Genomic DNA, 57671 nt, shown 5'->3' with positions numbered 1-57671 from the left:
AGAGGTCGCCGCTCGGGACGCTCGCCGTCCCCCGCGCTTCCTCGCTCCTCCGCCGCGGAGGTCAGCGTCGTCGCAGGTCAGCGAATCCTTGCGTGTAAGCGATAGATAAGACTTGAGTCGGTGTGACTCATGTCTGTTGACCGGCGCGAGGCGGTCGTGCACACTTGAGTCCGTTCCACTCAAGTAGCTGGAGGAATTCACCATGGCACGTGCGGTCGGCATCGACCTGGGCACGACTAACTCCGTCGTCAGCGTTCTGGAGGGCGGCGAGCCCACCGTCATCACCAACGCCGAAGGCGCCAGGACCACGCCGTCCGTCGTCGCCTTCGCCAAGAACGGTGAGGTGCTGGTCGGCGAGGTGGCCAAGCGTCAGGCCGTCACCAACGTCGACAGGACCATCCGGTCGGTCAAGCGCCACATGGGCACCGACTGGAAGATCAACCTGGACGGCAAGGACTTCAACCCCCAGCAGATCAGCGCCTTCGTGCTGCAGAAGCTGAAGCGGGACGCGGAGTCGTACCTCGGCGAGAAGGTGACCGACGCGGTCATCACCGTCCCGGCGTACTTCAACGACGCCGAGCGCCAGGCCACCAAGGAGGCCGGTGAGATCGCCGGTCTGAACGTGCTGCGCATCGTCAACGAGCCGACGGCCGCCGCGCTGGCCTACGGCCTCGACAAGGACGACCAGACCATCCTGGTCTTCGACCTCGGCGGCGGCACCTTCGACGTCTCGCTGCTGGAGATCGGCGACGGCGTGGTCGAGGTGAAGGCCACCAACGGCGACAACCACCTCGGCGGCGACGACTGGGACCAGCGCGTCGTCGACTACCTGGTCAAGCAGTTCCAGTCCGGCCACGGCGTGGACCTGTCCAAGGACAAGATGGCGCTCCAGCGGCTGCGCGAGGCCGCCGAGAAGGCCAAGATCGAGCTGTCCTCGTCCACCGAGACCTCGATCAACCTGCCCTACATCACGGCCTCCGCCGAGGGCCCGCTGCACCTGGACGAGCGGCTCACCCGCGCCCAGTTCCAGCAGCTCACCGCCGACCTGCTGGAGCGCTGCAAGACGCCGTTCCACAACGTCATCAAGGACGCCGGGATCTCCATCAACGAGATCGACCACGTCGTCCTCGTCGGCGGCTCGACCCGTATGCCCGCCGTCGCCGAGCTGGTCAAGGAGCTGACCGCCGGCAAGGAGGCCAACAAGGGCGTGAACCCGGACGAGGTCGTCGCCATCGGCGCCTCGCTCCAGGCCGGCGTCCTCAAGGGCGAGGTCAAGGACGTCCTGCTGCTCGACGTCACCCCGCTGTCCCTCGGCATCGAGACCAAGGGCGGCATCATGACCAAGCTCATCGAGCGGAACACGACGATCCCGACCAAGCGGTCCGAGATCTTCACCACCGCCGAGGACAACCAGCCGTCCGTGCAGATCCAGGTCTACCAGGGCGAGCGCGAGATCGCGGCGTACAACAAGAAGCTCGGGATGTTCGAGCTGACCGGTCTGCCGCCGGCCCCGCGCGGCGTCCCGCAGATCGAGGTCTCCTTCGACATCGACGCCAACGGCATCATGCACGTGACCGCCAAGGACCTGGGCACGGGCAAGGAGCAGAAGATGACCGTCACCGGCGGCTCCTCGCTGCCGAAGGACGAGGTCGACCGCATGCGCCAGGAGGCCGAGAAGTACGCGGAGGAGGACCACGCCCGCCGCGAGGCCGCCGAGACCCGCAACCAGGGCGAGCAGCTCGTCTACCAGACCGAGAAGTTCCTCAAGGACAACGAGGACAAGGTCCCGGGCGAGATCAAGACCGAGGTCGAGGCCGCCGTCGCCGAGCTGAAGGAAGCGCTCAAGGGCGAGTCCGGCCAGGGCGAGAGCACGGCCGAGATCCGCACCGCCACGGAGAAGGTCGCCGCCGTCTCGCAGAAGCTCGGTCAGGCGATGTACGCCGACGCCCAGGGCGCGCAGGCCGCGGGCGGCGAGTCCGCCGGCGCCGGCGAGGCCAGGGCCGACGACGACGTGGTGGACGCCGAGATCGTCGACGACGAGCGCAAGGACGGTGCCGCGTGACGGAGGAGACCCCGGGCTTCGACGAGCAGCAGCCCGACGTCCCCTCCGACGACGCCGAGCCGAAGGCCGCCTCCTCCGATGAGGAGGAGGGGGCGGCCCCGGCCGGGGACGCCGCGCAGTCGGCCGGTCTGACGGCCCAGCTCGACCAGGCGCGCACCGCGCTCGGCGAGCGGACCAAGGACCTCCAGCGGTTGCAGGCGGAGTATCAGAACTACCGGCGCCGGGTCGAGCGCGACCGGGTCGCGGTCAAGGAGATCGCCGTGGCGAACCTCATGACCGAGCTTCTGCCCGTGCTCGACGACGTCGGCCGCGCCCGCGAGCACGGCGAACTGGTGGGCGGGTTCAAGTCCGTCGGCGAGTCGCTGGAGACCGTGGCCGCCAAGATGGGCCTTCAGCAGTTCGGCAAGGAGGGCGAGCCCTTCGACCCGACGATCCACGAGGCCCTGATGCACAGCTACGCGCCGGACGTCACCGAGACGACCTGCGTGGCGATCCTCCAGCCGGGGTACCGGATCGGCGAGCGCACCATCCGCCCCGCGCGGGTGGCGGTGGCCGAGCCGCAGCCGGGCGCCCAGACGGTCAAGCCGGCCGAGGAGGCAGGCCAGTCCGAGGTCGAGGCCGAGGCCGGCGAGGGCAAGGACGACGGTGGGCCTGACGAGGGCTGACGCGACAGGCGGCGACGCACGGAAGGAGGGGCGTCGGGGATGAGCACCAAGGACTTCATCGAGAAGGACTACTACAAGGTTCTCGGCGTCCCCAAGGACGCCACCGAGGCCGAGATCAAGAAGGCCTACCGCAAGCTCGCCCGCGAGTTCCACCCGGACGCCAACAAGGGCAACGCCCGCGCCGAGGAGCGCTTCAAGGAGATCTCCGAGGCGAACGACGTCCTGGGCGACTCCAAGAAGCGCAAGGAGTACGACGAGGCCCGCGCGCTGTTCGGCAACGGCGGGTTCCGTCCCGGTCCCGGGGCGGGCGGCGGCTCCTTCAACTTCGACCTGGGCGACCTCTTCGGAGGCGGCGCCCAGGGCGGCGGGGGCGGCGGGGGCTTCGGCGGCGGCATCGGCGACGTCTTCGGGGGACTGTTCAACCGGGGCGGCGCGGGTGCGGGCGCCCGCACCCAGCCGCGCCGCGGCCAGGACATCGAGTCCGAGGTCACGCTGAGCTTCACGGAGGCCATCGAGGGCGCCACGGTGCCGCTGCGGATGTCCAGCCAGCAGCCGTGCACGGCGTGCTCGGGCACCGGCGACAAGAACGGCACGCCGCGGGTGTGCCCGACCTGCGTCGGCACCGGGCAGGTGACGCGCGGCTCCGGCGGCGGCTTCTCGCTGACCGACCCGTGCCCGGACTGCAAGGGCCGCGGGCTGATCGCGGAGAACCCGTGCGAGGTCTGCAAGGGCTCCGGGCGCGCCAAGTCGTCCCGGACCATGCAGGTCCGCATCCCGGCCGGGGTGAGCGACGGGCAGCGCATCCGGCTGCGCGGCAAGGGCGCCCCGGGCGAGCGCGGCGGCCCGGCGGGCGACCTGTATGTGGTGGTGCACGTCGGCGCGCACTCGGTCTTCGGGCGCAAGGGCGACAACCTCACCGTCACCGTGCCGGTCACCTACGTCGAGGCGGCGCTCGGCGGCGAGGTCAGGGTGCCCACCCTGGGCGGTCCGCCGGTGACGCTCAAGCTGCCCCCGGGCACGCCGAACGGCCGGACGATGCGGGCCCGCGGCAAGGGCGCGGTCCGCAAGGACGGCTCCCGCGGCGACCTGCTGATCACCGTGGAGGTGAGTGTCCCGCAGGACCTGTCGGGGAAGGCTCGTGACGCGCTGGAGGCGTATCGCGAGGCGACCGCGGGCGAGGATCCGCGGGCGGACCTGTTCGAGGCCGCGAAGGGAGCATGAGGCAGATGGACGGCCGCCGCCGCAACCCGTACGAACTGACGGAAGACACACCGGTGTACGTCATCTCGGTGGCCGCCCAGTTGTCCGGCCTGCACCCGCAGACCCTCCGCCAGTACGACCGGCTGGGCCTGGTGTCCCCCGACCGCACCGCGGGACGGGGCCGCCGCTACTCCGCCCGCGACATCGAACTGCTCCGCCAGGTGCAGCAGTTGTCGCAGGACGAGGGCATCAACCTGGCGGGCATCAAGCGGATCATCGAACTGGAGAACCAGGTCGCCGCGCTCCAGTCCCGCCTGGCGGAGATGCAGGCGGCGCTGGACGGCGCGGCGGCGGCGATGCGCCAGCGCGAGGCCGCCGTGCACGCCTCCTACCGGCGGGACCTGGTCCCGTATCAGGAGGTGCAGCACTCCAGCGCGCTGGTGGTGTGGCGCCCCAAGCGGCAGCAGCCCTCGGACTGACCGCGACCCGGCGCCTCACCGGCGCACTGGCGCAACGGGGTACTGGCGTGGCGCACCGGCTCAGCGACTCACCGGCTGAGCGCCGCGCACGCGGCGGCGCGCGGGGAACTCCGAAGGGCCGGGAGGCCGAAAGCCTCCCGGCCTTCGCCGCGCCCGGCCTTCGCCGCGCCCGGCCTTCGCCGCGCCCGGCCTTCGCCGCGCCCGGCCTTCGCCGTGGCGAACTGGCCTGGTTCGTTCGCTCGGTTGTGCGGGTATCGGTCCCTCCGGTTCTTGGTCCGCTCTTTGCCGGACGCTGAACCACCCGCGCGTGGCGGGTCCGTAAAGGGCGTTTGGAGGGGGTTCCGAGAGCTTCCACCAAGCCTTCACGTAAAAAGCGGAGCGTGGTGTTGTCATCTCGTTAAGCAAGACCGCTTGACGCCGACAGGCCGCTCCGCGTTGGCTTTTCAGTCACCTGGGTCGCAATGCTGCGCCCTCGTCCGGAAGGCACCAGAAGTGAGCACCTCGATGCGTCGTATCGCCATAGCCGTGGCCGCGCCCACGCTGACCCTCTCGCTCGCCGCCTGCGGGGCTCTCGGCGGGGCGACCGGCGCCACGGGCGCCGGACCGTCCAAGGGCGACGACGTGGCGGTGGGCCTGCTGCTGCCGGAGACGGCGAACACGCGCTACGAGAAATTCGACTACCCCATCATCAAGAGCAAGGTGGCCGACCTTACCCGCGGCCGCGGCCGGGTCGACTACGCCAACGCCGGCGCGGACGCGGACAAGCAGGCCGACCAGATGGAGAAGATGATCGACGACAAGGTCGACGTCATCCTGCTGGACGCCGTCGACGCGCACGCCATCGCCGGCGAGGTGAAGAAGGCCAAGACGGCGGGCATCCCGGTCATCGCCTACGACCGGCTCGCCGAGGGCCCCATCGACGCGTACATCTCCTTCGACAACGAGCTGGTCGGCGAGGTGCAGGGCCGTTCGCTGCTGGAGGCGCTGGGGAACTCCGCCGACGGCTCGCAGAAGATCGTCATGATGAACGGCTCGCCGACCGACCCGAACGCCAGGCAGTTCAAGGAGGGCGCGCTCGCGCAGCTCAACGGCAGGGTGACGATCTCCGAGTCCTACGACACCAAGGACTGGAAGCCGGAGAACGCCGAGGCCAACATGGCCGAGGCGATCCGCGCGATCGGCGGGAGCGGCATCGCGGGCGTCTACTCCGCCAACGACGGCATGGCGGGCGGCGTCATCAAGGCCATGAAGGCCGCGGGCATCGCCAAGCTGCCGCCGGTCACCGGCCAGGACGCCGAACTCGACGCGGTGCAGCGCATCCTGACCGGCGAGCAGTACATGAGCGTCTACAAGTCCTACCCGACGGAGGCGGAGAACGCCGCCGAGATGGCGATCGCCAAGGTGCAGGGCAAGGACATCCAGTTCGACTCCCTGACCCGGGACAACGTCAGCAGCCCCACCGAGAAGCAGATCCCGGCGCAGCTCGTCTCCGTGGTCGCCCTGACCAAGGGCAACATCAAGGACACCGTCCTGGCCGACGGCATCTACAAGAAGTCCCAGATCTGCACCGCCGGCTACCGGACGGCCTGCGAGCGGGCCGGGCTGAAGTGACCGCGCCCCGTCGGGCGGCGGCCTGAGCGGCCGCCGCGCACGGCGCCCGGCCGAGGCCCGTACACACCGGCTGATAACGGTGTTTTCCGCTGCCCGCGAGGCGAGGAGCCGTGTTGCACTGCCGGTCCGGTCCGCGCATAGTGGCGCTGCGGAGGACGCGGAGACCGGGGGTGTGATGGGGCATGGCCGGGCGCGGGACGGAGCAGCATCCACACGGTGCCGACCGACTGTGCGAGACCGGGGATCGTGTGTACTCCCGGGCCGTACGGCGCGGACGGGTGTCGCGCCAGGACGCCGTGCCGGCGCCGTGCCTGCTCGAACTCGCCCTGCTGCACCCGGACCCCGATGACATGGACTTCCTGGTGCCGACCGCGCCGCAGGAGGTCATGACCCGGCTGCTGCGCGAGATGTACGAGGAAGTCAGCGCCAGCCAGCGGCGGGTGGGCTCGGCGGTGGCGGCCTTCGAGCGGTACGCCGGGATGGACGGCCGCGTCCCGCTGCCCTCGACCGCGGCCGAGGGCGGCGCGATCCGCGTCCTGGACGGCCTGGCGCGCATCCAGGCGGCCATGGACGAGGCCACCGAGGCGTGCCGCACCGAGGTGCTGACCGTGCAGCCCGGCGGCATCCGCCGCGAGCACGAGCTGACGGAGGGACTGCCCCGGGCGCTGGCGCTGCGCGGCCGGGGCGTGCGCATGCGCGACCTGTACACGCACGTGGCCCGGCACGGTCAGGGGCTGCTCAACTACCTGGAGCTGATGGGGGACGCGGTGGAGGCGCGCACTCTGGACGAGGTGATCGACCGGCTGATCCTGTTCGACCGCACGGTCGCCTTCGTGCCCGCCAACGCCGACCGCACGATGGCGCTGGAGCTGCGCCACCCGGCGCTGGTGGAGTACCTGGTGACGGTCTTCGAGCGGTTGTGGCGGCTGGCGATCCCGCTCAGCGCGGCGCTGCCCGACACCGGCATCGAGGGCATCTCCCACCGGGAGCGCTCGATCGCCGCGCTGCTGGCCGAGGGCCACCAGGACGCGGTGATCGCCGAACGGCTGGGGATCAGCGTGCGCACCTGCCGGGCGCACATCGCCCGCCTGTCCGAGACGCTGGGCGCGGCCAGCCGCACGCAGCTCGGCGTGCGCATCGCCCAGGCCGGTCTGGACGGCCCTCCGGCCACGCTCGCCGCGCAGGGCCGCCCGTCCCCGACCGCGCGCTGAGCCGCCGTGCCGCGGCGCCGCGGACTGAGCTGAGCCGCCGCGCCGCGGGTTGAGCCGCCGCGGCGCGGCTCAGTGATCCTCCTCCAGGATGCCCGACTGGGCGATCAGATAGCCGAGTTGGGCCCGGCTGCCGCTGCCCAGGGCGGAGGCGAGCTTGGCGATGTGGGCCCGGCAGGTGCGTACGTTCATGCCGAGGCGGCGGGCGATGGCCTCGTCGACGTGGCCCTCCACCAGGAGTTTGGCGATGGAGTGCTGGATCTCCGTGATGCCGCCGGCCGCGCTCTCGTAGGGGGCGCCGGCGCTCAGCGGGACGGCGCGGCTCCACATGAACTCGAACACCTTGATCAGGTAGCGGACCAGGCCGGGGTGGCGCAGTTCCAGCGCCACCTGCTGATCGTCCCGGGTGGGGATGAAGGCGACCGTCTCGTCGCACACGATGAGCCGCTCGACCAGTTCGTCGATCGAGCGGTACTCCACCTTGCCGTCGGCGAGCTGGGCCGCGTAGGCCAGCTTCTCCTGGCTGTAGCGGGCGGTGTGCTGGTAGAGCGTGCGGATCCGCACGCCCCGGTCTATCAGCGGCCGGTCCCGTTCGAGGCCGCGCAGCACGCTGAGTTCGGAGACCCGGTCGCTCGGCTGGACGGTCAGCATCTCGGTGTGGCACTGGCCGGTGGCCAGGTTGAGCGCCGTGTTGATCCGCTCGCCTCCCTCCAGCACCGTGATCGAGCCGCCGCCGGACGTAGGCTGGCCGCTGAGGGCCAGGAACGGCGCGAAGGCGTCCGCGATGCCGGTCGCCGCCCGGCGGCGGTCGGTGATCTCCCGTTCGATGGGGTTGAGCCGCTGCGCCAGGGCGAGCGCCGGGGGCACCGGGCGCAGCCAGTTCGGGTCGTCCGGATCGGGGTGGACCAGGGCGGACTCCAGCAGGCAGGGGGCGGGCTCCGCGTCCGAGCGGGCGATCCTGCCTGTTCGGAGGGCCGCGGCGTACAGGCGACTGCCCTCTGTGCACAGCTCGTTCACCGGATGGGGATGTGTCGCAATTGTGTGATTCGTAGTCAAATCTCCACCCCCCAGGGTCCTGAACATGCAGGAACATGATGCACCGATTGTGTGGCCATGACGTGTCCGAATGAGCCATCGTCGTACGTGACGGGGGAAAAGGGGACCTTCAAGTGAGGACGAAGCCGATTATGGGTAGCAGACTGCTTCGCTCGGTGCTTGTTGCCACCTTCTCCGCCGTTGTGGCCCTCGGTGCGCTGAGTGGCCTCTCCAGTGCGAAGAGCGAGATTCGGGCGAACAGCACCTGGCCTTCGGTGGCCGTGGACTCCGCAAGCGACGCCCTGGGCGGCGCCGCGGCGGCAGGGGCCGGGAGTTGATGTGACCACACCACCCGACGACCGATCCTTCCGCCGCGAGATGGCCACCGCCTACCGCTCCGGCTGGCACTTCATCGACTTGGTCACCGCCATCCCCCACAGCGGTGACTCGCTGATGGTGACCGTCTTCGGAGAGCCGGTCGTCGTGACGCGGGACGAGGACGAGGACGTGCGGGCCTTCCGGTGCCTGCGCCGCCCTCGGGGCGCGCCGCAGCCCGTGCGGTGCGCCGTCCGCTACGGAATGATCTTCGTCAACCTGGACCAGCGGGACCACCGGCAGGTGGCGTCGGAACCCGCCAGCATTCGGACTGCCTCAGCCACCCCCCGCAGCGCCTGACGCGATTCCCCCGTCGCAACACATCGCTCAGGTGCTTCCCCCCGCAGCGGCGTCACCGTGACCTGAACACGGTGACGCCGCTGCAGTTTCCGGCGGCACCTCCGGATGCGGACGGACCCCGGTGTGGCCGAAAGCGCCCGCCGTCGCGCGTCCGCTGCTGCTCTCCACCGCCGCGCCGTCGCCGTGCGCGTGTCGCGTTCTCGCCGCTCCCCTCGGGCTTCGTCGCCGCGCTGTCGCCGCCTCCTGTGCGGCCTGCGCCCCCTTTATAGGGCCTGCGCCTCCGTTGGCGGCCTGCGCCTCTGTCGCCGCATCTTGTTTCCCGTCGCATTCCGGCGCCGTGGTGCGCCCGGTTCGGCCTTGAGTGGACTAGACTCAACTTTGTGCACGTTGGCTGAGTCAGTGCCGGAGAGGGAACCCGGAGAGCCGGGAAGACCGGGGGGACTGAGAGAAAGCGGCACACCGCCGAGGAGGAGAGAAGCGACCGTGGACGCCGAGCTGACCAACAGGAGCCGGGACGCGATCAACGCGGCCGGCAACCGGGCCGTGACCGGGAAGCATCCGGACCTGACCCCCGCCCACCTGCTCCTCGGGCTGCTGGAGGGGCGGGACAACGAGAACATCATCGACCTGTTGGCGGCCGTGGACGCCGACCAGGCGTCCATCCGGTCCGGCGCGGAGCGCGTGCTGGCCGCGCTGCCCAGCGTCACCGGGTCCACCGTCGCGCCGCCCCAGCCCAACCGCGAACTGCTCGCGGTGCTCGCGGACGCGCAGAACCGGGCACGCGCCCTGGGAGACGATTACCTGTCCACCGAGCACCTGCTCATCGGCGTCGCCGCCCAGGGCGGCGCCGCAGGCGAGGTGCTGCGCAAGCAGGGCGCCGACGCGAAGGCGTTGCAGGAGGCGTTCCAGAAGACGAGGGGAGGGCGCCGGGTGAACACACCCGACCCCGAGGGCCAGTACAAGGCCCTGGAGAAGTTCGGCGCCGACCTCACGGAGGCGGCGCGTGAGGGCAGGCTCGACCCGGTCATCGGCCGGGACCACGAGATCCGCCGCGTGGTGCAGGTGCTCTCGCGCCGCACCAAGAACAACCCGGTGCTCATCGGAGAGCCCGGCGTCGGCAAGACCGCGGTCGTCGAGGGGCTGGCCCAGCGGATCGTCAAGGGCGACGTGCCCGAGTCCCTGAAGGACAAGCGGCTGGTCGCGCTGGACCTCGGCGCGATGGTCGCGGGCGCGAAGTACCGCGGCGAGTTCGAGGAGCGGCTCAAGACGGTCCTCGCCGAGATCAAGGACTCCGACGGGCAGATCGTCACCTTCATCGACGAGCTGCACACCGTCGTCGGGGCCGGCGCGGGCGGCGACTCCGCCATGGACGCCGGCAACATGCTCAAGCCGATGCTGGCCCGCGGCGAGCTGCGCATGGTGGGCGCCACCACGCTCGACGAGTACCGCGAGCGGATCGAGAAGGACCCCGCCCTGGAGCGGCGCTTCCAGCAGGTGCTGGTCGCGGAGCCCAGCGTGGAGGACTCCGTCGCGATCCTGCGCGGGCTCAAGGGCCGCTACGAGGCCCACCACAAGGTGCAGATCAACGACTCCGCGCTGGTGGCCGCCGCGACCCTGTCCGACCGCTACATCACCTCGCGCTTCCTGCCCGACAAGGCCATCGACCTCGTCGACGAGGCCGCCTCCCGGCTCCGGATGGAGATCGACTCCTCGCCCGTGGAGATCGACGAACTCCAGCGCGGCGTCGACCGGCTGCGCATGGAGGAGCTGGCGCTGGACAAGGAGACGGACGCCGCCTCGCGCGAGCGGCTGGACAAGCTGCGCCGCGACCTCGCGGACAAGGAGGAGGAGCTGCGCGGCCTGACCGCCCGCTGGGAGAAGGAGAAGCAGTCCCTCAACCGGGTCGGCGAGCTGAAGGAGAAGCTGGACGACCTGCGCGGGCAGGCCGAACGCGCGCAGCGCGACGGCGACTTCGACACCGCCTCCAAGCTGCTGTACGCGGAGATCCCGGATCTGGAGAAGCAGTTGGAGGCCGCCTCGCGCGCCGAGGAGGAGGCCGCCAAGGACACCATGGTCAAGGAGGAGGTCGGCCCCGACGACATCGCCGACGTGGTCGCCTCCTGGACCGGCATCCCGGCCGGCCGCCTGCTGGAGGGCGAGACGCGGAAGCTGCTGCGCATGGAGGACGAGATCGGCAGGCGGCTGATCGGCCAGGGCGAGGCGGTGAACGCGGTCTCCGACGCGGTGCGCCGCAGCCGCGCGGGCGTCTCGGACCCGGACCGGCCCACCGGCTCGTTCCTCTTCCTCGGCCCGACCGGCGTCGGCAAGACCGAACTGGCCAAGGCGCTGGCCGACTTCCTCTTCGACGACGAGCGGGCCATGGTCCGCATCGACATGTCGGAGTACGGCGAGAAGCACAGCGTGGCCCGGCTGGTCGGCGCCCCGCCCGGCTACGTCGGCTACGAGGAGGGCGGCCAGCTCACCGAGGCGGTGCGCCGCCGCCCGTACAGCGTCGTCCTGCTCGACGAGGTGGAGAAGGCGCACCCCGAGGTCTTCGACGTCCTGCTCCAGGTGCTGGACGACGGACGGCTGACGGACGGCCAGGGGCGCACGGTCGACTTCCGCAACACGATCCTGATCCTCACCTCCAACCTGGGCAGCCAGTTCCTGATCGACCCGGTCACGAGCGAGGAGGAGAAGAAGGAGCAGGTGCTGGAGGTCGTCCGGGTCTCCTTCAAGCCCGAGTTCCTCAACCGCCTCGACGACCTCGTGGTCTTCTCGGCCCTCGGCAAGGACGAGCTGAGCCGGATCGCCCGGCTCGCCGTCGACCGCCTGGCCGCGCGCCTGGCCGAGCGGCGGCTGATCCTGGACGTCACGCCGCAGGCGCTGGAATGGCTCGCCGACGAGGGCATGGACCCGGCCTACGGCGCCCGCCCGCTGCGGCGGCTGGTGCAGACCGCCATCGGCGACCGGCTGGCCAAGGAGATCCTGTCCGGCGAGATCAAGGACGGCGACACGGTCCGCGTCGACCGCTTCGGCGAGGGACTGCTGGTCGGGCCGTCTAAGGGCAAGACGCTGTAGCCGCTGCCGCTGCCGCTGCCGCTGCCGCTGCCGCTGCCGCCGTGCGGTGGGCGCCGGGGTCCTGGGTCCCGGGGCGTCCGCCGTGCGGCGGCCGGAGCCGTACGGCCGCATCACACCGTGCCGCGCACCGGTGCCGAGGACGTACGGCGCCCGTGCAGAGGACGTACGGCGCCCGCGCGGCGGACTGGACCGTTCGGGTCGTGATACGGCGTGTCGGCATTCGCTCCGGGCGGGTACCCGGCAACCGGCGCCCCGGGTGACCGGATCGTGTCAGCCCAGGGCTGACAAGGCCCGCCGGGCTTGCCACGCCCCTCCCCGGATGGGGGAGGATGGCGGGATCGATCCGTACGAAGGGAAGTACACGGTGAGCATCGACCCGTCCTCGATTCCGAACTTCGGGGGCCAGCCCGAGCCGCAGCCCCAAGGACCGGCGGGCCCCGTCGTCCCGGATCAGGATCTTGTGAAGCAGCTCCTGGACCAGATGGAGCTCAAGCACCTCGTCGACGAAGAGGGCGACCTCGTCGCGCCGTGGGAGCAGTTCCGCACATACTTCATGTTCCGCGGCGAGGACGACCAGAAGGTCTTCTCTGTGCGCACGTTCTACGACCGGCCGCACAAGATCGACGAGAAGCCGCAGCTCCTGGAGTCCATCGACGACTGGAACCGCCGCACCCTGTGGCCCAAGGTCTACACGCACACCCACGACGACGGCACCGTCCGCCTCATCGGCGAGGCGCAGATGCTGATCGGCATGGGCGTGAGCATCGAGCACTTCGTCTCCTCCACCGTGAGCTGGGTGCGCGCCGCGCTCGAGTTCGACCGGTGGCTCGTGGAGCAGCTCGGTCTCGAGGAGGAGGTCAACGACGCGGAGAAGCCGGAGGACGGCGCCGGCGACGGCGACGGCCAGGGATGACCTCCTGAGCGCCGGCGTGCCCCCGCGCGCGCCGGCGCGTCCCGCTCCGGCGGGGCCTCCCGCTACAGCGGGGTGCGCGTGATCACCACCAGATACGCGCCGTAGGCGAACGAGAGCCCGGTCAGGGCGCCGGCCACCGCGGCCGCGTGCCAGGGCCGGGCTTTCGCCGTGCTCACCAGCGAGCGGGCGAGCGGCAGCAGCAGCGGGAACGCCGGGAGCAGGAAGCGCGGCTTGCACTGGAAGAAGCCCGAGCCGCCGCACGCCACCGCGAGCAGGACGCCGGTGTAGACGAGCAGCGGCAGGGGCGCGCGGTCCAGGACGAGCAGCGTGAACAGCAGCAGGGCCGCCGCCACCAGGACCAGCGCGCCGAAGAACAGGAACGCCTCGCGGGCCAGCAGCAGGTGCTTGACGAAGCGCAGCGCCCCCAGCCCGAAGTCGAAGCGGGAGCCCCACATCCGCTGCACGCGCAGATAGCCGTGGAGCGTGTCGCCCGTGCGGCGCCCCGCCCACAGCACGTATCCGGCCCAGCCCAGCGGGGCCAGCGCGGCGCCCGCCCACAGTCCGCGGGGAACCCGTCCGCGGGAGAGCCGTCTGCGGGTGGTCCGGACGGTCGCGGCCGCCGCGGCCAGCACCGCCAGGGCGGCGGCGAACCCGTTGGGCCGGGACAGCCCCGCGAGCGCGGCCAGCGCCCCGGCCCGCACCCAGTTCCCGGTGAGCACCGCGTACAGCGACCAGGCGGCGCAGGCGGTGAGCACCGGCTCGCTGTAGCCCATGGACAGCACGACCGAGTGCGGCAGGATCCCCCACAGCACGGCCAGCACGGTGCCGACGGCGGGCCCGTGCAGCCGGGCGCCGACCGCGTAGATCCCGCCGGCGGCCACGGCCGCCGCGAGCCACGCCACGACCAGTGCGGACGCGCCCCCGCCGAGCGGGGACAGCAGCCGGACGGCCCGGATCAGCGCCGGGTAGAGCGGGAAGAACGCCAGGTCGTTGTGGACGACGCCGGGCACCGGGTGTTCGACGAGGCCGTAGCCGTGCGCGGCGATCCGCAGGTACCAGCGGGAGTCCCAGGACCGGCCGAGCAGGGCGAGCGGGTGGCTGCCGTGCACCCGGGCGGCCAGGACCACGAACGTCAGCCCGGCGAGGCGGGCCGCCGTGAACAGGACGGCGGCCGCGACGGCGGGCCGCAGCCGCAGCCCTCGCGTCACGTCCGGCTCGCCGACGGGCGGGGTGGCCGGTGGAAGCGCACTGACACTGGTCACACAGGCATGGTGCGGGACGAAGGGGACTGTCGCGCCCATTCCGCCCGATCGCGCGTGTCCCCGACCTGGGAGGCTCGCGTGTCACCGGCTCAGGGGGCTCGTGCGTGTTCCCGGCAGAGGGCCGGTGCGGTATCCCCACTCAGGAGGCTCATGCGTGCTCTGACCCCAGGAGGCTCGATCGTGGCCCCGGTCTAAGGGGCTCGTGCGTGTTCCCCGGCCCGGGGGGCTCGTGCGCGCCCTCGGCCTATGAGGCTCGCGCGCCCCTGTTCAGCCTGCCAGCGCCTTCAGCCGCCTGGCCGCTTCCTCCAGTACGGGGATCTGCTTGCAGAAGGCGAAGCGGACGAACGGCGCGCCCTCGTCGCGGTGGTCGCAGAGGACCGCGACCACGCCCGCCCGCTCGGACAGCAACCGGCAGAAGGCGAGGCCGTCGCGCTCGCCGAGCGGCCGGATGTGGATGGTCACGAAGTAGGTGCCGGCGGCCCGGAACACCGTGAAGCCCGCGTCCGCGAGCCCGGCCGCCAGCATCTGAGCTGGAGCCGCTGGAGGCTGATCCCCGCGGGCGCGGGGAGCGGGTCCGCACCAAGGACACCGCCGGACGCAACCTGGGCTCATCCCCGCAGGCGCGGGGAGCGGGAAGCCCCACCAGAACCGTGCGCTCTCGGGATGGGCTCATACCCGCAGGCGCGGGGAGCGGGCTTTGTGGGCTGGGCTTTTGTCAAGGTGCGGGGCCTCGTTGGGCAAGGATGGGAGAAAAGGACATATGCGACAAGGGTCAATCAGGGCCTCTTGGAGCATTTCCCGACCACACGCTACGCGCTCGCGTCGAGCGTCCTGAGCCTCCGGAAGTTGCCGAGGCCCGATGGGTCCGTGCTCCCGGTGGACTGCTGCTTCGCATTCCGTGTCTTCTCATGTGTGCATGTCACCGTGTGCAGCGCGGACCACGGCACCGGATCAGCACTCGCGGGCGAGAGACAGCCGCGGGCGCGAGTTGCCGTCAGGCGCCTCTGCCTGATTCGGTCAGGGCGACAGTTACGGGCGGGGTCCCGCGAACGACTGCTACGGATGCGTCTGCCGGGCGACCGCGACCGAAAGGCCGGCCGCGGTCGACTGTCGGCGAAGAAGTCACGTCTGGTTGCCGAATCGTCGGCGCTTGGACGCCTTGCTCCACCCTCGGGAAGTCGACGCGGGAGGGGGCGCGGAGCGGGCCGAGGGGCGGAAGATGAGAGTGAGGCCCTCGTGATCGACGGGATGCCACTTGTGGTCGTGGGTGCGGAACGCGTAGCCCTGTTCGGAGTCGGTGGAGTAGGCGAGCAGCGCGCGGCCTTGGCCGGCGTACTGCCGTACCTCGTCCCACAGAGTGTCGCGAATGCGGGCGGATGGATTGCCGAGAAAGACGCGAGGGCCGTCGCGTCCTCCCCGGTGTACGCGGCCGCCAGCTCGGCGCGCCGGTGCGCGGGGAGCGTCGCCGACAGCACGACGACGGGGACCCGGTAGGCCCCCAGCCATGCCAGCACGCGATCGAGGTACGCGTTCATGTACGTGTCGTAGGCGTGGACTTCGTCGATGACGACGACCTTGCCGGCCATCGCCAGATGCCGCAGCGCCAAGTGCCTGCTCTTCAGGCCCGCCATCAGCAGTTGGTCGATCGTGCCGACGGCGAACGAGGCGAGCAGCCCCTTCTTGCGGCCGCGCAGCCATTGATGCGCGACGAGTTCCGCAGGCGCCGCCCTCCGCGCTCCTTCCGCACCCGGACGCCCCTTGGGGGAGCTGTCACGGTCGTCGTCGCCGTAAGCGTCCACAGCGGCGATGGTGCGGTGGCTCTCGCGCATCAGCGTGGCGTAGTCCTCCTGCAACGCCGCCTTCGCGTGGGCCAGCAGGACGGAGTGCTGATCGTGGTCGCGCCCGCTGCTCGCACCCGAGCGGAGAGGAAGGCGGTCGAGCCACCGCAGCAGCCTGGGAAACATCGCGTTGCTCGTCGCCATGGTCGGCAGGGCCACGTAGCAGCCGCCCGCGCCCGAACGCGCGGCGAACACCTCCGCGACCGCGAGTGCGGCCTCGGTCTTCCCCTCTCCCATCGGCGCCTCGACGATCAGCATCCCCGGCTGCTCCATGTCCCGGGCCATGGCGAGAGCCTGTTCCTGTACGGGCCGGACGACGGCGCCGGGCGGCAGCGCGAAGCGGGAGGCGTAGAACTCCGCAGCGGGGGAGGTCGGCTCCTCGGGCTCCCAAGGGGCGGGGAGCAGGAGGCCCTGCCAGGCGGCGGCGACCCGCTCCGCCTCTCCGCGCGGGTGTTCCTCGGGGAAGTAGGGGAAGAGATCCGGATTGCTCGCGATCCAGTCGGAGACGATGACGGTCGCGGTGAGCAGTACCTGAACGGTCTGCGGCAGCTTCACCGCCCGCCAATCGGCGAGGCGCTCCTCGACGCCGAAGGCAGTGGCGCACGCGTCGAGCAACTCGTCCTGCACAGCTCGCCAGAGAGGTTCGGCGGGGCCCTGGGTGCGCAACAGTTCGGGATGCGCGTCGAGGTTGTGGAGCTGCATGTGATCCGGGGGGACGCCGTGGTGGCCGCCGGCCATGACAGCGAACTGAGCGGATCCCCTGCGCGTCCAGCCGCGCCGCTCCTCCAGCCATTCCTGCAACAAAGCCTGCCCGGCGAGCCCATGCGGGGCCATCCGGCGGTCCTCGCCGAGCTGCTTGCCAGTCCGCATGTCGAGCCCGGCCGCGCTCATCACGCCCGCGAGTTCGTCGACTTGGCAGGCGAAGGCCGGCGTGGCTTTGCCGATGTCGTGCGTCCCCGCCAGCCACACGCACAAGCACCGCGCGTCAGCCGCCCCACCGGGCAACGGCTCCGCGATCAACTCCTTGATGTTCCGTGGCAGCCAGTGATCCCACAGCAGTGCCGCGACGGCGGCACTGTCCGCCATGTGCCGCCACAACGGCAGCCACTTCACCGTTTTCTGGTCGTGCTTGGCCCACACGGTACGAGCGGCGCCGGTCAGCCGGTCGCCGAACGGTGCGGGGGAATCGAGGTAGTCGGGCACGGCGATCATTGAACAGGGAATCGGATAGCGGTACGCACCCATAGGCAAAGTCAGTCAGAGTTTGTCAATGACGATCAAGAATGCAGGCAAGCAATTGCCCACCGCTCATCCCTCTCGGGCCAGAAGAGGCTAGTCACAGATTTCCGACGCAGTTCGGATGAGCCCCTGCAACCCGTGGCGTTGACGTGCCGCTATCGACCGCTCCCCACCGTTGCGGGGATCATCGCACTGCTGTAGCAGGCGAATTCCGCCGTGCTGTGATGTCCCAGTTGCTGCGAAGCAACACCGACTACGCTGATCCAAGCCGCGTGACCTGTGTCCGGGATTCGGGGTCACGGCCCCCACCGGCTCCGGCTCAAGACGAGCGCAGCCGCCCGAGGCGGGTTGCGGCGTCCCGCAGGATGCCGTCCTTCTTGCAGAAGGCGAACCGGACCTGGCTGCTCCCCGCCTCCCGGTCGTCGTAGAAGACGGAGTTCGGGACCGCGACGACACCGCAGCGTGCCGGAAGGGCCCGGCAGAAGGCGTAGGCGTCCTTTTCGCCGAAGGGGGCGATGTCAGTGGTGATGAAATAGGTGCCCTGGGGGGTGTAGACCTCGAAGCCGGCTGCGCGGAGGCCGTCCGCGAGGACGTCGCGCTTGCGGCGCAGATCCTCGCGGAAGCCGTCGAAGTACGTGTGGGGGAGACGCAGGGCTTCCGCGATCGCGTACTGGAGGGGGCCCGCGCTCACGAAGGTCAGATACTGCTTCGCCGTGCGGACGGCGGCGATCAGGGGCGGGCTCGCCATCGCCCAGCCGACCTTCCATCCCGTGAAGGAGAAGGTCTTTCCCGCGGAGGAGATCGAGACCGTGCGCTCGCGCATGCCGGGGAGCGCCGCGATCGGATGGTGCGCTCCCTCGAAGACCAGGTGCTCGTAGACCTCGTCCGTCACGACCAGCAGGTCGTGTTCGACGGCGAGGGCGGCGAGGGCGCTCAGCTCCTCGCGCGTGAGGACCGTCCCCGTGGGGTTGTGCGGGGTGTTCAGGAGGAGCAGGCGGGTCTTCGGGGTGATCTTCGCACGCAGCTCGTCCAGATCCGGGCGGAAGGAGGGGGCGCGCAGAGTGAGTGGCACGCGCTTCGCGCCGGCCATCGCGATGCAGGCGGCGTAGGAGTCGTAGTAGGGCTCGAAAGCGATGACCTCGTCGCCGGGTTCCAGCAGGGCGAGCATCGTCGCGGCGATCGCCTCGGTCGCGCCCGCGGTGACCAGCACCTCCGAGCCGGGGTCCAGTTCGATGTCGTAGAAACGTCGCTGGTGGTCGGCGATCGCCTCGCGGAGTTCCGGGACGCCGGGGCCGGGCGGGTACTGGTTGCCGCGCCCGTCGCGCAGCGCCCGCACCGCCGCCTCCCGGATCTCCTCGGGCCCGTCGGTGTCGGGGAAGCCCTGGCCCAGGTTGATCGCGCCCGTCTCCGTCGCCAGAGCCGACATCTCGGCGAAGACCGTCGTGCCGAACTCGGCGAGCCGGCGGTTGAGCGGGGGGCGCGCGCTGGAGGTCATGCCGGTCATCCTGCGCCGAGGCTCTGGATTTCCTCAAGTGTGCTTTGGCCGGTGCGGCGGAGGGGCATCTCCGGGGCACGCAGCGATGCGGGCGCCCACGGGGGGCGTTCCCGGGGAGTCTCCGGGGGAACGGAAGGAGCGTGACGCCATGGCTTTCGGCATCGTTCTGGCGGTGTTCGCGGCGGTGGTCGCGGTCTCGATCGCGCGAGCGGGCGGCAGGTCTCGCGGCTGCGGGAAGGCGCGGCGCAAGGGGGCCCACGGCGGGGGCGCGGGCGACGGGAGCGCCGGATGGTGGGTGGCGGGGGACTCTGCCGGCTCGTCCGGCGGCCACCACTCCGGGGGGCATCACTCGTGCGGCGGACACTCGTCCTGCGGCGGGCACTCCTCCTGCGGCGGCGGGTCGTCGTGCGGGGGCGGCTCGTCGTGCGGCGGAGGGAGCTGACCCGCACCGGTCGCGCCCGGACGCGCGGCGCGGGCGCCCGGCGGATCGCGCCGCCGGGCGCCCGCGCCGCGCGGCGCCGTGGGCGCCGTCTCGCACGGCGTGGTTGAACAGGTGAGCAGATAGGCCCTCTGAGGGATGGAAACCCTCCGAACTTGGGTAAAAACGCTGTGGCGGCGCATCTGTTCATGGTTCCCTCTAAATCTCCGACGCGGTCCCCAGGACGCCCCGCGCACACCCCCCTCTGCACCGGGCTGACCGGGCCTATCCCCGCCGTGCCCCTTTTCGCGCTCTTTTCGCCCTTTCCCTCCTTTTCCCATCTTTCTCGTCTTTCTCGCCTTTCCCGCCTTTCCCGCCTTTCCCGCCTTTCCCGCCTTTCCCGCCTTTCCTCTCTTCTCTCATCTCCCTCCCTCTTTGCGTGCTTGCGGAGCCGATCCATGCTCACGACTCTCACCACCTCCTACACCGACACGCGCGCGGCCGACCTCGCCTGGGCCCTGGGGCGCGAGCCGCTGCCCGCGCTGGCCACGCTCGATCTCGAACTGGCCGGACAGAAGATGCAGTTGCGACTTCTCGGCGCGTCCCACCAAGTCCTCCTGGAGGAGGAGCGGGGCGTCTGCTCGGAGACGGTGGCCTGCATAGCGGGCTCCAGCACGCCCCTGCCGCTCGGCGTCGCCAAGCGCGTCGGCGACTGGGAGTACGAGTTCGCGGCGCGCGTCGAGGAGCTGTCGCCCGGGTCGTTCGCCGGCCGCGCCCAGGAGCTGCTGGCCCTGGTCTCCGACCATCCGAACGGGCTTGCGGGCGTGTTCCCGGGCAGCCCGCACGCGTTCACCGCCCTGCTGGCGCAGCATCAGGAGGGTCAGACGCGTTGGCGCACCTGGCACGCCTACCCCCAGGAAGGCCAGTTGGTGGCGACCCGCACCCGGGTCGGCGCACGCTGCTCAGCGCCGGTCGCGGCGGGGTAAACGGCCTCCCGGGGCTGGCGGTGGCGGGGTGAGGCGCGGCGCCGCGCCGGTCGCGTCGGGCTGAACGGCGTCTCCGGGCCGGTCGCCTAGGGGTGAGGCGCGGTGCCGTGCCGGTCGCCGCCGGCGGGGCGGTTTTTCCGCGCCCGTCGAGGAGGCTGGGGCGCCGGTCCCGCTTCTCTCGGGCGCCCTCGGCCGAACGGCGGTGGCCAGCGCTGCTGTGACCGGAAAGGTCAACGGCTCGCTTCACCCGGCCACTTGGCCGCCCGTGTCGAAACCCGTCGTATGCCCTGCGTCCCGATTCCACACGTGTGGGTGACGAAGCGTGCTCCTTCGGTGACGTACCGTCGCAGTTGTGATCGAACCGCACGCCCCCGCCCCGCCCGTACTGGCGCCGCCCCGTCCGGCGCCCTCCCGGAGCGGCCCCGCGCGGCTGCCCGTCCGGCCGGGAACCGGCCGGTTCCTCGTCCTCGCGGGCGTCTTCGTCTGCGCGGCCTGCGGACTCGTCTACGAGCTGGAACTGGTGGCGCTCGCCTCGTATCTGATCGGGGATTCGGTCACCCAGGCGTCCGTCGTGCTGTCCGTCATGGTGTTCGCGATGGGCATCGGCTCGCTGGCCGCGAAGCGGCTGCGGCGGTGCGCGGCCGTCGCCTTCGGCGCGATCGAGGCGACGCTCGCGCTCGTCGGCGGATGCAGCGCGATGGCGCTGTACGCCGTGTTCGCCTGGACCGGCGGCTGGGGCGGGATGTGGGCGAGCGGCCCGCGCTGCGTGCTGGTCGCGTTCTCGCTCGCCATCGGGCTGCTGATCGGCGCCGAGGTGCCGCTGCTGATGGAGCTGATCCAGCGCATCCGCCGCCAGGACCCCGGCGGGGCGGTCGCCGACCTGTTCGCCGCCGACTACGTCGGCGCGCTCGTCGGCGGTCTCGCCTTTCCGTTCCTCCTGCTGCCGCTGCTGGGCCAGTTGACCGGGGCGCTGCTGACCGGCGCGGTCAACGCGGTGGCCGGCGGCACGCTCGTGCTCGGCCTGTTCCGGCGGGACCTGTCCGGGCGCGCGTGCTGGCTGCTGCTGGCGGCCAATCTGACCGTGCTCGGCCTGCTCGCCTCGGCGGCCGCCCTGGTCGGCGACTTCGAACGGGCCGCACGGCAGGCGGTGTACGGGGGCGGCGTCCGCGTCGCGTTGCAGAGCGACGTCCAGGAGGTCGTCCTCACCGGCGGCGCCCGGGGCCGTCCGCTGGACCTGTTCCTGAACGGCCGGCTACGGGTCAGCGGCCGCGACGAGCCGCGCTACCACGAGGCGCTCGTCCGCCCCGCGATGACCGGGCGGCACGCGCGCGTGCTGATCCTCGGCGGCGGCGACGGCCTGGCCGCCCGCGAGGTGCTGCGCCATCCGGGAGTGGACCGGGTGGACGTCGTGGAGCAGGACCCGGCCGTGGTCCGGCTGGCCCGCACCGATCCGGCGCTCGCCGGGCTGAACGGGCACGTGTACGCCGACCGGCGCGTCCACGTGCGCACGGCCGACGCCTTCGACTGGCTGCGCGGGGCCCCGGTGGGGGCGTATGACGTGGTCATCGAGGATATTCCCGACCCGGGCATCACCGCGAGCACCAAGATGTACGCACAGGAGTTCTACGACCTGACCCGGCGCGCCCTGGCGCCGGGCGGCCGCCTGGCGGTGCACGCCGGGCCGGTCTCCCGCCCACGTGCGTTCTGGACGGTGGAGGCCACGCTGCGGGCGGCGGGGCTGCGCACCGTCTCCTATCGCGTCGGCGGGGGCGATCCGGGTTCCGTGGCGGGCCTCGATCGCATGTCCGACGGCGCGCGGGCCCCTCGCGACTGGGGATTCGTCCTGGCCTCGCGCACGCCGCCGCGGCTGTCCCTGGACCCCGGCGCTCCGCGCCCGCGCACCCTGACCCCGGCCGCACTGGCCGAGGACGCCCGCGCGGCAGCCGCCACCCGCGTCCCCGACCTCCCCCCGTCCACCCTCCTCCACCCGCGTTACGCGGGCTGACAAAAGGGGCGCGGGGTGGGCGCGAGGGCGGCGCTGTGTAGAGGGAGGCGCGGGGAGCGGTGCGGGGGCTCTCGGGCTGGTGGGGGCGTGAATGGCCGGGGGGCCGGGTGCGGGCTGGCAGGGGGTCCACGGTCGGGGCGGGGAGTGGTCCCGGCGGGTTTGGGCGGGCGGGGGCGTGAGCGGTCGCGGGGCGGGTGCGGGCTGGCTGGCAGGGGTGCGAGCGGTCGGGGCGGACGACTGGCGAGCGGCACGGCGCGGCGCCGCTGACTGCCGCGCCGTGTCGCTCGGCGGTGGCGCTCGGCGGTGGCGCTCGCCCGGCCGTTGGCGTCGGTCTTCACCGTCGCGTCGTGCCGCTCGGCGGTAGGGCTCGCCTTGCGTTGGCGTCGGTCTTGCCGTCGCGTCGGGACGCGCGACGGTGGAGCCGAGTTGGCTGGCCCGGCGCCCCGTGACGGCTGGGTGGCCGAGGGGAGCGTGGCGGGCGCGGCGGGCGGTGTCCTCGGGCATGTGGGGGCGGTCGTGGCTGAGGGAGGGTATTCGCGGCGCGCACTGGGTAGTCTCGGCTGACATGGAGCACGAGGTGTTCGTTCCGGTTCCGGTCCATCGGCTGCGGGAGGCGCTCGCCGATCCCGCGCGGGTCGCCCGGTCGGTTCCCGGGTTGCAGCAGGACACGGGCGCCGGGACCGAACCTGGTTCCGTCGCCGGTCGACTGAAGGTGCGCGTCGGCGGCAGCTCCATCACCTACCGCGGCACGCTGAGCGTCGCCGCCCGCGACGACGGCACGTACGCCGTCGAGGGCAGCGCCGCTGAGGCCCGCGGCACGGGCTCGGTCGAGGTCGCGCTCGTCCTCCGGCTGCGCGACGCCGCTCCCGGCGGCACCGATCTCGTCTTCGACGGCGCCGCCACGGCGGGCGGCCGCGTCGGCGACCTCGCCCCCGGCGCCGTACGCACCGCGGGGCTGCGTCTCCTGGACCGCTTCGCGGAGAACCTCGCGCGGACGGCAGCGGGCGCCGACGAGACGGAGACCGCGGAGCACCTGGCCACGGAGGACTTCGCCCCGCTGGCCACGAGGGACTTCGATGCCGCGCCCGACGCGGACGACGCCCCGGTACCCGGGCCGGGCGAGCCCGCGAAACCGCACCCCGCCCACCCGGCCCCGTCCCCTCCCCGGCCCACCCCGCCCACCGACGCCTCTGAGCTGTCGCAGCCGACCGTGCGGGACCCCGCCGTCCCGCCCTCCGAGCCCGCCGACTTCGGCGCCGAGGTCCCGCCGCCCTCCCGGGCCCCACTCGCCAAGGCCGAGCACACCGCCGAGGCCGACGCCGCCGGTGACGACGCCGCCGCCAAGAACGCCGCCGACGACGGGAACGCCGAGCGCCCGGACGACGGCGCCCACGGCGACACGGCCGTGGCGCCCGGGGCGCACGGGCCCGAGACGCCCGCGCCCGAGGCGAGCGGGGCGCCCGCCGCCGGGGCCAGCGGGGCCGAGCCCACCGGGACGCCTACGGGCGAGCCCACCGGGACCGACCCGACGGCGCCGACAGACACGCCCGGAGCGCCCGTGCCCGAGGCGGGCGGGGCTGACGCGAAGGGGGCACCCGAGGCACCCGGAGCGTCCGGGGCCGAGCCCACGGGCCCGCCTGCGGGCGCGCCGACCGGGACCGACGCGACCGAGCCGACCGGGGCCGAGCCCACCGGCGCGCCTGTGGACGCGCCGACCGGGACCGACGCGACCGAGCCGACCGAGGCGCCCGAAACGTCCGGGGCCGAGCCCACCGGCGCGCCTGCGGACGAGCCGACCGGGACCGATGCGGCCGAGCCGACCGAGGCGGCCGCAGGCGAGCCGGCCGACGCGGGCGAGGCGCCCCGCGCCGACCCAGCCGACGCGCGCAGCGCCCACCCAACCCAGCCGCGCGAGACCGGCGCCGACCCTGCCGAGGCGCCCGGCGCCGATCCGGCGGACGCGGGCGACGCGCCCCGCGCCGACCCGGCCGAAGCGACCCCCACCGCCCCCGCCGACGAGCCCCCCGCCGCCCCCGCCGACAAGCCCCCCACCGATCCCGCCCCGCCCCCCGGGACCGGTGCGGGCGCCTCCGCACCCGAGGGCCTTCCCGAGCCGGCCGCTGAGGCGGCGCATGCGCGGCGGACGATGATCGGGCGCAGTGCGGAGGAGGTGGACCACGCGCCGCCGCGTGGCCGCTACGCCCCCGTGCCCGCGCCGCTCACCGTCTCCGCCGGGTCCGCCCTGCGGTGGGCCGCCCCCGCCGCGGCCGTGGCCGTGGCCTCCGCGATCGTCGTGGGGCGGGCTCTCAGACGACGCCGGTGACGGGGCACGCGGCGGGGGCGGTGGGCGTCGACCGGCCCAGTAGCCTCGTGCCGTGAGCAACGACGAGATCATGCTGACCGCGGGAGACGCGGAAGCGATCGTGCAGCCGGGCAACGGCGGACGCATCGGTGGGCTGCGGGTGGGCGGCCTCGAACTGCTCCGCCAGGGCGAGAAGTTCGGCTGCTTCCCGATGGTCCCCTGGTGCGGCCGGATCCGGGAGGGTCGGTTCCGCGACGGCGCCACCGTCCACCAGATGCCGCTCAACTCCCCGCCGCACGCCATTCACGGCACCGCGCGCGACGGCGCGTGGAGCACGGCCCGCACTGCGGGGGACGAGGCGGTGATCACGTATGACCTCGTCGGGCCCTGGCCCTACCCCGGGCGGGTCACCCAGGTGGTCGCGCTGACCGCGGACTCGCTGACCCTGACGATGTCCGTGGAGACCTACGACTCCTCCTTCCCGGCGCAGATCGGCTGGCACCCGTGGTTCAACCGCGACCTCGGCGCCGAGGACGTGCGGCTCGACTTCCAGGCCGCCTGGCAGGAGGAGCGCGGTGAGGACCACCTGCCCACCGGCCGGCGCGTCGACCCCCGGCCCGGTCCCTGGGACGACTGCTTCGGCATGCCCGGCGGCGTGGACGTCACGCTCACCTGGCCCGGTCAACTGGAGCTGAAGGTGGCCAGCCAGGAGGAGTGGGTCGTCGTCTACGACGAGCAGGAGGCCGCGGTCTGCGTGGAGCCGCAGACCGGACCGCCGAACGGGCTGAACACCCTGCCTCGCCTGGTCACGCCCCTGGAACCGCTGGAGGCCGTGACGACCTGGACCTGGCGCCGCCTCTGACCGCACCCCCGGCGGGGGCCGACGGCGCCGCGCCCCGACCGTCCCGGCGGTCCGGACCCGGCGCCGCGCCCGGCCGGCGTCCCGCGCCCGCTTAAGCTGGCGGGCATGAGTGACGCACGTGGCGAGCTGATGCAGCAGATCAAGGACAAGGCCGTGGTGCACGGCAAGGTGACGCTGTCGTCGGGCAAGGAAGCCGACTACTACGTCGACCTGCGCCGCATCACCCTCGACGGCGTCGCGGCCCCGCTGGTCGGCCAGGTCATGCTGGACCTGACCGCCGACCTGGACTACGAGGCGGTGGGCGGCCTGACCCTGGGCGCCGACCCGGTGGCCACCGCGATGCTGCACGCCTCCGCCGCCCGCGGCCGGACGCTGGACGCGTTCGTGGTGCGCAAGGCGGGCAAGGCGCACGGCCTCCAGCGCCGCATCGAGGGCGCCGAGGTCGCCGGGCGCCGGGTGCTCGCCGTCGAGGACACCTCCACCACCGGCGGCTCGGTGCTCACCGCCGTAGAGGCGCTGCGCGAGGCCGGCGCCGAGGTCGTCGGCGTCGCCACGATCGTGGACCGGGCGACCGGCGCCGCCGAGGCGATCGCCGAGAAGGCGGGCGTGCCGTACGTGTTCGCGTACTCCAAGGACGACCTGGGACTCGACTGACGCGAGGCGCCCGACGCATCCGGCTCCGTCTGCGAAGATGGGGCCGACGATGACGTCACTCCCTGGGTCAGGGCCTTCAGCACGCAGAACGCACCCGCACATACAAGGAGCGGACAGATGCCCATCGCAACCCCCGAGGTCTACGACGAGATGCTCGACCGGGCGAAAGCAGGCAAGTTCGCCTACCCGGCCATCAACGTGACGTCCTCGCTGACGCTGAACGCGGCCCTGCGCGGTTTCGCCGAGGCGGAGAGCGACGGCATCGTCCAGATCTCCACGGGCGGCGCCGAGTTCCTGGGCGGCCAGTACAGCAAGGACATGGTCACCGGCGCCGTCGCCCTGGCGGAGTACGCGCACATCATCGCCGAGAAGTACCCGGTCAACATCGCGCTGCACACCGACCACTGCCCCAAGGACAAGCTCGACGGGTACGTGCGCCCGCTGATCAAGATCTCCGAGGAGCGCGTCAAGGCCGGCCGCGCCCCGCTGTTCCAGTCCCACATGTGGGACGGCTCCGCGGAGACCCTGGCGGACAACCTGGAGATCGCGCGGGAGCTGCTGGCCCGCGCCGCCGCCGCCAACATCGTCCTCGAGGTGGAGATCACCCCGACCGGCGGCGAGGAGGACGGCGTCTCGCACGAGATCAACGACTCCCTCTACACCACGGTCGAGGACGCGATCCGCACCGCCGAGGCGCTGGGCCTGGGCGACAAGGGCCGCTACCTGCTCGCCGCGTCCTTCGGCAACGTGCACGGCGTCTACAAGCCGGGCAACGTCGTGCTCCGCCCCGACCTGCTGAAGGACCTCAACGAGGGCGTGGCGGCGAAGTACGGCCAGCCGGCCGGCAGCAAGCCGTTCGACTTCGTCTTCCACGGCGGCTCCGGCTCCTCGGAGGAGGAGATCCGCACCGCGCTGGAGAACGGCGTGGTGAAGATGAACATCGACACGGACACCCAGTACGCGTTCACCCGCCCGATCGCCGGCCACATGTTCACGCACTACGACGGCGTGCTGAAGGTCGACGGCGAGGTCGGCGCCAAGAAGGAGTACGACCCGCGCACCTGGGGCAAGCTGGGCGAGGCGTCGATGGCCGCCCGCGTCGTCCAGGCCGCGCAGAACCTGCGCTCGGCGGGAGCCAAGATCAAGTAACCCCGGGAACCACCGGACATACCCGAGAACCACCGGATATACAGCGAGCCCGCGCCCCGGCGACGGGCTCGCTGTATATGTGGGACATGCCCGATGTCCGGCTGTCCTCCACCCGGGGCAAGCAGATCCTGCTCACCACGGTGCTCGGCTCCAGCATGGCCCTGCTGGACTCCACCGTCGTCAACGTCGCCCTGCCGCGCATCGGCCGGGACCTGAACGCCGACCTGGCCGCCCTCCAGTGGACCGTCAACGCGTACATGCTGACGCTGGCCGGTCTGATCCTGCTGGGCGGCTCGCTCGGCGACCGCTACGGCCGCCGGAAGATCTTCCTGCTCGGCGTGGTGTGGTTCGCGGCGGCCTCCCTGCTGTGCGGGCTCGCCCAGGACACCACGGTGCTGATCGGGGCCCGCGCCCTCCAGGGCGTGGGCGGCGCGCTGCTGACGCCCGGCTCCCTCGCCCTGATCCAGGCGTCCTTCCATCCCGACGACCGGGCGCGGGCCGTCGGCCTGTGGTCGGGGTTCGGGGGCATCGGGGCGGCCGTCGGGCCGTTCGTGGGCGGCTGGCTGGTGGCCGGTCCCGGCTGGCGCTGGGTGTTCCTGCTGAACGTCCCGCTGGCGCTGGTCTGCGTCCCCGTCGCCCTGCGGCACGTCCCGGAGTCGGCGGACGGCGGCGGCCACGGCCGCTTCGACGTGCTCGGAGCGGCCCTGGGCGCGCTCGCGCTGGCCCTGGTGACGTACGCCCTGATCGAGGGCCGCACCGCCTCCCCGGCCGTCGTCGTCGCCGCGGCGGCCGGAGTCGCGGCCGGGGCGGCCTTCGTCTGGGTCGAGAAGCACCGACCGGACCCGATGATGCCCCTGGACGTCTTCGCCTCCCGCCAGTTCACCGCGGTCAACCTCGTCACCCTGTGCGTCTACGCGGCCTTCGGCGGCTTCTTCTTCCTCACCGCCCTCCAGCTCCAGGTGGTGGCCGGCTACTCGCCGCTCAGGGCCGGGACCGCGCTGCTGCCGACCACGCTCCTGATGCTGCTGTTCTCGGCCCGCTCCGGGGCGCTGGCCGACCGGATCGGCCCGCGCGTCCCGCTCACCGTGGGCCCGCTGCTCTGCGCGGCGGCGATGCTGCTGATGCTGCGCGTCGGCAAGGACGCCCACTACCTCACCGACGTGCTGCCCGCCCTGCTGGTGATGGGCGCCGGCATGGTCACCCTGGTCGCCCCGCTGACCGCCACGGTCCTCGCCTCGGTCGACACCTCCCGGGCGGGGCTGGCCAGCGGCGTCAACAACGCCGCCGCCCGCGCGGCGGGCCTCATCGCGGTCGCCGCGCTGCCGCTGCTGGCGGGGATGGGACCGGACGCGTACCGCTCGGCGGACGCCTTCGACGCCGCGTTCCGGCGGGCCATGCCGATCTGCGCGGCGGCGCTGGTCGTCGGGTCGGTTCTCGCGTTCGCTGCCGTCAGCCGCCCGGCCGTCGGCTGCCGCCGCCCCGAGTGCCGCACGCACGGCTCCACGACCGCCCCGCCCCTGGAGCCGCACCGGAACCGCACGGGCGGGAGGACCGGGCGGGACGGGTGAGCGCCCGGGGGCCCCAGAGGTGGGCTCTGAGGCGGGCGCGGACAGGCATCGCAGTGCACCGGGGGTGCGAGGGAGCGGGTGGGCCCGGTGTCCGGGCAGGGGTACGGGCCGGTCAGGGCGGTGTCCGGCGCGGTCAGGCCGGCGTCTGCCCTGGTTTCACGTGAAACACCCCGCCCTCCCGTCGCCGCGCGCCGCGCCCCCGGGCGAGTTACCGCCGCGCGAGGCGCCGTCGTATGGCGTGCAGCCGCTGCGGCGGTGGGCGGGACCTCGTCGCCGCCGGGGTGGCGTACGCGGGCGTCCGCTCCGGGGACGTCCCCGCGCGACGCACCCTCGGTCCGCGACCGGCCGTAGTGCGACCGCCCGGTCCGCGACCGGCCGGTCCGCGACCGGCCGGGGCGCGCCGCTCCCGCTCGGCTCAGCCCAGGAGTTCGGCGAAGGCCGCCGCGTCGCTGTCGCGCAGGAACTGGCGGCAGCGCTCGGCCTCGTCCTTCTCGTCGATCGCCTCGGCCGCGCGGGCGAGCACGGCCAGGCAGCGCAGGAAGCCCTGGTTGGCGCGGTGGCTCCAGGGGATCGGGCCGTGGCCCTTCCAGCCGCTGCGGCGCAGCGCGTCCAGCCCCCGGTGGTAGCCGGTGCGGGCGTAGGCGTAGGACTCGATCACCCGGTCCGCCGCGAACGCCTCTTCGGCCAGCCGCGCCCAGGCGGGCGAGTACGTGGGGAACCGGGCGGCGACCTCGGCGGGCGGCAGGGACTCCTCGTCCAGCAGGCGGTACGCCTCCTCGTTCTCCGGGAGGAACGTCGGGTCGGGGCCGCCGAACAGGTTCGTGTGGGTCGTCATGGGTGCAGTCTGCCACCGGCGGCCGGGCGCGCCCGCCGCCCGAGGGGCCAGGCTTGCCGCGGCCGGGGGGATTGCGGAGGATGCCGGTGGGGACCGGGGCCCCCGTGCCGGCATCGGCAGGGGCGGACCGCTACCCGGAGTTACCACAGGAGACAGCGATGTCCCAACCGGCTCGCCCCCTTCCCGAGGCAGCGCAGCCCGAGACTCCGCATCTCGACTTCGAGGGCACGACGCCCTACGAGGACTACGTCCGCGCGGACGTGCTCACCCATCTCCAGCACCCCCTCTCCGACGATCCCGGCGAGATGGTCTTCCTGGTCACCACCCAGGTGATGGAGCTGTGGTTCACCGTGATCGTGCACGAGTGGGAGACCGCGGCGCGCGCCCTGCGCGAGGACCGGCTTCCGGTCGCGGTCGACGCGCTGAAGCGGTCGCTGCGGGAGCTGGAGGCGCTCAACGCCTCCTGGAGGCCGCTCGGCGGGCTCACCCCCGCCCAGTTCAACAGCTACCGGTCCGCCCTCGGCGAGGGCTCCGGCTTCCAGTCGGCGATGTACCGGCGCATGGAGTTCCTGCTCGGCGAGAAGTCGGCGTCGATGCTCGTCCCGCACCGGGGCGCGCCCCGCGTGCACGCCGAGCTGGAGAAGGCGCTGCACGAGCCGAGCCTCTACGACGAGGTGCTGCGGCTGCTCGCCCGGCGCGGCCACCCGGTGCCCGACGCCGTCCTGAACCGCGACGTGTCCCGGCGCTACGAGCCCAGCGAGCAGGTGGAGGCCGTGTGGGCGGCGCTCTACTCCGGCGACCAGAACGACGAGCTGACCCGGCTGGGCGAGGCGCTGACGGACGTGGCCGAGCTGGTGTGGCGCTGGCGCAACGACCACCTGGTCGCCACCCGCCGGGCGATGGGCGCCAAGTCCGGCACCGGCGGCTCCGCCGGGGTGGCCTGGCTGGAGAAGCGGGCGCAGAAGAACGTGTTCCCCGAGCTGTGGACGGCGCGGTCGCATGTCTGAACTCCCCGCACTGAAGGCCGAGGCCGAGAAGCTGGACGCGGCCGACGCACTGGCCGCGCTGCGCGAGCGGTTCGTCCTGGACGAGGCAGCGGACGCGGCGCCCGGCGACCCGTCCGGCGGCGCGGGCGTCTACCTGGACGGCAACTCGCTGGGGGCGCTGCCCGCGCACGTCCCCGCCCGCGTCGAGGACGTCGTGCGCAGGCAGTGGGGCCGGCTGCGCATCCGCTCCTGGGAGGAGAGCGGGTGGTGGGCCGCGCCCGAGCGGATCGGCGACCGGATCGCCCCGCTGGTCGGGGCGGCGCCGGGGCAGGTCGTCGTCGGCGACTCCACCAGCGTCAACGTGTTCAAGGCGCTGGTGGCCGCCGTCCGCATGGCGGGTCCGGGCCGGACCGAGATCCTGGTGGACGCCGCGACCTTCCCCTCGGACGGCTACATCGCCGCGTCGGCGGCCCGGCTGACCGGGTGCGAGCTGCGCCCGGTGACGCCTGCCGAGGCGCCGGGGGCCGTGGGCGAGCGCACGGCGGCGGTCCTGCTCAACCACGTCGACTACCGCACCGGCCGCCTGCACGACCTGCCCTCGCTCACGGCCGCGGTGCACGCGGCGGGCGCGTACGCCGTCTGGGACCTGTGCCACAGCGCCGGGGCCCTGCCGGTGGGGCTGGACGAGCACGGCGTCGACCTCGCGGTCGGCTGCACGTACAAGTATTTGAACGGCGGCCCCGGCGCACCGGCGTTCCTGTACGTGCGCCGGGAGCTTCAGGACCGCTTCGACTCCCCGCTGCCGGGCTGGAACTCGCACGCCGAGCCGTTCGGCATGCGGGCGGAGTACGAGCCCGCCCGCGGCGCGGCGCGCGGGCGCGTCGGCACCCCGGACATCCTCTCGCTGCTCGCCCTGGAGGCGGCCCTGGAGGTCTGGGACGGGGTCTCGATCGAGGCGGTGCGGGCGAAGTCGCTGGCGCTGACGGACTTCTTCCTGAAGTGCGTCGGGGCGTACGTCCCCGCCGGGCGCGTGGAGTCGCTGACTCCGGTCGCGCACGGGGAGCGGGGCAGCCAGGTGGCCCTGCGCTGCGCGGACGCGGGCCGGGTGATGGAGCGGCTGATCGAGCGGGGCGTGGTCGGCGACTTCCGGCGCCCGGACGTGCTGCGCTTCGGGTTCACCCCGCTGTACGTCGGCTTCGGCGACGCGGAGCGGGCGGCGCGGGTGCTGGCGGCGGCGCTGGACGAGGCGTAGGGCCGCCGACGCGGATCGGGGCCGTTCCGGCTGCACAGGGCCGGGTCCGGTCGGACGGGGCCGGGTCCGGTCGGACGGGGCCGGTTCCGGTCGGACGGGCCGGTTCCGGTGCGGGGCGGTCTCCGGGCCGTCCCGCATCTCACCGTGCGTGACGTCCGCGTGTCGGTGCACGTCACCGGCCTGGTACCGTCCCCGCCAACAGCCGCACGCGCGGCGCACCCCCCTTACTTCTGGCCCGTCAGATCCGTTACACCGCTGAGAGGTTGGAGCATGCCGGACGCCGCAGGACCGGAGCACGCCGTGGTCCGTGACGCAGCCGCGCGCGCCGCCGAGGAGGAGTCGCTCTTCTCGCACGCGCCCGTCGACCCCGACCGCACCGCGGCCTACGGCGACCATCCCGACCAGGTGATCGACTTCTACGCCCCGCGCGGCAGCGGCGGCGCCCCGCTGCCCGACTCCGACTCCGCCGCCCCGCTCGTCGTGGTGCTGCACGGCGGCGCCTGGCGCGCGCCGTACGACCGGCGGCACATCAGCCCGTTCGCCGGCTTCCTCGCCCGTATGGGCTTCGCCGTGGCCAGCGTGGAGTACCGGCGGGGCGGCGGCCCGGCCGCGGCGGGGGAGACGGCGGTCGCGGGCCGCTGGCCGGACACCTTCGACGACGTGGCGGCGGCACTCGACGCGCTGCCCGCGCTGGCCGCGCGGCACCTCGCGCAGGCCGACCCGCGGCGCACGGTGCTCACCGGGCACTCCGCGGGCGGTCACCTGGCCCTGTGGGCGGCGGCCCGGCATGTGCTGCCCGTCGGCGCCCCGTGGCGCACGGACCGGCCCGCGCCGCTGCGCGGCGTGGTGGCGCTGGCCCCGATCGCCGACTTCGCGGTGGCCGGCAAGCTCGGCGTGTGCGGGGACGCGGCGCTGCAACTGCTCGGCGGCCCGACCGAGTTCGAGGAGCGCCGGCAGCACGTCGACCCGGCCCTGCTGCTGCCGACCGGCATCGCCACGACGGTGGTGCAGGGACGCGCGGACGAGGACGTGCCGCAGGAGGTCGCGGAGTCCTACACGGACGCCGCGGCCAAGGCGGGCGAGGTGGTGGGCCTGACCCTCCTGGAGGACGTCGGCCACTTCCCCCTGATCGACCCCGCGGCGGACGCCTGCGCGGTGGCAGCCGAGGAGATCGCCCAGCTCGCCTGGTGACCCCGTGGTCCCGCGGCGAACGCCGGAGCCCGCAGCCCCGGCCGCTGGCCCCGGACTCACCCCGGCGGGGACCGCGGCCTCGCCGTCAGCCCCGGCCCGCCCCTACGAGGACCGAGCCTCGCGGCCGGCCCCCGCGCCCGGCGGGATCGCAGCCCCGCCGCTGACCTCGACGCCTGGCGGGACCGTGGCCGCGTCGCCGGCCCCGGCCCGCCCCGGCGGCGACCTCAGCACCCGGCAGGGACCGCGGTCTCGGCGGGCGGCGGCGCTCAGGGCTCATACGGAGACCCGAGCGCCCGGCGGCGACCCCAGCCCCGCCGCTGGCCCCGGCGCCCGCCCGCGTACGCCCGCGTGGCGGCCGTGTGGGCCTTGTGCGGGTCGGTCGGCGCGACGTCCCGGCCGTCCCGTGGCCCTGACTCGCGCCCCTGGCCCGCGTGGGTCACGCCGGGCTACCGTCCGGGCATGGCTGCCGCTCGTGATCTCTCGTTCGATCCCTGGGACCCGGCGTTTCTCGCCGACCCCCGACCCGCCTACGCCGAGCTGCGGGCGCGGGGGCGCGTGCACTTCTACGAGCCCACCGGCCAGTGGCTCGTGCCGCACCACGCGGACGTGTCGTCGCTGCTGCGGGACCGGCGCCTCGGCCGCGCCTACCGGCACCGGTTCACGCACGAGGACTTCGGCCGGACGCCGCCCCCGCCGGAGCAGGAGCCGTTCCACACCCTCAACGACCACGGGATGCTCGACCTGGAGCCGCCGGACCACACCAGAATCCGGCGGCTGGTGTCGAAGGCGTTCACCCCGCGCACGGTGGAGCGGCTGGCGCCGTACGTCGAGACGCTCGCCGGGGACCTGGTGGACGGGCTCGTCCGGGCGGGCGGCGGCGACCTGCTGACGGACGTCGCCGAACCGCTCCCGGTCGCCGTGATCGCCGAGATGCTGGGCATCCCCGAGCCGGACCGGGCGCCGCTGCGGCCCTGGTCGGCGGCCATCTGCGGGATGTACGAGCTGAACCCGACGCCGGAGGCGGCGGCCCTGGCGGTGCGGGCGTCGGCGGAGTTCTCGCAGTACCTGCGGGAGCTGATCGCGGCCCGCCGCCGGGCGCCGGGCGAGGACCTGATCTCCGGGCTGATCGCGGCGCACGACGAGGGCGACCGGCTGACCGAGCAGGAGATGGTCTCCACGGCGGTGCTGCTGCTCAACGCCGGGCACGAGGCCACGGTGAACGCGACGGTCAACGGCTGGTGGGCGCTGTTCCGCAACCCGGAGCAACTGGCGGCCCTGCGCGCGGACCACTCCCTGGTCCCGTCCGCCGTCGAGGAGCTGATGCGCTACGACACCCCGCTCCAGCTCTTCGAGCGGTGGGTGCTGGACGAGATCGAGATCGACGGCCAGACGATCCCGCGGGGCGCGGAGGTCGCCCTGCTGTTCGGCTCGGCCAACCACGATCCGGCGGTCTTCGCCGACCCCGCCCGGCTGGACCTCGCCCGGCGGGACAACCCGCACATCTCCTTCAGCGCTGGCATCCACTACTGCATCGGCGCCCCGCTCGCCCGCCTCGAACTGGCCGCCTCCCTGCGGACCCTGCTGGAACGCGCCCCCGCCCTGCGCCCGACCGCGGAACCGGAGCGCAAGCCGAACTTCGTGATCCGCGGCCTGAAGGGGCTGAGCGTCGAGGCGGCGTGAGGAGACGGCACGGCGCCCAGAGCGCGCCCCCGTGATGCACTCCAGCCCGTGCCCCCTCGGGGAGCGTCCCCGCCTGTGGGCGCCTTCGGGGAGCGTTCCCAGCCTGTGCCCCCCTCGGGGAGCACCCCCAGCCTGCCGCCCCCCGGGGGAGCACCCCCAGCCTGCCGCCCCCCCCGGGGGCGCACCCCCAGCCTGTGCCCCGGGGGCGCACCCCCAGCCTGCGCCCCGGGGGCGCACCCCCAGCCTGTGCCCCGGGTGCGCACCCCCGCGGGAGCGTCCCCGGGGAGAGCCCTACTCCGGCAGCGTCAGCCCCCACGCCCCCGCCCGCACGGTCCACGTGCGGGTCCGCACCGGCCCGGACACCACCGCGTCCGCGCGGTAGCGGAAGTCGGCGCCGGAGACGGTCACCGTGCGGCCCTCGGTCAGCAGCGGGAACCCCTGCGCGCCCGCCGACGCGGGACGCACCTCGACCACGGCCGTCCCGGTCCCGGCGCCCCGTCCCCGCAGGCCGCCCGGCGTGATGGACACCGCCTCCACCGGCTGGTCCAGGTCCACCACCGTCAGCCCGTCGACCTCCACCCGCAGCCGCGCGGGCCCCAGCGCGGCGAGACCCCCGGGCCGTCCCGGGCCGCCGCCCCGAGGCTCGCGCGAAGGGCCGGCCCCGAGGGTCCGCGCGAGGGAGCGGCAAGCGCGCAGCCAGGGCCGCCGCGTGCGCACCGCGACCGCCGCGGACCCGGCGAGCCGCCCGAGGGCGTCCGCCTCCGCCTGACGGGGCGGCGCGGGCGGGATGCGAAGCGCCCCCAGCACCACCCCGTCGCTGTCGTCGACGAGCAGGTCCAGACGCCGCTCGGCTCCCTCCAGCACCGCGCGCGCCGCCGCCACCGGCCCGTCCGGCACGCCCAGCGAGCGGGCCAGGGACCTGACGTCCCCGACGGGCACGACCGCCAGGGCGCACCCGGCCAGCTCCCGCTGCCGGTGCAGCACGGTCACCGCCCGCAGCAGCGCCCGGTCGTCGCCGATCACCACCGGCCGCCGCGCGCCGCGCCGGGCCAGCGCCCGAGCGAACTCCTCCGGGTCCTGGGGCAGGCACATCTTCGCGGCCGCGCCGGCGCCGAGCACGTCTTGCGCGATCCGCACGGACTCGCCGTCCGTGTGCCGGGCGGCCGGATCGATGACCACCAGGAGCTGTTCGGACGTCGCGAAGGTCGCCACCTCGGTCCTGCCTCGCTTCCTCGGGTAGCATCTTGGTGCAAGAGCCCCTTGCGCTATTGCGCCAGGGGCTTCGTCTATTCCGGGGCATCCGGTCCGACGGTTGTGCGGCCGACGACGGTCGCGCGGTGTACGCGGCGGTGAACCCGCGTACGCCCCCGGCCTTGGACATGCCCCGCCCGGAAGGGGTGTACGCGCGTGCCCGCACTTGTGCTGCTCGGTGCTCAGTGGGGTGACGAGGGCAAGGGAAAGGCCACCGACCTGCTCGGCGGCTCAGTGGATTATGTGGTGCGTTACCAGGGCGGCAACAACGCCGGCCACACGGTGGTCGTCGGCGACCAGAAATACGCGCTGCACCTCCTGCCCTCCGGAATCCTCTCTCCCGGCTGTACGCCCGTCATCGGCAACGGAGTCGTCGTCGACCCGTCGGTCCTGCTCTCCGAGCTGAGCGGTCTGAACGCGCGCGGCGTCGATACGTCGAAGCTCCTGATCAGCGGAAACGCCCACGTCATCACGCCGTACAACGTGACCGTGGACAAGGTGACGGAACGCTTCCTCGGCACGCGCAAGATCGGCACCACCGGCCGCGGCATCGGTCCCAGCTACGCGGACAAGATCAACCGCGTCGGCATCCGGATCCAGGACCTGTACGACGAGTCGATCCTCACCCAGAAGGTGGAGGCGGCCCTCGACGTCAAGAACCAGGTCCTCACCAAGCTCTACAACCGGCGCGCCATCGCCGTGGACCAGGTGGTCGAGGAGCTGCTGGGCTACGCCGAGCAGATCAAGCCGTACGTCGCCGACACCGTCCTGATCCTCAACCAGGCGCTGGACGAGGACAAGGTGGTCCTGTTCGAGGGCGGCCAGGGCACGCTGCTGGACATCGACCACGGCACGTACCCGTTCGTCACCTCGTCCAACCCGACGGCGGGCGGCGCCTGCACCGGCGCCGGCGTCGGCCCGACGAAGATCAGCCGGGTCATCGGCATCCTCAAGGCGTACACGACCCGCGTCGGCTCCGGACCCTTCCCCACCGAGCTGTTCGACGAGGACGGCGAGGCGCTGCGCCGGATCGGCGGCGAGCGGGGCGTGACCACCGGCCGCGACCGCCGCTGCGGCTGGTTCGACGCGGTGATCGCCCGCTACGCCACCCGGGTCAACGGCCTCACCGACTTCTTCCTCACCAAGCTCGACGTGCTCACCGGCTGGGAGCAGATCCCGGTCTGCACCGCCTACGAGATCGACGGCGAGCGCGTCGAGGAACTGCCTTACTCGCAGACCGACTTCCACCACGCCAAGCCGGTCTACGAGTACCTGCCCGGCTGGCAGGAGGACATCACGAAGGCCAAGACCTTCGGCGACCTGCCGAAAAACGCGCAGGACTACGTCAAGGCCCTGGAGGAGATGTCCGGCGCCCCGATCTCCGCGATCGGCGTGGGTCCGGGCCGGGACGAGACGATCGAGGTCAACTCGTTCCTCTAGGCGCTCCTGGCGGCCGGCGCCTTGGCGCGCCGGCCGCCGAGCGGCGCTAGCTGAAGACGATCATCGATCCCTGCGCCAGGCTGCGGGTGGCCGCCGCGTGCAGACCGAGCCAGACGTGGCGTTCGCGGGCGAACGGGCTGGGGTCGTGGGGCGCGGGGGCGGCCGGCTGCTCCAGATCGGTGGGGGCGGCCGGCGGGACCGGGGCCGCCGGGGGGTTGGCCGGGTCGATGCCGATGGCCGGGGCGACCTGCTCCAGCTCGCGCAGCAGGGCGTGCGAGGAGCCCAGCGGGCCGCCGCCCGCGAGGAGTTCGTCGTTGGCCAGCGGGTGCGGGAAGTCCAGCGGGACGTAGGCGCCCGCGTGGTCGTAGTGCCAGACCAGGTGGGACTGCTGGGCCGTCGACTCGAACATCTCCAGCAACTGCTCGTAGTCGCCGCCCAGTTCGTCGACCGGGGTGAGCGGCAGGCCGCAGACCTGGAGCAGGTGGCAGCGGCGCAGGAAGTGCAGCGCGTCGTAGTCGAAGCCGGCCACCGGCGCGACCTCGCCGGACAGGCCCGGCATGTACTGGTACACCGGCACCGGCGGGAGTCCGTTGTCGGCCAGCACCGCGTTGTACTGGGCCAGTTCGTCGGCGAACGGGTTGTCGGGGGTGTGGCACAGCACGTCGACGAGCGGTACCAGCCACAGATCACAGGCCAAAGAGGGCTCCTCACTCGGTGCGAAGCACGTCGGTCGATGCGCAGCACGGCTGTCGCGCGGTCTGGGAAGCGTAGTGGGTGCGGGCGGCCGTCAGCGTCTCTTGTGCAGGTCCCATACCCATACGCCGCCCGTCCACATGCCCGGCCGGCCGGTCAGCGCGGTGACGGTCCGGCGCAGCGCGCCGTCGTTCGGCTGCGGGGCGAGGACCAGGGCGCCCGTGCGCCAGTAGGCGAAGTCCCGCCGGGCCTGCGCCCGCCGGCGCGCGTCGACGGCGGGCACGGGCCCGCCGTAGCGCACCGCGCGCAGCAGGTCGGAGGTGGGGCGCGGGGCGGCCCCGTAGACGCCCGTGCGGTCGGGGCCCCAGGGGCCGTTGAAGTAGCCGCCGGGGAGCTTGAAGCCCAGGCGGGCGGCGGTCTGCCAGTGCAGGGCCTCCGCGGCGCCCGGGTCGGGCAGCGGCACCGGCGTCAGCGACTCGCCCGCGCGGACGTGGCGCTTCCACAGGCCGTCCGCGAAGAACGCCGGGACCGGCACGCGGTCCACCGCCTTCAGGGGGGCGGGGACCAGCGGCAGCAGCGCCAGCGCGACGGCCAGCAGACCGGCGTAGAGCGTGCGGACCCGGCGGGTCCGCGCCAGGCGGGCGAGGGCGACGGCGAGCAGCATGCCCAGCGCGGGCGCGCAGATCATCGCCACCCGGCCCTCGATGACCGACTCGAACAGCGGCCGGTGGGCGAGCAGGGCCCACGGGCCCGGGTAGACCCGGTCGGTCCCCGGGAGGCGGAACCGCGGGCCGAGCGAGAGGACCGCGGCGCCGGCCGCCGTCGCCGCCAGCGCCTTGACCAGGGGCCGCTCCCACAGCCGGACGGCGATCCCGAAGGCGAGCAGGACCAGCGGCCAGCCGTAGAAGGCGTTCTGCTCGGTGGGGTTGGGGGAGAGGAGGTTCGCCCGCGCCGCGTCCCCGGCGAACAGGGAGCGCTCGGCGAACGAGAGCAGGGCCAGCGGGCTGTTGGCCACGCTGTCGCCGTGCAGCACGCTGGTGTAGCTCTGCGGGCCCGCGAACTGCCAGTACAGCGGGAAGGCGACGAGCGGCAGGCAGACCGCGGCGGCGATCGGCAGTCCCTTCAGCAGCGGGCGCCAGGCCGTCCGGGCCGCGGCCGGGCGCGCGAGCGCGTACGCGCCGGTGAACAGCGTCATGCCGAGCGCGGCGAGCAGCAGCGGCTCCTCGCCCAGGAAGACCTGGTACGCCGTCAGCAGCCCGAGCACGACGCCGTCCCGGCGGACCCGCCGGCCCTCGCACAGGCGCAGCGCCCGGTCGACGATCAGCGGGATCACGAAGAGGATCACGAAGTTCGGGTGCGCGTTGGCGTGGCTGACCATCGGCGGCGCGAACGCGGCCAGCGCCGCCCCGGTGAACGCCGCGCCCCGGTGCGCCGTCACCCGCCGGACGGCCAGCCAGTACCAGGCGGCGCCGGTCGCGGCCAGGCCGAGGGCCATGCAGACGCTGAGCGAGACGGCCGGGCCGAAGGCGAGGGTGACGGGCGCGAAGGGCACGGACAGGCCGAGCAGGGCCGTGTTCGCCATGAGGTTGACGCCGTCGGGGAAGTTCTGGAGATACGTGAAGAGGGGGTTGCGCAGGTGGGCCGCGCTGTCGGCGACGACGGCGAAGAACCACTCCCACTGGTTCTGGTCCTGCATCGAGTCGGGCAGGTACCGGTGGCCGGGGTCCAGGAGCCGACCCGAGTAGAGCACCGCCGCCATGGTGAGGAACGCGAGGGCGGCGAGCAGGTCGGCGGGGCGCACCGCGCGGGCCTTGAGGCGGGCCAGCTCGCCCAGCATGCGGCCGTAGTCCAGCGGGCCGACCTTGGAGCCGGACTGGTGGGACCAGTGGACCGGGACCTCGGCGACGGACCAGCCGGCGCGCCGGAAGTGCTGGAGCACCTCCACGTCGATGCCCCAGCCGTTGAGCCGGGAGGCGGCGAAGGCCGCGCGGGCGCGGTCGCCCTCGAAGAGCTTGAAGCCGCACTGGGTGTCGCGTATGCCGGGCACCGCGACGCGGCGTATGAGCAGGTTCCCGGCCCGGCTCAGCAGTTCGCGCACCCGGTGCTGGCGCCTGCCTATCGTCGCGCCGGGCGCCGAGCGGGAGCCGATCGCGGCGGCGCCGTCCGCGCCGAGCGCCGCGTCGAGCCGCTCCAGCTCCTCGATGGGGGCGGCGAGGTCGGCGTCGGTGACCAGCACGCGCCGCCCGCGGGACGCGGCGACGCCCAGCCGCAGGGCGTGCCCCTTGCCGCGGTTGCGCGCGGCGGCGACGAGCCGGATCCGGGGGTCGCGGCGGGCGGCGACCAGGGCGCCGGTCGCGTCGGTGGACCCGTCGTCGGCGACCACGACCTCCCACGCGCCGAAGCGGGCCTCGTGGGCGCCCAGGTAGGCGGTGACGGCGTCCAGCGTCGGGCCGAGCCGGTCCTCCTCGTTGTAGGCGGGGACGACGACGGACAGCCCGACCGGGGCGCCGTCGAGCGAGCCGCCGTCCACCAGGCCGCCGTCGAGCGGCGGGGCAGCGAGCGGGGCCGCGGTGACCGGCGCGTCGGACGGCGGTGCGGCGGGCCGGTCGGCGCCGGGCAGGGTGAGCCGGTAGCCGTCGACCGCGGCGCCGCTGACCGGGGCGTCGGACGGCGGCGCGTCGGGCTGGTCGACGTGGGGCTGCGGCGCGGCGGCCCGGTCGACGTCTGGCGACTGGGCGGCGGACGGCTGGGCCGCGGGCGGCTCGGACCGCGGACCGCCGGGAGGCCGCGGGGCGGTCCAGGCGACGTCCTCGCTCATGCGCCGGCCAGCCGGTCGACCAGAGCGAGGGAGTGCGCGTTGTAGGCGGCGACGATCGCACGGGCGGCGGAGGTGTCGCGTGCTGCCAGGGCGTCGACGAGACGTGTGTGATCGGACCACAGCACCCCGCGCAGGTCGTCGAGGCTGCGCAGCCGCTGCACCGTGCACACCCAGGACTGCACCCGCAGCCGGTGCAGGAAGTCGGAGAGGTAGGAGTTGCCGAACAGGGCGCCCAGCTCACGCCAGAAACGCAGGTCGTAGCCGATCAGCACGGTCAGGTCGCCTGCGGCGGCCGCCCGCTGCGCCTCCTCGCCGCGCCGGCGCACCCCGGCGAGGACGGCCGCCGCACGCGCGTCCGGCGGGGCGCCCAGCAGCGCTCCGCTCTCGGCGAGCGCGTGGAACATGCCGTCGGTGATCAGACTGCGGGCCTGGACCATCTCGCGGTGGTCGGCCGCCGAGTACTCGCGCACCCGGAAGCCGCGGTGCTGGTCGGCCTCCAGCAGGCCCTGCGCGGAGAGGTCGACCAGCGCCTCGCGCACCGGCGTGGCGGAGACCCCGTACTGCTCGGCGATCTCCTTCACCGTGAACGCCTGCCCCGGCCGCAGCCGCCCGGCCAGCACCTCGTCCCGCAGCGCGTCCGCGATCTGCTGCCGCAGGGTGCTGCGCGTCACGGCTCCTGGGCCGCTGATGCCGGGCATGGTCGGGGCGTCTCCCTTACGCGTGCGGCGACGTGACGGGCGGCCGGGCGAGAGCGCCCGGCCGCGTACGCGTCGCCTGTGCCTGCTCGTGCGCCGACGCCGGGCCGCAGGCCCACGTCCGCGCCGTCTGCCTGCGTGTGCCTACGTCTACGAGCACGCCACCTTACGCTTTCGAACAGCGCCGGCCGCCCGCCGCCGCGGGGATCGCCGGCGCCCCCGCCCGCGGGGCTACGCGGTGTGCTCGTCGGCCACGGCCAGCGCCGTGTCCAGGACCGCCAGGCCCTCCTTCAGCTCGGCCTCGGTCGCGGTGCAGGGCGGCACCACGTGCGTGCGGTTCATGTTCACGAACGGCCACAGGCCGCCCGCCTTGGCGGCGGCGGCGAAGGCGGCCATCGGGGCGTTGGCCTCGCCGGACGCGTTGTACGGCGTCAGCGGCTCCCGGGTCTCGCGGTCGCGCACCAGCTCCAGCGCCCAGAACATGCCGGTGCCGCGCACCTCGCCGACGCTCGGGTGCCGCTCGGCCAGCGCGCGCAGCCCCGGTCCCACCACCTCGGCGCCCATCCGCCGCGCGTGGTCGACGATCCCCTCCTCGGCCATCAGGTTGATCGTCGCGACGGCCGCCGCGCACGCCAGCGGGTGCCCGGAGTACGTCAGCCCGCCCGGGTAGGGCCGCTTGCCGAAGGTCTCCGCGATCTCCCCGGAGATGGCGACGCCGCCCAGCGGCACGTACCCGGAGTTCACGCCCTTGGCGAAGGTCATCAGGTCCGGCACGACGCCGAACAGGTCCGCCGCGAACCACTCGCCGGTGCGGCCGAACCCGGCCATCACCTCGTCGAGCACGAAGACGATGCCGTGCCGGTCGCACAGCTCGCGCACCCCGGCGAGGTAGCCGGGCGGCGGCGCCATGACGCCCGCCGTTCCCGGAATCGTCTCCAGGATGATCGCCGCGATCGTCGCGGGCCCCTCGAAGGCGATCGTCGCCTCCAGGTGCTCCAGCGCCCGCGCGCACTCCTGCTCCTCGGTCTCGGCGTAGAACCGGGAGCGGTAGAGGAACGGCGCCCAGAACCGCACCGCACCGGCCGCGCCCTGGTCCGAGGGCCAGCGGCGCGGGTCGCCGGTGAGGTTGACGGCCTGGTGGGTGCCGCCGTGGTAAGAGCGGTAGGCCGAGAGCACCTTGGGGCGCCCGGTGTGCAGCCGCGCCATCCGCACCGCGTGCTCGACGGCGTCCGCCCCGCCGTTGGTGAAGAAGATCTTGTCCAGGTCGCCCGGGGTGCGCTCGGCGATCAGCCGGGCCGCCTCCGCCCGCGCCTCGACGGCGAACGCCGGGGCGAACGTGACCAGCTTCGCCGCCTGCTCCTGGATCGCGGCGACGACCTTGGGGTGCTGGTAGCCGATGTTGGTGAATACCAGCCCGCTGGAGAAGTCCAGGTAGCGCCGGCCGTCGTAGTCCCAGAAGTAGGACCCTTCGGCGCCGGCCACGGCCGGCGGGTCGATGAGGTCCTGCGCGGACCAGGAGTGGAAGACGTGGGCCCGGTCAGCGGCCTTCACGGCGGCGCCGGCGGCGGGGTCCGGCTGCGGGCGGGGGCTCTGCGGGAGCGGAGAGGGCTGAGGGGTCATGCCCGCGAGCGTAGGGGCCCGGGACGCGGGCCCGGTATGGGCGTCCTGTCTGCGGTCACGACGATTCCGCGACACGTTGTCGCGCATCCTCCGCGACCGCAAGCGCGCACCCTTTGTGACCGCAAGGGAGGATCGCGGCGCCGGGCGGGGCGGAGTCCGCCGCCGCACCGGTCGGCCGGTCGGCCGGAGCGAGCGTCGCGCACGGCACGCGACGCGGGCTGGACGCGGTCCCCGGCGCCGGACCGCTCGCCGCGGCCGTCCCCGGCGCCTTCGGCGCCTGGACGGCACGACCGCCGGAGAGACGCGAGGCGCCGCCCACGGCGTCCGGTGTCCGGCGTCAGCGGGTCGCCGTAGGGCGTGTTCGTGTGGTGGCCGTGTCCGTGCGGTGGTGCCGCGCCCGCGCCGTAGGCGTGTTCGCGCGGTGGGGCCGTGTCCGTGCGGCGGTGCCGCGCCCGCGCCGCAGGCCGCGTTCGCGCGGTAGGGCCGTGTCCGCGCGGTAGGCCGTGACCCTGGTCTGGGGCCACGTCCCCTGCTCTGGGATCGCTTCCGCGCCGTAGGCCGTGCCTGCGCGGTGGTGCCGCGCCCGCGCCGTAGGCCGTGCCCCTGCCCTGGTGCCGCGCCCGCGCCGTAAGCCCTGCACGCGTGGCGCGTCGGTCCGTGGTGTCAGCGTGGCTCGGGTGGGCGCTGGCGGGGCAGGTGCGGGCGGGGGCTGCCGGGGGGCGGCGGGAAGCGTCCTGGGGCGGCGCCGCCCGGCTCGCCCCGGTCGCCGGACACCGCCGGCCGGAGCCCCGCCGGCGCCGGCCCGGCCCGGAACGCCGCCATCCAGTCCGCCGTCTCCGTGCGCACCAGCTCGGTCACGTCCTCCGAGAACCGGCGCAGCACGGTCAGGCAGCGCTCCGCCGCCTCGCCCGCCGTGCCCTCGGCCGGACCCAGTGCCTCCCGCACGTTCTCGCACGCCCAGTCGAACTGGAGCGCCTGCAAGCGCCGCTGCACGGCCTGCGCGGTCGCCACGTCCCGCATCCACCCGGCGGTCACCCCGAAGCACCGGTCGATCCCGACGCAGGCCGCGGACAGCAGCAGGGCGACGTAGCCCCAGGGCGCGGTCCCGCCGAACGCCCCGGCCAGGTCGAGCAGCGGCAGCCCCGCCCCGGCCACCGCCCCCGCCGCGGCGCCGCACCGCAGCACCCGCGCCCCGCGCCGCTTCCCCGCCCGCTCGGCGAGGTACCAGGCCGCGGTCTCCAGCGCGCCGTGCTCGACCCACCGGTACAGCTCGTCCAGCCGCTCGGCCGGGGCCGCCCAGTCGCCGAGCGGCAGGGGGCGCCCGGTCAGGTCGCCGGACCGGGGCCGCGCCGCCCCGTCGCCGCCGCGCCCGCCCCACCGCGGTCCCTCGGGCTGCATCTCCGGCTGACCCACCCCGCGCTCCCTACTGAACTGACTCCTGCTGATGACGAACGATCCGGCCCGGCTGACTGAACCCGACCGGCCCTGTCCGGCCTTGACGGAACGCAGCCGACCCTGACGGGACCAGTCCGGCCCCGACCGGCCGTGACCGGCTCTGCACGGCCCTGACCGGCGCCGTACGGCCTCGCCTGGCGCCGGCCGGCCTCGAAACGCCCGCCCCCGCCCCCGCACGCTCGGCGCCCGGTGTGCGGCGCCCGCTGACGCGCCCGCCCCTTCCTACCTCCCGCCGGGCGGCGACGCGCGGCAAAGCGGCGCCTTTCCGCCCGGGAGAGGGCCGTGATCAGGGAGAGAACGCGCGCCGACGCACCCGTAAGTCACTCGAAAGAGTGGTGGAGCGCCGCCCGCCCGGACCACGTAGGCTCGTGCCAGCGGGGAAACGCCGGAAGACCGGCGGCTCCTCTCCGTCCGGACGCGCGGTACGAAGGCAGGAGCTGATCGTGATTCCCGGTGGTGGCCAGCCCAACATGCAGCAACTGCTCCAGCAGGCCCAGAAGATGCAGCAGGACCTCCAGCAGGCGCAGGAGGAGCTGGCGCGCACCGAGGTCGAGGGCCAGGCGGGCGGCGGTCTGGTCAGGGCCACCGTCACCGGCGCCGGCGAGCTGCGCGCGCTGAAGATCGACCCGAAGGCCGTGGACCCGGAGGACACCGACACCCTCGCCGACCTGGTCGTCGCCGCGGTGCAGGCGGCCAACGAGAACGCCCAGGCGCTTCAGCAGCAGAAGCTCGGCCCGCTGGCCCAGGGACTCGGCGGCGGCATCCCCGGTCTGCCTTTCTGAGCCGCCCGCGGGCCACTACCGTACGGAGGAGACGTCCCGGCGCACCGTCCGGGACGACGGCAGGCGACAGCCAGGAAAGGGCGGCAGTCCGTGTACGAGGGCGTGGTCCAGGACCTCATCGACGAGCTGGGGCGGCTGCCCGGCGTCGGTCCCAAGAGCGCGCAGCGGATCGCCTTCCACATCCTCCAGGCGGAGCCGACGGACGTACGGCGGCTCGCTCAGGCCCTGATGGAGGTCAAGGCGAAGGTCCGCTTCTGCGCGGTCTGCGGGAACGTGGCGCAGGAGGAGCTGTGCGGCGTCTGCCGCGACACGCGCCGGGACCTGTCCGTGATCTGCGTGGTCGAGGAGCCCAAGGACGTCGTCGCGGTCGAGCGCACCCGGGAGTTCCGGGGCCGTTACCACGTGCTCGGCGGGGCGATCAGCCCGATCGAGGGCGTGGGCCCGGACGACCTGCGCATCCGCGAGCTGCTGGCCCGGCTGGCCGACGGCACGGTCACCGAGCTGATCCTCGCCACCGACCCGAACCTCGAGGGCGAGGCCACGGCCACGTATCTCGCCCGCATGATCAAGCCGATGGGCCTGAAGGTCACCCGCCTGGCCAGCGGCCTCCCGGTGGGCGGCGACCTGGAGTACGCGGACGAGGTCACCCTCGGCCGCGCCTTCGAGGGGAGACGACTGCTAGATGTCTGACGCCACGCTGCACGCGACCAGCCAGAACCCGGACGACTTCGCGGTCCAGATCGCCGACCAGGTCGAGAGCTTCCTGGTCGCCGTCGCCGAGATCGCCCGGGGCGACGAGCCCGACTCCGCGGTGCCCTTCCTCCTCCTGGAGGTCTCCCAGCTCCTGCTGGCCGGCGGCCGCCTCGGCGCGCATGCGGACATCCTCCCCGACGAGCGCTACGAGCCCGACCCGGGACCCGAGCCGGACGTGGACGCCCTGCGCGAGAACCTGGCCCGGCTGCTGGAGCCGATCGACGTCTACTCGGAGGTCTTCGACCCCTACGAGCCGCGCCGCGCCGCGGTCCCCGCGCGGATCTCCGACGACCTCGCCGACGTCGTCACCGACCTGCGCCACGGCATGGCCCACTACCGCGCGGGCCGCACCGCCGAGGCCCTGTGGTGGTGGCAGTTCTCCTACTTCTCCAACTGGGGCGGAACCGCCTCGGCGACCCTGCGCGCCCTCCAGTCCCTGGTCGCGCACGTCCGGCTGAACCAGCCGCTGGAGGAGCTGGACGGTCTGGACACCGACCAGGGCGTGGGCGACGAGACGCTGGAGTTCGAGGCCGGACGGGTGATGGCGGAGGAGATCGCCGGCCCGCTGGGACTGCGCCGCGCACGCCGGTGACCTGCTGTGACCCCGCCCACGTCGGGCGTGTGGGCTCTGCTCCCCGGGCATGAGCCGTCCTGGGACACGGGTGCCGGTCGTCTCACCATGCGGTATCGCCGGGGGGAGGAATCGGGCGCTCGATAGACTGAGCCGACCGCACTGCGCAAGCGTCAGTGCGACAGAGACGGACGGAGCGAGGAGCGCACGTGGGCCTTGTCGTGCAGAAGTACGGAGGCTCCTCCGTAGCCGATGCCGAGGGCATCAAGCGCGTCGCCAAGCGGATCGTGGAAGCCAAGAAGAACGGCGACCAGGTGGTTGTCGTGGTCTCCGCGATGGGCGACACGACGGACGAGCTGATCGATCTCGCCGAGCGGGTGTCGCCGATGCCCGCGGGGCGGGAGTTCGACATGCTGCTGACCGCCGGAGAGCGGATCTCCATGGCGCTGCTTGCCATGGCGATCAAGAACCTGGGCCACGAGGCCCAGTCGTTCACCGGCAGCCAGGCGGGCGTGATCACCGACTCGGTGCACAACAAGGCCCGGATCATCGACGTGACGCCGGGGCGCATCCGCACCGCGCTCGACGAGGGCAACATCGCCATCGTCGCCGGCTTCCAGGGCGTCAGCCAGGACAAGAAGGACATCACCACGCTGGGCCGCGGCGGCTCGGACACCACGGCGGTGGCGCTGGCCGCCGCGCTGGACGCCGCGGTGTGCGAGATCTACACCGACGTGGACGGCGTGTTCACCGCCGACCCGCGGGTGGTGAAGAAGGCCCGGAAGATCGACTGGATCTCGTTCGAGGACATGCTCGAACTGGCGGCGTCCGGGTCGAAGGTGCTGCTCCACCGGTGTGTGGAGTACGCGCGCCGGTACAACATCCCGATCCACGTGCGCTCCTCCTTCAGCGGACTACAGGGCACGTGGGTCAGCAGCGAGCCGATCGAGCAAGGGGACGAGCAGGTGGAGCAGGCCATCATCTCCGGTGTCGCGCACGACATCTCCGAGGCCAAGATCACGGTCGTCGGGGTGCCCGACAAGCCCGGCGAGGCCGCTTCCATCTTCCGCACGATCGCCGACGCCCAGATCAACATCGACATGGTCGTGCAGAACGTGTCGGCCGCCTCCACCGGCCTGACGGACATCTCCTTCACGCTGCCCCAGACGGAGGGCCGCAAGGCCATCGAGGCGCTGGAGAGGAACCGGGCCGGCATCGGCTTCGAGTCCCTGCGCTACGACGACCAGATCGGCAAGATCTCCCTGGTCGGCGCGGGCATGAAGACCAACCCGGGCGTCACCGCTGACTTCTTCACCGCCCTGTCCGACGCGGGCGTGAACATCGAGCTGATCTCGACCTCCGCGATCCGCATCTCGGTCGTCACCCGCAAGGACGACGTGCCCGAGGCCGTCCGCGCCGTGCACAGCGCCTTCGGCCTGGACTCCGACAGCGACGAGGCCGTCGTCTACGGCGGCACCGGTCGATGATCCCGCCGCGCGCAGGCGCGCCGCGATGACCGCCAGGCCGACGCTCGCGGTCGTGGGGGCGACCGGGAGCGTCGGCGCGGTCCTGCTCCGGATCCTGTCCCAGCGGGCGGACGTCTGGGGCGACATCCGCCTGATCGCCGCTCCCCCCAGTCCCCGGCCCCGGGCGCGCTGGGGGGAGTCGGCGCGTCCGGGCGGCCGCACGCTGACCGTGCGCGGCGAGGAGGTCGAGGTGCTCGACCTCGCCGAGGACGTGTTCGACGGGGTGGACGTCGCCCTGTTCGCCGTCCCCGACGAGGTCGCCGCGCACTGGGCGCCCCTGGCGGTCGCCAGGGGCGCGGTGGCGGTCGACGACTCCGGGGCCTTCCACGCCGACCCGGACGTGCCGCTCGTGGTGCCCGAGGTCAACGCGCACGCGGTGCGCCGCCGCCCGCGCGGGATCGTCTCCAGCCCCGGCAGCACCACGCTCACCACGATCGTGACCCTGGGCGCGCTGCACGCCGAGTTCGGGCTGCGCGCGCTGGTCCTCTCCACGTACCAGGCGGTCAGCAGCGCCGGACAGGAGGGCGTGGCGGCCCTGCGGCGGCAGCTCTCCCTGGTGGCCGGCACGGAGCTGGGCGCCGGACCGGGCGACGTGCGGCGGGCCGTCGGCGAGGACACCGGCCCGTTCCCCGAGCCGGTCGCGCTCAACGTGGTGCCGTGGGCGGGCTCACTGTGCGAGGAGGGCTGGTCGTCGGAGGAGATGCGGGTCCGCGACGAGACCCGCAAGGTGCTCGGGCTGCCGCGCCTGCCGGTCGCCGTGACCTGCGTCCGCGTCCCGGTGGTCACCACCCACTCGGTGACCGTGCACGCCCGCTTCGAGAACGAGGTCACCGTCGACAAGGCCCGGGAGATCATCGCCACGGCGCCCGGCGTGGTGCTCTGCGACGACCCGGCCGCGGGCGAGTTCCCCACGCCCGCCGACGCGGTGGGCACCGATCCGACCTGGGTGGGCCGGGTGCGGCGGGCGCTCGACGACCCCACCGCGCTCGAACTCTTCGCCTGCGGCGACAACCTCCGCAAGGGCGCCGCGCTCAACGCGGCCCAGATCGCGGAACTGGTGGCGGCCGAGAAGGAGTGAGGCGTTCCGGCCGCCGCCCGGCCGGGGCCGCGCCGCCGCGGGGAAGCTCTGGCCAGCCATCTGACCCTCTGTAGGATTCAGGTAAAGAAGTGTGGTCAGGTCCATGGCCGGCGCCACTTGATCCGCACTGCCTCGGCGTCCGAAGATTTTCCTTCCGCCCTCCGCAACCGCGCGGGGGGCGGACAGCGTCTTCGCGCTCGCTCTGCGCGAGCGTGCGGACGCGGTGGGGCGTGGGGGCGCCCCCGTCATTGCAGACATATCGCGGGCATAGGGGAAGAGCGGGACGCATGAGGGCATACGGGGCATCGGACGTGGTGCCGTCCGGGGCGGGGGCGCCGACGGCCGCGCCCCTCGGTCCACTCGGCGCGCACGCGACGTTCAACGCGAAGGCGGCGCCCGGCGCGTACAACCTCCGAGGGGGGCGGCGTGTCCAATGGGCGTGGCAGAGGTACTCGACTTCCAAGCGGCGGTCCGCGGATCCGTCCTGCGGCCGTCCCGTGCGGCGCTTCGCCCGCGTGTGCCCGGACTCCCCGGCGCCGCGGGTGCGCCCGGCGGCCTGCCGGTGATCGCCCCCGTGCCCGCCGCGCGGCCCGCCCGCATACCCAGCCAGCGTGACGGCGCCGCGGACACCGCGGCGGCCGGCACCACCGTCGACCACCTCACCGAGACCTACCGCGCCCACTACCGCTCGCTGCTCGGCCTGGCCGCGCTCCTGCTCGACGACACCGCGTCCTGCGAGGACGTCGTCCAGGAGGCGTTCATCCGCGTCCACTCGGCCCGTAAGCGGGTGCGCGACCCGGAGAAGACGCTCGCCTACCTGCGGCAGACCGTCGTCAACCTCTCGCGTTCGGCGCTGCGCCGCCGCATCATCGGCCTGAAGCTGCTGTCCAAGCCGATGCCGGACATGGCCAGCGCCGAGGAGGGCGCGTACGACCGCCTGGAGCGCGACTCGCTGATCAAGGCGATGAAGGGCCTCCAGCGCCGCCAGCGCGAGGTGCTCGTGCTGCGCTACTTCGCGGACATGACCGAGGCGCAGGTCGCCGCGACCCTCGGGATCTCGCTCGGCTCGGTCAAGGCGTACGGCTCACGCGGCATCGCGGCGCTCCGGATCGCGATGGAGGCGCCGGCATGAGCGAGCACGCCCAGGAGCGCGCGGAGCGCGAGGCGCACGAACGCCGCGCGCGCCGTCGTCCGCAGGACGAGCCCGCGCGTCCGCACGAGCAGTACGACACGCCCTCGCACGCTGGGAACGCAAACGTGAACCACGGTCTCGACGCACTCGGCGGACAGGGGCCCGCGGAGTCCGGCTCGGACGAGCTGGCCCTGCGCAGGATGTTCCAGCGGGCGGTCGAGGACGTCGAGCCGCAGCCGGACGCGCTGGACTGCCTGCGGCAGGCCGTCCCGGCGCGGCGGGCCCGCAAGCGGCAGGCCGCGGTCGGCATGGCCGCCGCCGCCCTCTTCCTCAGCACCGCCGTACCGGCTCTCGTGCACGTCTCCGACACCGTCGGCTCCGACGTCGACCCGGCCATCGCCGGTTCGACGTCGCAGACGCACGGCGACGACGACCGGGGCGAGTCCCCCGGCGGCGGACCCGACGCCTCCGGCGGGGTCTCCGGAAGCACCGGGAGCGAGGACGGCGGCGGCACGCCGGACGCGCACCGCGGCGCCACGAAGGACGCCGTCCCGGGCGTCGTCGTCCCCGGGGGGCCGACCGGGCCCTCGGCCTCCGCCGTCGGCGCCCCGGCGTGCACCGCGGCCCAGCTCGGCGCCGCCACCGCGTCGGTCGGCGCTCCGGACCCGCGCGGAGCGGTCTACGGCGTCTTCCGGGTCGCCAACGTCTCCTCCGGGAGCTGCGCCGTCGGCGGTCCCGGCGAGGTCTCCGCGCTCGCGCGGGGCGCGACCGACGCGGGCAGGATCAGCGTGGTCGCGCACACCGAGGGCGACCCCGCGACCGCCCTGCCCGCCCCCTCCGCCGCGGCGGCGCCCGGCTTGGTCCTGGGGCCGGGGTCGGCGTACGAGGTGCGGTTCGCCTGGGTGCCCTCCGCCGCGTGTCCCACGGCGGGCGCCCCCACCGGCGGCGCGCAGACCGGCGGTCCGGGCGGCCCGTCCCCCGATCCCTCGCCCAGCCAGGACGCCGGGGGCACGAACGGCGGCGCGGCCGCCGGCGCCGACGGCGGCCCCACGACCCAGCTCATGACGGAAGGCGGCACGGCCGACGGCAGCGTCGTGGTCTCCCACACCGCGGAGGCGGGACCGGGCTCGCCCACGGCCTCGGCGACGGTGCCGGACGCCTGCGCGGGTACGGTCTATCGCACCGGGGTGCTGGCGGTGTCGTAGGCGTACGGCCCTGTCGTCCGACGTAGGCGTAAGGCCCTGACGTCGCCTTCCCGTCCGGCCTGCGGCGGCGCCGGGCACGCACTCTCGCAAGCTCTTCGAGCAGAGGGACCCCAGAGCACTGGGCGCCGCCACGGCGCCGGGCAGAGCACTGGGGGCTGCATGGCGCCGGGCGCGGCGCTGCGTGCGGCCGCGCGCCGCACAGGGTGAAGCGGGCGGGCCCCGGCGGCAGGTCGACAGGCTTCCGGCGGGCGCGCCAGGCGCTGGCGGGGGCGCCCCGCCTCACGCCCGCTCCTGCTGGGAGACGCCTCAGCTCCCCGTCGAGAGGCCGGGCTCACACCCCGGTCGGGGGTCCCGGCACGCCCGCTGGGCCCCCCGCGGGCGCGCCAGGCGCTGGCGGGCGTCGCCCCGCCCCAGCGCCTGCTCCCGCTCGGGGATGATTCAGCTCCCCGTCGGGGGGCTGGGCTCACACCCCGGTCGGGGTCCCGGAAGCCCGCTGGGCCCCCGGCTCGGCAGCGGCGCCCTCGGACTCCGGGATGCCCGGGGACTTCGGGGCGTCCTCGGACCCTGGGGCGTCCTCAGATTCCGGGGCGGCCCCGGTCTCCGGGCCAGCCCCTGTCGCCTGGATACCCCCGGTCTCCCGGACGCCCCCGGTCTCCTGGGCGCCCCCGGTCTCCTGGGCGCCCTCCGGGACCAGGCCCAGCGCCGCGTCGCGGAGGGCCTCCGCCTCACGCCGTGCCAGCCGGAACCACATGAAGACCACGAACCCGGCGAAGACGAACCACTCACCGGTGTAGCCGAGGTTCTCGAACGCCTTCAGGTCCAGCCCGGTGTTGTCCGGCGCGGTCGGCGGGACCGCCTTCATCCCGGAGTCGCCCCGGTCGAGGGCGATCCAGGCGTCGTACACGTCGTCCGGCACGAGGTTGACCAGCGAGGCCGCGCTGATCGCGGCGGTCTGCCCGGACGGCAGGCCGCCCTGGTCGCCGGCCCCGTTGTCGCCAGGGGTCTCGGACGCCTGGAGCGCGCCGGTGACGGTGACCTCGCCCGCGGGCGGCTTCGGGGCCTTCGCGGCGTCCGCCCCGCCGGGCAGCCACCCGCGGACGACCGGCAGCGCCTTGCCGGACGGGGTGCGCAGCAGCGTCAGCACGTAGAAGCCGCGCTTGCCGTCGAGTTCGCGGTCGGGGACCAGGAGCTGCCTGCCGTAGCGGCCGGTCGCGGTGGCCTGTCTGCCGGAGGTCGCCTTGTCCACCGGCAGCAGCCGGGCCAGCGGACGGGGGGCCTCCGTGCGGGCCGACACCGCTTCCGCCTTCGCGTCCCGGTGCTCCTGCACCCGGGCTTCGAACCGGCTGAGCTGCCACGATCCCATGAAGACGCAGAAGGGGATGGAGAGCAGCACGAAGACGTGGATGCCCCACCAGCGTGGCGTCAGCAGAAACCGGTACACGCCCCTAAAGGTACGGCCCCCGCGGGGGTCGACCGCCCGGGGGGCGGAGTTCTCCACAGGGCGCGTCGTCCACAGGCTGGGGAAGAGGGCGGCACGAAACCGGTCCGGCCAGGCACTATGGGGCCATGACTGAGAGCAACGGGTCGAGCAAGGGGTCCGCGGCGCCGGACCGGCGGGACGCGCGGGAACCGGTCGAGGCGCCGGACTGGGAGAAGCGCTTCCGGGCGCCGCGGGTGTCGCTGCCCGACTGGGCGGAGGACGCCCCGGAGCGCTCCCTGTTCGTGTCGAACGCGACGGGGACGTACGAGCTGTACGCCTGGGACCGCGCAGGCGGCGAGCAGCGCCAGGCGACCGACCGGCCGAACGGCACGACGGACGGCGTGCTCTCCCCGGACGGGGAGTGGATCTGGTGGTTCGACGACAAGGACGGCGACGAGTTCGGCGTCTGGCGCCGCCAGCCGTTCACCGGCGGTCCCGACGAGCCTGCCGTGCCCGGCCTGGAGCCCTCCTATCCGGCGGGTCTCGCGCTCGGCAGGGACGGCCGCACGGCGGTCGTGGGCCGCTCCACCGACGAGGACGGCACGACGATCCACCTCGCCCGCGCGGGCTCAGGCGAGGCGGCCGCCGAAATCTACCGCCACCGCGAGTCGGCGGGCGTGGGCGACCTGTCCCACGACGGCGCGCTGATCGCGATCGAGCACACCGAGCACGGCGACGCGATGCACTCGGCGCTGCGCGTGCTGCGCCCGGACGGCACGCCGGTCGCCGAACTGGACGACACCAAGGGCGGCACGGTCGAGCTGGGCCTGGAGGTGCTGGGCTTCGCGCCGGTCGAGGGGGACACCCGGCTGCTCGTCGGCCACCAGCGCAGGGGGCGCTGGGAGCCGCTGGTGTGGGACGTGGCCTCGGGCGAGGAGACGGACCTGTCCCTGGAGCTGCCCGGCGACGTGAGCGCGGAGTGGTACCCGGACGGCAGCGCCCTGCTGATCGCCCACAGCTTCGAGGCCCGCAGCGAGCTGTTCCGCTTCGACCCGGCGGCCCGCGAGCTGACCCGGATCCCCACCCCGCCCGGCACGGTCTCCGGGGCGACGGCCCGCCCGGACGGCAGCGTGGAGTACCTGTGGTCGTCGGCGGCCGAGCCGTCCGCCGTCCGCTCCACCCGGGGCGGGGCGGTCCTGGACCCGCCGGGCATGAAGTCACCCGGCTCGGTGCCGGTGGAAGACGTCTGGGTGGACGGCCCCGGCGGGCGCATCCACGCCCTGGTCCAGAAGCCGGCGGGCGCCACGGGTCCGCTGCCCACGGTCTTCGACATCCACGGCGGCCCCACCTGGCACGACAGCGACTCGTTCGCCGCGGGCCCGGCCGCCTGGGTCGACCACGGCTACGCGGTGGTCCGCGTCAACTACCGCGGCTCCACCGGCTACGGCCGCGCCTGGACGGACGCGCTCAGGCACCGGGTCGGCCTGATCGAGCTGGAGGACATCGCGGCGGTCCGCGAGTGGGCGGTCGCCTCGGGCCTGGCCGACCCCGGCCGCCTGATCCTCACCGGCGGCTCCTGGGGCGGCTACCTCACGCTGCTGGGCCTGGGCGCCCAGCCGGACGCGTGGACGCTGGGCATCGCGGCGGTCCCGGTCGCCGACTACGTCACGGCGTACCACGACGAGATGGAGGCCCTGAAGGCCATGGACCGCACCCTCCTCGGCGGCACCCCCGAGGAGGTCCCCGAGCGCTTCGAGGCGTCCTCCCCGCTCACGTACGTCGACCAGGTCAAGGCCCCGGTCTACATCTCCGCCGGGGTCAACGACCCCCGGTGCCCCATCCGCCAGATCGAGAACTACGTCAAACGCCTCCAGGCCCGCGGCCACACCCACGAGATCTACCGCTACGACGCGGGCCACGGCTCCCTGGTAGTCGACGAACGCATCAAGCAGGTCCGTCTGGAACTGGACTTCGCCACCCGCCACCTCCCGAACTGAGCGAACCCCGTGCGGGGGTGCAGGGGGCGGAGCCCCCGCGCGGGTTCAGGAGCGCAGCCCCTGACGGGGTCGAAGGGGCGGAGCCCCTGGGGAAGGGAACGGGTAAGGGCGGCGGGGGCGAAGACCCGAGACCCACACCCCCTCTGCCCCCGCACCCCCGCCCCCCGCACCCCCGCACCACGCCCAAGGCACCCCGCCCCGGCTTACCCCCGCACTACGCCCCCGCCCGCCCCCTCCGCCCCAACAGCTCCGCCAGACCCAGCCGCGTCGCGGCCAGCACCACCCGGTCCTCCCGCCGGAGGACGTACGTGCCGGGCAGATTCCACAGCAGTCCCGACCCCCGACTCGAGTCCGCCCCGTCGCCCGCGTCCTGGCCGCCCGGCTCCCGCAAGGGGCGCGACGAGCCGCCAGGCCGGGAGGAAGCCGAGGCGGCCGCCGACGCGGACGACGACGCAGGTGACGCAGCCGACGCAGCGGGAGCGGACGCCGACGCAGGCGACCCGGACGACGCGGACGCCGCCGACGAGCCAGCCGACGGCGAAGTCGCCCCCGACGCCCGCCCCGCCGCCCCACCGCCCGCGCCCGAGCGACTGCCCCCGCCCGCGCCGGAGCGACCACCCCCGCCCGCACCCGAGCCGCCGCCCCCGCCCCCGTTCCCACCCGCCTCCACGTCCACCGCCAGCACCCGCCAATACCCCGCCCGGAACGCCTCCGCCACCGTCCGCCCCTCCAACTGCGGGTGCCCGGCCACGTCCACCGACGCGAACAGCAGCACCCGCCGCTCCACCGGGATCGCCCCCAGGATCTGCCGCCCGAACATCGCCCCGGCGAACGCGGGCGCCGCCAGATGCGTCACGCTCCGGCTCCGGGTCAGCGCCCGCGGATGGGCCGCCCGCAACGTCCGGTAGACCGCGGTGGCGAAGTCGTCGTCGTACAGCCGCAGCACCACCCGCAGATCGGGCCGCACGGACCGCGCGTACAGCACCGCCTCCAGGTTCGTGGTGTCCGCGCTGGTCACCGCGAGCAGCGCGTGCGCGCGGTGCACCTTCGCCGCCTCCAGCACCCCCTCCTGCGTGACGTCCCCGAGCACCACCGGCACCCGCAGCCGCCGCGCCGTCGCCAGCCCGCGCGCCTCGGGATCCGACTCCACGCACACCACCGGGATCTGAAGCTCCCGCAGCCGCGTCAGCACCCGGGTGCCGATCTTGCCCAGCCCCAGCAGCACCACGTGCCCGCTGAGCCCGCGCGGCGGCCTGCGCAGCCCGGACGTCGACCGGAACGTGCCCAACGCCTCCAGCCCCGCCGCCAGCAGCACGGGTAGCAGCAGCAACCCGACCAGCCCGGACAGCAGTTGCAGCACCTGGCGGCCCACCGACGCGCCGATCGCGGGGTCGTCGATCGCGAACAGATCCAGCAGCGTCAGATACAGGGCGCCCAGCGGATGCACCCCCGTCGTCAGCCAGAGCGCCACCGCGAGCCCGAACACGCACCCCACCAACCCGGCCAGCGGCCACCGCAGCCGCCGGGAGAAGAGCGAGGTGAGCGACGGCACCCCACCGGTCCCGCGGCCCGCCGGCAGCGACGGACCGCCGTACGACACCTGCTCCAGCACCACCGTCGCGCGCCCGGTGGCCGCCCGTACCGCCTCCTCGTCCGGCAGCAGCCGCGGGGACTGCTCCCCGCTCCCCTCCGAGCCGTCCACCCCGGCCGGGTCGGTGCTCGTCGCCGACAGCAGTGCCAGCGTGCACAGCCCGGGGTCGGCGACCTGCCCCGGGGCGGGCGGCGGCCGTTCCACCGCGCGCAGCAGGAACCCCTCCGTCTGCACCAGCTTGCCGGTCCCGGCGACGGCGCTGGCGGCCAGCGCGGGTGCGGCCGTGTCCGCGTCGGACAGCACGGTCGTGGACGCGTCCCCGAACGAGGCGTCGTCGCCGGCCGCCAACCCGGCCGCCTGGTCCAGCAGATCCTCGATGTGATGGCCCAACCGGCGGTTGTACAGGCGCAGTACGAGGCGCAGCCGGGGGTTGAGGCGGCGCGCGGTGAGCGCGGCGCGGATGTTGGCCTCGTCGTCGTCGTACACGAGCGCCAGCGCGGTGGCCCGCTCGACTCCCGCCTCGGTCAGCACCGCCTCGGTCAGCTCCACGGCCTCCAGCACGCCGTCGCCGCCGCGCGACGGACCGCCGCCGCCACCGCTCCCGGCGCCGGCACCGCCCGTACCGCCGTTCCCGCCCCCGTTCGCGCCCCCGCCAGTGCCCCCAGTGCCCCCATTGCTCCCAGTGCCCCCGTTGCCGCCATTGCCGCCGGCCCGGCTCACGGCCGCGCTCACCAGCCGGTCCAGCAGCGCCGACGCGGTACGGGCCCGGCCGACCACCGACGGACGGGCCGCGCGCCCGGAGGGCGGCACGACGAGGGTCACCCGCTCGCCATACACCCCGCGCAACTCGGCGGCCAGCCGGTACGCCAGCCCGTCGTCACCACACACCACCATGTGCGCGCCCACGTCACCCGGCGCACCACCCTGATACGGAACGCTCCCCACGGAAGGAGAGACTGCCTTACCAGGACGACCGGTTCCAGAGCGAGCCAC

General features: G+C 73.8%; 40 protein-coding genes and 5 pseudogenes. 30 read left to right on the top strand and 15 right to left on the bottom strand.

Translation table 11 applies throughout. The features are described 5' to 3' along the window. Positions 1–202: 202 nt before the first annotated feature. The 6 genes from dnaK to ABZ861_RS14065 all read left to right on the top strand — a co-directional run bounded on the left by dnaK (position 203) and on the right by ABZ861_RS14065 (position 7228). The gene (gene dnaK / locus ABZ861_RS14090; protein WP_361628916.1) at positions 203–2062 is read left to right on the top strand and encodes a molecular chaperone DnaK; all 1860 of its coding nucleotides are present in this window, start codon (positions 203–205) and stop codon (positions 2060–2062) included. After that, complete coding sequence (grpE, locus tag ABZ861_RS14085; RefSeq protein WP_361628913.1) at positions 2059–2727, top strand: nucleotide exchange factor GrpE; 669 nt, start codon at positions 2059–2061, stop codon at positions 2725–2727. The genes dnaK and grpE overlap by 4 nt, the downstream gene beginning before the upstream one ends. 39 nt (positions 2728–2766) lie before the next feature. After that, positions 2767–3948, top strand: a complete 1182-nt coding sequence (dnaJ, locus tag ABZ861_RS14080; protein WP_361628910.1) for a molecular chaperone DnaJ — start codon at positions 2767–2769, stop codon at positions 3946–3948. Between the two features lie 5 nt (positions 3949–3953). Beyond that, positions 3954–4406 carry a helix-turn-helix domain-containing protein gene (locus tag ABZ861_RS14075; RefSeq protein ID WP_361629337.1) on the top strand — a complete coding sequence of 151 codons (453 nt, stop codon included), beginning with the start codon at positions 3954–3956 and terminating at the stop codon, positions 4404–4406. Between the two features lie 504 nt (positions 4407–4910). Then, positions 4911–6017, top strand: coding sequence for a substrate-binding domain-containing protein (locus ABZ861_RS14070; protein WP_361629334.1), 1107 nt, complete (start codon positions 4911–4913; stop codon positions 6015–6017). A 182-nt stretch (positions 6018–6199) separates the two neighbouring features. After that, complete coding sequence (locus ABZ861_RS14065) at positions 6200–7228, top strand: LuxR C-terminal-related transcriptional regulator (protein WP_361628907.1); 1029 nt, start codon at positions 6200–6202, stop codon at positions 7226–7228. Between the two features lie 69 nt (positions 7229–7297). Here the strand turns inward: ABZ861_RS14065 and ABZ861_RS14060 are convergent, their stop codons facing one another. Continuing rightward, positions 7298–8308, bottom strand: a complete 1011-nt coding sequence (locus ABZ861_RS14060; RefSeq protein WP_361628904.1) for a helix-turn-helix transcriptional regulator — start codon at positions 8306–8308, stop codon at positions 7298–7300. Positions 8309–8599: 291 nt separating this feature from the next. Between ABZ861_RS14060 and ABZ861_RS14055 the strand changes: the two genes are divergently transcribed. From ABZ861_RS14055 to ABZ861_RS14045, 3 genes are all read left to right on the top strand, one after another. Beyond that, positions 8600–8935 (top strand): hypothetical protein, encoded by a 336-nt coding sequence (locus ABZ861_RS14055; RefSeq protein WP_361628901.1) that lies wholly within the window; start codon positions 8600–8602, stop codon positions 8933–8935. Positions 8936–9418: 483 nt separating this feature from the next. After that, a complete protein-coding gene (gene clpB, locus ABZ861_RS14050; protein WP_361628898.1) occupies positions 9419–12016 on the top strand; it encodes an ATP-dependent chaperone ClpB in 2598 nt (865 codons plus the stop codon). A gap of 364 nt (positions 12017–12380) precedes the next feature. Then, positions 12381–12929: a YbjN domain-containing protein gene (locus tag ABZ861_RS14045; RefSeq protein ID WP_361628895.1), complete on the top strand. Its 549-nt coding sequence runs from the start codon at positions 12381–12383 to the stop codon at positions 12927–12929. Between the two features lie 62 nt (positions 12930–12991). On the opposite strand, the gene ABZ861_RS14040 is transcribed toward ABZ861_RS14045, so the two are convergent. The 5 genes and pseudogenes from ABZ861_RS14040 to ABZ861_RS14020 all read right to left on the bottom strand — a co-directional run bounded on the left by ABZ861_RS14040 (position 12992) and on the right by ABZ861_RS14020 (position 18772). After that, positions 12992–14191: a hypothetical protein gene (locus tag ABZ861_RS14040; RefSeq protein WP_361628892.1), complete on the bottom strand. Its 1200-nt coding sequence runs from the start codon at positions 14189–14191 to the stop codon at positions 12992–12994. A 267-nt stretch (positions 14192–14458) separates the two neighbouring features. Beyond that, positions 14459–14716, bottom strand: a pseudogene (locus ABZ861_RS14035) (aminotransferase); the annotation flags it as partial. 597 nt (positions 14717–15313) lie between these two features. After that, positions 15314–15586, bottom strand: a pseudogene (locus ABZ861_RS14030) (type I-E CRISPR-associated endoribonuclease Cas2); the annotation flags it as partial. A gap of 20 nt (positions 15587–15606) precedes the next feature. Beyond that, positions 15607–17169 (bottom strand): annotated as a pseudogene (locus tag ABZ861_RS14025) (CRISPR-associated endonuclease Cas3''); the annotation flags it as partial. A 418-nt stretch (positions 17170–17587) separates the two neighbouring features. Then, complete coding sequence (locus tag ABZ861_RS14020) at positions 17588–18772, bottom strand: pyridoxal phosphate-dependent aminotransferase (protein ID WP_361628889.1); 1185 nt, start codon at positions 18770–18772, stop codon at positions 17588–17590. Positions 18773–19639: 867 nt separating this feature from the next. On the opposite strand from ABZ861_RS14020, the gene ABZ861_RS14015 reads away from it, so the two are divergent. The 8 genes and pseudogenes from ABZ861_RS14015 to ABZ861_RS13980 all read left to right on the top strand — a co-directional run bounded on the left by ABZ861_RS14015 (position 19640) and on the right by ABZ861_RS13980 (position 28707). Then, entirely contained in the window at positions 19640–20167 is a 528-nt protein-coding gene (locus tag ABZ861_RS14015) for a DUF2617 family protein (RefSeq protein ID WP_361628886.1), read from the top strand. A gap of 352 nt (positions 20168–20519) precedes the next feature. Next, positions 20520–22172: a polyamine aminopropyltransferase gene (locus ABZ861_RS14010; RefSeq protein WP_361628883.1), complete on the top strand. Its 1653-nt coding sequence runs from the start codon at positions 20520–20522 to the stop codon at positions 22170–22172. Positions 22173–22674: 502 nt separating this feature from the next. Continuing rightward, positions 22675–23157, top strand: a pseudogene (locus ABZ861_RS14005) (SRPBCC family protein); the annotation flags it as partial. Positions 23158–24291: 1134 nt separating this feature from the next. After that, positions 24292–24495 (top strand): annotated as a pseudogene (locus ABZ861_RS14000) (serine/arginine repetitive matrix protein 1); the annotation flags it as partial. Positions 24496–24547: 52 nt separating this feature from the next. Further along, positions 24548–25336 (top strand): aldose 1-epimerase, encoded by a 789-nt coding sequence (locus ABZ861_RS13995; RefSeq protein WP_361628880.1) that lies wholly within the window; start codon positions 24548–24550, stop codon positions 25334–25336. A 105-nt stretch (positions 25337–25441) separates the two neighbouring features. Next, positions 25442–25990 (top strand): orotate phosphoribosyltransferase, encoded by a 549-nt coding sequence (gene pyrE / locus ABZ861_RS13990; protein WP_361628877.1) that lies wholly within the window; start codon positions 25442–25444, stop codon positions 25988–25990. A 117-nt stretch (positions 25991–26107) separates the two neighbouring features. Next, positions 26108–27139 carry a class II fructose-bisphosphate aldolase gene (gene fbaA, locus ABZ861_RS13985; protein ID WP_361628874.1) on the top strand — a complete coding sequence of 344 codons (1032 nt, stop codon included), beginning with the start codon at positions 26108–26110 and terminating at the stop codon, positions 27137–27139. An 86-nt stretch (positions 27140–27225) separates the two neighbouring features. Further along, the gene (locus tag ABZ861_RS13980) at positions 27226–28707 is read left to right on the top strand and encodes an MFS transporter (RefSeq protein ID WP_361628871.1); all 1482 of its coding nucleotides are present in this window, start codon (positions 27226–27228) and stop codon (positions 28705–28707) included. 415 nt (positions 28708–29122) lie between these two features. On the opposite strand, the gene ABZ861_RS13975 is transcribed toward ABZ861_RS13980, so the two are convergent. Then, the gene (locus ABZ861_RS13975) at positions 29123–29542 is read right to left on the bottom strand and encodes a DUF3151 domain-containing protein (protein ID WP_361628868.1); all 420 of its coding nucleotides are present in this window, start codon (positions 29540–29542) and stop codon (positions 29123–29125) included. Between the two features lie 158 nt (positions 29543–29700). Between ABZ861_RS13975 and ABZ861_RS13970 the strand changes: the two genes are divergently transcribed. The 4 genes from ABZ861_RS13970 to ABZ861_RS13955 all read left to right on the top strand — a co-directional run bounded on the left by ABZ861_RS13970 (position 29701) and on the right by ABZ861_RS13955 (position 34651). Next, on the top strand, positions 29701–30549 hold the full coding sequence (locus ABZ861_RS13970; RefSeq protein ID WP_361628865.1) for a tryptophan 2,3-dioxygenase family protein: 849 nt from the start codon (positions 29701–29703) through the stop codon (positions 30547–30549). Next, complete coding sequence (gene kynU / locus ABZ861_RS13965) at positions 30542–31780, top strand: kynureninase (RefSeq protein ID WP_361628862.1); 1239 nt, start codon at positions 30542–30544, stop codon at positions 31778–31780. Before ABZ861_RS13970 ends, kynU begins: the two co-directional genes overlap by 8 nt. Before the next feature lie 270 nt (positions 31781–32050). Beyond that, complete coding sequence (locus ABZ861_RS13960) at positions 32051–32971, top strand: alpha/beta hydrolase (RefSeq protein WP_361628859.1); 921 nt, start codon at positions 32051–32053, stop codon at positions 32969–32971. A 459-nt stretch (positions 32972–33430) separates the two neighbouring features. Next, the gene (locus ABZ861_RS13955) at positions 33431–34651 is read left to right on the top strand and encodes a cytochrome P450 (protein WP_361628856.1); all 1221 of its coding nucleotides are present in this window, start codon (positions 33431–33433) and stop codon (positions 34649–34651) included. Between the two features lie 291 nt (positions 34652–34942). Here ABZ861_RS13955 and ABZ861_RS13950 read toward each other — a convergent pair whose 3' ends face one another. Further along, positions 34943–35863, bottom strand: a complete 921-nt coding sequence (locus tag ABZ861_RS13950; RefSeq protein ID WP_361628853.1) for a diacylglycerol kinase family protein — start codon at positions 35861–35863, stop codon at positions 34943–34945. A gap of 195 nt (positions 35864–36058) precedes the next feature. Between ABZ861_RS13950 and ABZ861_RS13945 the strand changes: the two genes are divergently transcribed. Continuing rightward, a complete protein-coding gene (locus ABZ861_RS13945; RefSeq protein ID WP_361628850.1) occupies positions 36059–37342 on the top strand; it encodes an adenylosuccinate synthase in 1284 nt (427 codons plus the stop codon). 46 nt (positions 37343–37388) lie between these two features. Here the strand turns inward: ABZ861_RS13945 and ABZ861_RS13940 are convergent, their stop codons facing one another. The 5 genes from ABZ861_RS13940 to ABZ861_RS13920 form a co-directional block, all read right to left on the bottom strand. Then, on the bottom strand, positions 37389–38039 hold the full coding sequence (locus tag ABZ861_RS13940; protein WP_361628847.1) for a hypothetical protein: 651 nt from the start codon (positions 38037–38039) through the stop codon (positions 37389–37391). A 90-nt stretch (positions 38040–38129) separates the two neighbouring features. Beyond that, positions 38130–40853, bottom strand: coding sequence for a glycosyltransferase (locus ABZ861_RS13935; RefSeq protein WP_361628844.1), 2724 nt, complete (start codon positions 40851–40853; stop codon positions 38130–38132). Next, positions 40850–41551, bottom strand: coding sequence for a GntR family transcriptional regulator (locus tag ABZ861_RS13930; protein WP_361628841.1), 702 nt, complete (start codon positions 41549–41551; stop codon positions 40850–40852). Before ABZ861_RS13930 ends, ABZ861_RS13935 begins: the two co-directional genes overlap by 4 nt. 228 nt (positions 41552–41779) lie before the next feature. After that, positions 41780–43168, bottom strand: a complete 1389-nt coding sequence (locus tag ABZ861_RS13925; protein WP_361628838.1) for an aspartate aminotransferase family protein — start codon at positions 43166–43168, stop codon at positions 41780–41782. Positions 43169–43831: 663 nt separating this feature from the next. Then, entirely contained in the window at positions 43832–44581 is a 750-nt protein-coding gene (locus tag ABZ861_RS13920) for an SLATT domain-containing protein (protein ID WP_361628835.1), read from the bottom strand. A gap of 485 nt (positions 44582–45066) precedes the next feature. Here ABZ861_RS13920 and ABZ861_RS13915 point away from each other — a divergent pair, with 485 nt between their 5' ends. From ABZ861_RS13915 to ABZ861_RS13885, 7 genes are all read left to right on the top strand, one after another. Then, positions 45067–45405, top strand: a complete 339-nt coding sequence (locus ABZ861_RS13915) for a YbaB/EbfC family nucleoid-associated protein (protein ID WP_361628831.1) — start codon at positions 45067–45069, stop codon at positions 45403–45405. Positions 45406–45495: 90 nt separating this feature from the next. Continuing rightward, the gene (gene recR / locus ABZ861_RS13910) at positions 45496–46095 is read left to right on the top strand and encodes a recombination mediator RecR (RefSeq protein ID WP_361628828.1); all 600 of its coding nucleotides are present in this window, start codon (positions 45496–45498) and stop codon (positions 46093–46095) included. Then, the gene (locus ABZ861_RS13905; RefSeq protein ID WP_361628825.1) at positions 46088–46750 is read left to right on the top strand and encodes a DUF5063 domain-containing protein; all 663 of its coding nucleotides are present in this window, start codon (positions 46088–46090) and stop codon (positions 46748–46750) included. Before recR ends, ABZ861_RS13905 begins: the two co-directional genes overlap by 8 nt. A gap of 188 nt (positions 46751–46938) precedes the next feature. Then, the gene (locus ABZ861_RS13900) at positions 46939–48216 is read left to right on the top strand and encodes an aspartate kinase (RefSeq protein WP_361628822.1); all 1278 of its coding nucleotides are present in this window, start codon (positions 46939–46941) and stop codon (positions 48214–48216) included. Positions 48217–48241: 25 nt separating this feature from the next. After that, positions 48242–49333 carry an aspartate-semialdehyde dehydrogenase gene (locus ABZ861_RS13895; protein ID WP_361628819.1) on the top strand — a complete coding sequence of 364 codons (1092 nt, stop codon included), beginning with the start codon at positions 48242–48244 and terminating at the stop codon, positions 49331–49333. Between the two features lie 556 nt (positions 49334–49889). Next, positions 49890–50465, top strand: a complete 576-nt coding sequence (locus ABZ861_RS13890) for a SigE family RNA polymerase sigma factor (RefSeq protein ID WP_361629331.1) — start codon at positions 49890–49892, stop codon at positions 50463–50465. Next, complete coding sequence (locus ABZ861_RS13885) at positions 50462–51670, top strand: hypothetical protein (RefSeq protein ID WP_361628816.1); 1209 nt, start codon at positions 50462–50464, stop codon at positions 51668–51670. Before ABZ861_RS13890 ends, ABZ861_RS13885 begins: the two co-directional genes overlap by 4 nt. A 463-nt stretch (positions 51671–52133) precedes the next feature. Here ABZ861_RS13885 and ABZ861_RS13880 read toward each other — a convergent pair whose 3' ends face one another. After that, the gene (locus tag ABZ861_RS13880; protein ID WP_361628813.1) at positions 52134–53111 is read right to left on the bottom strand and encodes an SURF1 family cytochrome oxidase biogenesis protein; all 978 of its coding nucleotides are present in this window, start codon (positions 53109–53111) and stop codon (positions 52134–52136) included. A gap of 125 nt (positions 53112–53236) precedes the next feature. Between ABZ861_RS13880 and ABZ861_RS13875 the strand changes: the two genes are divergently transcribed. Beyond that, positions 53237–55087: a prolyl oligopeptidase family serine peptidase gene (locus tag ABZ861_RS13875; RefSeq protein WP_361628810.1), complete on the top strand. Its 1851-nt coding sequence runs from the start codon at positions 53237–53239 to the stop codon at positions 55085–55087. A gap of 214 nt (positions 55088–55301) precedes the next feature. On the opposite strand, the gene ABZ861_RS13870 is transcribed toward ABZ861_RS13875, so the two are convergent. Further along, the gene (locus tag ABZ861_RS13870) at positions 55302–57572 is read right to left on the bottom strand and encodes an NAD-binding protein (RefSeq protein WP_361629328.1); all 2271 of its coding nucleotides are present in this window, start codon (positions 57570–57572) and stop codon (positions 55302–55304) included. Between the last annotated feature and the right edge of the window lie 99 nt (positions 57573–57671).

It is taken from the genome of Streptomyces sp. NPDC046985 (assembly GCF_040644415.1).
Lineage (GTDB): Bacteria > Actinomycetota > Actinomycetes > Streptomycetales > Streptomycetaceae > Streptomyces.
The sequence above is the reverse complement of the archived record's forward strand: the minus strand, read 5'-3'. Positions and strand labels throughout refer to the sequence as shown.

What these genes read in the sequence shown, in the direction of transcription:
- ABZ861_RS14060 (WP_361628904.1), bottom strand. Translation starts at nt 8,308, where the DNA reads ATGTTCAGGACCCTGGGGGGTGGAGATTTGACTACGAATCACACAATT.
- ABZ861_RS14020 (WP_361628889.1), bottom strand. Translation starts at nt 18,772, where the DNA reads ATGACCGGCATGACCTCCAGCGCGCGCCCCCCGCTCAACCGCCGGCTC.
- ABZ861_RS13970 (WP_361628865.1), top strand. Translation starts at nt 29,701, where the DNA reads ATGTCCCAACCGGCTCGCCCCCTTCCCGAGGCAGCGCAGCCCGAGACT.
- ABZ861_RS13895 (WP_361628819.1), top strand. Translation starts at nt 48,242, where the DNA reads ATGACCGCCAGGCCGACGCTCGCGGTCGTGGGGGCGACCGGGAGCGTC.
- ABZ861_RS13885 (WP_361628816.1), top strand. Translation starts at nt 50,462, where the DNA reads ATGAGCGAGCACGCCCAGGAGCGCGCGGAGCGCGAGGCGCACGAACGC.
- ABZ861_RS13875 (WP_361628810.1), top strand. Translation starts at nt 53,237, where the DNA reads ATGACTGAGAGCAACGGGTCGAGCAAGGGGTCCGCGGCGCCGGACCGG.
- kynU (WP_361628862.1), top strand. Translation starts at nt 30,542, where the DNA reads ATGTCTGAACTCCCCGCACTGAAGGCCGAGGCCGAGAAGCTGGACGCG.
- ABZ861_RS13930 (WP_361628841.1), bottom strand. Translation starts at nt 41,551, where the DNA reads ATGCCCGGCATCAGCGGCCCAGGAGCCGTGACGCGCAGCACCCTGCGG.
- pyrE (WP_361628877.1), top strand. Translation starts at nt 25,442, where the DNA reads ATGAGTGACGCACGTGGCGAGCTGATGCAGCAGATCAAGGACAAGGCC.
- ABZ861_RS14075 (WP_361629337.1), top strand. Translation starts at nt 3,954, where the DNA reads ATGGACGGCCGCCGCCGCAACCCGTACGAACTGACGGAAGACACACCG.
- ABZ861_RS13960 (WP_361628859.1), top strand. Translation starts at nt 32,051, where the DNA reads ATGCCGGACGCCGCAGGACCGGAGCACGCCGTGGTCCGTGACGCAGCC.
- fbaA (WP_361628874.1), top strand. Translation starts at nt 26,108, where the DNA reads ATGCCCATCGCAACCCCCGAGGTCTACGACGAGATGCTCGACCGGGCG.
- ABZ861_RS13870 (WP_361629328.1), bottom strand. Translation starts at nt 57,572, where the DNA reads ATGGTGGTGTGTGGTGACGACGGGCTGGCGTACCGGCTGGCCGCCGAG.
- ABZ861_RS14015 (WP_361628886.1), top strand. Translation starts at nt 19,640, where the DNA reads ATGCTCACGACTCTCACCACCTCCTACACCGACACGCGCGCGGCCGAC.
- ABZ861_RS13955 (WP_361628856.1), top strand. Translation starts at nt 33,431, where the DNA reads ATGGCTGCCGCTCGTGATCTCTCGTTCGATCCCTGGGACCCGGCGTTT.
- ABZ861_RS14070 (WP_361629334.1), top strand. Translation starts at nt 4,911, where the DNA reads ATGCGTCGTATCGCCATAGCCGTGGCCGCGCCCACGCTGACCCTCTCG.
- ABZ861_RS13975 (WP_361628868.1), bottom strand. Translation starts at nt 29,542, where the DNA reads ATGACGACCCACACGAACCTGTTCGGCGGCCCCGACCCGACGTTCCTC.
- ABZ861_RS13925 (WP_361628838.1), bottom strand. Translation starts at nt 43,168, where the DNA reads ATGACCCCTCAGCCCTCTCCGCTCCCGCAGAGCCCCCGCCCGCAGCCG.
- ABZ861_RS13935 (WP_361628844.1), bottom strand. Translation starts at nt 40,853, where the DNA reads ATGAGCGAGGACGTCGCCTGGACCGCCCCGCGGCCTCCCGGCGGTCCG.
- ABZ861_RS13980 (WP_361628871.1), top strand. Translation starts at nt 27,226, where the DNA reads ATGCCCGATGTCCGGCTGTCCTCCACCCGGGGCAAGCAGATCCTGCTC.
- ABZ861_RS13905 (WP_361628825.1), top strand. Translation starts at nt 46,088, where the DNA reads ATGTCTGACGCCACGCTGCACGCGACCAGCCAGAACCCGGACGACTTC.
- dnaK (WP_361628916.1), top strand. Translation starts at nt 203, where the DNA reads ATGGCACGTGCGGTCGGCATCGACCTGGGCACGACTAACTCCGTCGTC.
- dnaJ (WP_361628910.1), top strand. Translation starts at nt 2,767, where the DNA reads ATGAGCACCAAGGACTTCATCGAGAAGGACTACTACAAGGTTCTCGGC.
- ABZ861_RS14065 (WP_361628907.1), top strand. Translation starts at nt 6,200, where the DNA reads ATGGCCGGGCGCGGGACGGAGCAGCATCCACACGGTGCCGACCGACTG.